At 58.6% G+C, this 57,671-nt stretch carries 51 protein-coding genes (2 of these 51 cut by a window edge); 22 read left to right on the plus strand and 29 right to left on the minus strand.

The window, feature by feature from the left end; all coding sequences use genetic code 11:
* The 3 genes from ACIQY3_RS19275 to dusA form a co-directional block, all read left to right on the plus strand.
* A protein-coding gene (locus ACIQY3_RS19275) for a hypothetical protein (RefSeq protein ID WP_403022206.1) crosses the window boundary here: on the plus strand, nt 1-94 show its 3' portion. It extends 53 nt beyond the left edge of the window; 94 of the gene's 147 nt are visible here — the last part of the coding sequence; the start codon falls outside the window, past its left edge; it ends in the stop codon at nt 92-94.
* A 6-nt stretch (nt 95-100) separates the two neighbouring features.
* Nucleotides 101-520: a type II toxin-antitoxin system YafO family toxin gene (locus ACIQY3_RS19280; protein ID WP_403022208.1), complete on the plus strand. Its 420-nt coding sequence runs from the start codon at nt 101-103 to the stop codon at nt 518-520.
* 252 nt (nt 521-772) lie between these two features.
* Entirely contained in the window at nt 773-1,774 is a 1,002-nt protein-coding gene (gene dusA / locus ACIQY3_RS19285) for a tRNA dihydrouridine(20/20a) synthase DusA (protein ID WP_403022209.1), read from the plus strand.
* A 23-nt stretch (nt 1,775-1,797) separates the two neighbouring features.
* On the opposite strand, the gene ACIQY3_RS19290 is transcribed toward dusA, so the two are convergent.
* On the minus strand, nt 1,798-2,631 hold the full coding sequence (locus ACIQY3_RS19290; protein WP_403022211.1) for an undecaprenyl-diphosphate phosphatase: 834 nt from the start codon (nt 2,629-2,631) through the stop codon (nt 1,798-1,800).
* Between the two features lie 532 nt (nt 2,632-3,163).
* On the opposite strand from ACIQY3_RS19290, the gene ACIQY3_RS19295 reads away from it, so the two are divergent.
* From ACIQY3_RS19295 to ACIQY3_RS19310, 4 genes are all read left to right on the plus strand, one after another.
* Nucleotides 3,164-3,904 (plus strand): winged helix-turn-helix domain-containing protein, encoded by a 741-nt coding sequence (locus ACIQY3_RS19295; protein WP_403022213.1) that lies wholly within the window; start codon nt 3,164-3,166, stop codon nt 3,902-3,904.
* A 25-nt stretch (nt 3,905-3,929) separates the two neighbouring features.
* A complete protein-coding gene (locus ACIQY3_RS19300) occupies nt 3,930-4,670 on the plus strand; it encodes an EAL domain-containing protein (RefSeq protein ID WP_403022215.1) in 741 nt (246 codons plus the stop codon).
* A gap of 32 nt (nt 4,671-4,702) precedes the next feature.
* Nucleotides 4,703-5,374 (plus strand): transcriptional regulator, encoded by a 672-nt coding sequence (locus tag ACIQY3_RS19305; protein WP_403022217.1) that lies wholly within the window; start codon nt 4,703-4,705, stop codon nt 5,372-5,374.
* A 323-nt stretch (nt 5,375-5,697) separates the two neighbouring features.
* The gene (locus tag ACIQY3_RS19310; RefSeq protein ID WP_403022219.1) at nt 5,698-7,110 is read left to right on the plus strand and encodes an undecaprenyl-phosphate glucose phosphotransferase; all 1,413 of its coding nucleotides are present in this window, start codon (nt 5,698-5,700) and stop codon (nt 7,108-7,110) included.
* Nucleotides 7,111-7,336: 226 nt separating this feature from the next.
* Here the strand turns inward: ACIQY3_RS19310 and ACIQY3_RS19315 are convergent, their stop codons facing one another.
* From ACIQY3_RS19315 to galE, 6 genes are all read right to left on the minus strand, one after another.
* Nucleotides 7,337-9,415 carry a YjbH domain-containing protein gene (locus ACIQY3_RS19315; protein ID WP_403022221.1) on the minus strand — a complete coding sequence of 693 codons (2,079 nt, stop codon included), beginning with the start codon at nt 9,413-9,415 and terminating at the stop codon, nt 7,337-7,339.
* Nucleotides 9,412-10,173 carry a capsule biosynthesis GfcC family protein gene (locus ACIQY3_RS19320; RefSeq protein ID WP_403022223.1) on the minus strand — a complete coding sequence of 254 codons (762 nt, stop codon included), beginning with the start codon at nt 10,171-10,173 and terminating at the stop codon, nt 9,412-9,414. Before ACIQY3_RS19320 ends, ACIQY3_RS19315 begins: the two co-directional genes overlap by 4 nt.
* Entirely contained in the window at nt 10,170-10,835 is a 666-nt protein-coding gene (locus tag ACIQY3_RS19325; protein WP_403022226.1) for a YjbF family lipoprotein, read from the minus strand. Before ACIQY3_RS19325 ends, ACIQY3_RS19320 begins: the two co-directional genes overlap by 4 nt.
* A 10-nt stretch (nt 10,836-10,845) precedes the next feature.
* The gene (locus tag ACIQY3_RS19330; RefSeq protein ID WP_403022229.1) at nt 10,846-11,961 is read right to left on the minus strand and encodes a polysaccharide biosynthesis/export family protein; all 1,116 of its coding nucleotides are present in this window, start codon (nt 11,959-11,961) and stop codon (nt 10,846-10,848) included.
* A gap of 84 nt (nt 11,962-12,045) precedes the next feature.
* A complete protein-coding gene (locus ACIQY3_RS19335) occupies nt 12,046-12,282 on the minus strand; it encodes a hypothetical protein (protein WP_054054211.1) in 237 nt (78 codons plus the stop codon).
* A gap of 234 nt (nt 12,283-12,516) precedes the next feature.
* Entirely contained in the window at nt 12,517-13,533 is a 1,017-nt protein-coding gene (gene galE, locus ACIQY3_RS19340) for a UDP-glucose 4-epimerase GalE (protein ID WP_403022232.1), read from the minus strand.
* 307 nt (nt 13,534-13,840) lie between these two features.
* On the opposite strand from galE, the gene galU reads away from it, so the two are divergent.
* A complete protein-coding gene (galU, locus tag ACIQY3_RS19345) occupies nt 13,841-14,674 on the plus strand; it encodes a UTP--glucose-1-phosphate uridylyltransferase GalU (RefSeq protein WP_403022235.1) in 834 nt (277 codons plus the stop codon).
* A 43-nt stretch (nt 14,675-14,717) separates the two neighbouring features.
* Nucleotides 14,718-15,128, plus strand: a complete 411-nt coding sequence (locus ACIQY3_RS19350) for a mannose-1-phosphate guanylyltransferase (protein WP_403022237.1) — start codon at nt 14,718-14,720, stop codon at nt 15,126-15,128.
* Nucleotides 15,129-15,256: 128 nt separating this feature from the next.
* Here ACIQY3_RS19350 and ACIQY3_RS19355 read toward each other — a convergent pair whose 3' ends face one another.
* From ACIQY3_RS19355 to ACIQY3_RS19390, 8 genes are read right to left on the minus strand one after another with little or no spacing between them, the layout of a single operon-like run.
* A complete protein-coding gene (locus ACIQY3_RS19355; protein ID WP_403022239.1) occupies nt 15,257-16,387 on the minus strand; it encodes an SGNH/GDSL hydrolase family protein in 1,131 nt (376 codons plus the stop codon).
* A gap of 27 nt (nt 16,388-16,414) precedes the next feature.
* Nucleotides 16,415-17,452: an acyltransferase family protein gene (locus ACIQY3_RS19360; RefSeq protein WP_403022241.1), complete on the minus strand. Its 1,038-nt coding sequence runs from the start codon at nt 17,450-17,452 to the stop codon at nt 16,415-16,417.
* An 11-nt stretch (nt 17,453-17,463) separates the two neighbouring features.
* Nucleotides 17,464-18,567, minus strand: a complete 1,104-nt coding sequence (locus ACIQY3_RS19365; RefSeq protein ID WP_403022243.1) for a hypothetical protein — start codon at nt 18,565-18,567, stop codon at nt 17,464-17,466.
* Nucleotides 18,567-19,787: a polysaccharide biosynthesis C-terminal domain-containing protein gene (locus ACIQY3_RS19370; protein ID WP_403022245.1), complete on the minus strand. Its 1,221-nt coding sequence runs from the start codon at nt 19,785-19,787 to the stop codon at nt 18,567-18,569. Before ACIQY3_RS19370 ends, ACIQY3_RS19365 begins: the two co-directional genes overlap by 1 nt.
* Nucleotides 19,784-20,896: a polysaccharide pyruvyl transferase family protein gene (locus ACIQY3_RS19375; protein WP_403022247.1), complete on the minus strand. Its 1,113-nt coding sequence runs from the start codon at nt 20,894-20,896 to the stop codon at nt 19,784-19,786. The genes ACIQY3_RS19370 and ACIQY3_RS19375 overlap by 4 nt, the downstream gene beginning before the upstream one ends.
* A gap of 14 nt (nt 20,897-20,910) precedes the next feature.
* Nucleotides 20,911-21,993 (minus strand): glycosyltransferase, encoded by a 1,083-nt coding sequence (locus ACIQY3_RS19380; protein ID WP_403022249.1) that lies wholly within the window; start codon nt 21,991-21,993, stop codon nt 20,911-20,913.
* Nucleotides 21,994-22,031: 38 nt separating this feature from the next.
* The gene (locus ACIQY3_RS19385; RefSeq protein ID WP_403022251.1) at nt 22,032-24,251 is read right to left on the minus strand and encodes a polysaccharide biosynthesis tyrosine autokinase; all 2,220 of its coding nucleotides are present in this window, start codon (nt 24,249-24,251) and stop codon (nt 22,032-22,034) included.
* A 39-nt stretch (nt 24,252-24,290) separates the two neighbouring features.
* Nucleotides 24,291-24,731, minus strand: a complete 441-nt coding sequence (locus ACIQY3_RS19390; protein WP_403022253.1) for a low molecular weight protein-tyrosine-phosphatase — start codon at nt 24,729-24,731, stop codon at nt 24,291-24,293.
* A gap of 299 nt (nt 24,732-25,030) precedes the next feature.
* On the opposite strand from ACIQY3_RS19390, the gene ACIQY3_RS19395 reads away from it, so the two are divergent.
* Together ACIQY3_RS19395 and tal are read left to right on the plus strand one after the other, a co-directional pair.
* The gene (locus ACIQY3_RS19395; RefSeq protein WP_403022255.1) at nt 25,031-25,990 is read left to right on the plus strand and encodes a glycosyl hydrolase family 5; all 960 of its coding nucleotides are present in this window, start codon (nt 25,031-25,033) and stop codon (nt 25,988-25,990) included.
* Nucleotides 25,991-26,178: 188 nt separating this feature from the next.
* The gene (gene tal / locus ACIQY3_RS19400; RefSeq protein WP_403022257.1) at nt 26,179-27,105 is read left to right on the plus strand and encodes a transaldolase; all 927 of its coding nucleotides are present in this window, start codon (nt 26,179-26,181) and stop codon (nt 27,103-27,105) included.
* 188 nt (nt 27,106-27,293) lie between these two features.
* Here the strand turns inward: tal and rssC are convergent, their stop codons facing one another.
* Together rssC and rssB are read right to left on the minus strand one after the other, a co-directional pair.
* A complete protein-coding gene (rssC, locus tag ACIQY3_RS19405; RefSeq protein ID WP_007935262.1) occupies nt 27,294-27,776 on the minus strand; it encodes an anti-sigma factor antagonist RssC in 483 nt (160 codons plus the stop codon).
* Nucleotides 27,776-28,957: a two-component system response regulator RssB gene (gene rssB, locus ACIQY3_RS19410; RefSeq protein WP_123512298.1), complete on the minus strand. Its 1,182-nt coding sequence runs from the start codon at nt 28,955-28,957 to the stop codon at nt 27,776-27,778. The genes rssC and rssB overlap by 1 nt, the downstream gene beginning before the upstream one ends.
* 276 nt (nt 28,958-29,233) lie before the next feature.
* On the opposite strand from rssB, the gene ACIQY3_RS19415 reads away from it, so the two are divergent.
* A complete protein-coding gene (locus ACIQY3_RS19415) occupies nt 29,234-29,533 on the plus strand; it encodes a PilZ domain-containing protein (RefSeq protein ID WP_054054242.1) in 300 nt (99 codons plus the stop codon).
* Nucleotides 29,534-29,595: 62 nt separating this feature from the next.
* Here ACIQY3_RS19415 and ACIQY3_RS19420 read toward each other — a convergent pair whose 3' ends face one another.
* Nucleotides 29,596-30,285: a VacJ family lipoprotein gene (locus ACIQY3_RS19420; RefSeq protein ID WP_054615602.1), complete on the minus strand. Its 690-nt coding sequence runs from the start codon at nt 30,283-30,285 to the stop codon at nt 29,596-29,598.
* A gap of 199 nt (nt 30,286-30,484) precedes the next feature.
* Between ACIQY3_RS19420 and ACIQY3_RS19425 the strand changes: the two genes are divergently transcribed.
* On the plus strand, nt 30,485-31,105 hold the full coding sequence (locus tag ACIQY3_RS19425) for an HAD family phosphatase (protein WP_403022261.1): 621 nt from the start codon (nt 30,485-30,487) through the stop codon (nt 31,103-31,105).
* 109 nt (nt 31,106-31,214) lie between these two features.
* Nucleotides 31,215-31,478: a DUF4404 family protein gene (locus ACIQY3_RS19430; protein WP_403022263.1), complete on the plus strand. Its 264-nt coding sequence runs from the start codon at nt 31,215-31,217 to the stop codon at nt 31,476-31,478.
* Nucleotides 31,479-31,650: 172 nt separating this feature from the next.
* Here ACIQY3_RS19430 and queF read toward each other — a convergent pair whose 3' ends face one another.
* Together queF and ACIQY3_RS19440 are read right to left on the minus strand one after the other, a co-directional pair.
* Complete coding sequence (gene queF, locus ACIQY3_RS19435) at nt 31,651-32,481, minus strand: NADPH-dependent 7-cyano-7-deazaguanine reductase QueF (RefSeq protein WP_403022265.1); 831 nt, start codon at nt 32,479-32,481, stop codon at nt 31,651-31,653.
* Between the two features lie 61 nt (nt 32,482-32,542).
* Complete coding sequence (locus ACIQY3_RS19440; protein ID WP_403022267.1) at nt 32,543-33,064, minus strand: plastocyanin/azurin family copper-binding protein; 522 nt, start codon at nt 33,062-33,064, stop codon at nt 32,543-32,545.
* Nucleotides 33,065-33,236: 172 nt separating this feature from the next.
* On the opposite strand from ACIQY3_RS19440, the gene ACIQY3_RS19445 reads away from it, so the two are divergent.
* The gene (locus ACIQY3_RS19445; RefSeq protein WP_403022269.1) at nt 33,237-33,917 is read left to right on the plus strand and encodes a heavy metal response regulator transcription factor; all 681 of its coding nucleotides are present in this window, start codon (nt 33,237-33,239) and stop codon (nt 33,915-33,917) included.
* Complete coding sequence (locus ACIQY3_RS19450; RefSeq protein ID WP_403022271.1) at nt 33,917-35,266, plus strand: heavy metal sensor histidine kinase; 1,350 nt, start codon at nt 33,917-33,919, stop codon at nt 35,264-35,266. Before ACIQY3_RS19445 ends, ACIQY3_RS19450 begins: the two co-directional genes overlap by 1 nt.
* Nucleotides 35,267-35,388: 122 nt before the next feature.
* On the opposite strand, the gene ACIQY3_RS19455 is transcribed toward ACIQY3_RS19450, so the two are convergent.
* The 3 genes from ACIQY3_RS19455 to ACIQY3_RS19465 all read right to left on the minus strand — a co-directional run bounded on the left by ACIQY3_RS19455 (nt 35,389) and on the right by ACIQY3_RS19465 (nt 38,641).
* Entirely contained in the window at nt 35,389-36,633 is a 1,245-nt protein-coding gene (locus ACIQY3_RS19455; protein WP_403022273.1) for a lipoprotein-releasing ABC transporter permease subunit, read from the minus strand.
* Nucleotides 36,634-36,699: 66 nt separating this feature from the next.
* Nucleotides 36,700-37,383 (minus strand): lipoprotein-releasing ABC transporter ATP-binding protein LolD, encoded by a 684-nt coding sequence (gene lolD / locus ACIQY3_RS19460; RefSeq protein ID WP_403022275.1) that lies wholly within the window; start codon nt 37,381-37,383, stop codon nt 36,700-36,702.
* Between the two features lie 7 nt (nt 37,384-37,390).
* The gene (locus ACIQY3_RS19465; RefSeq protein WP_403022277.1) at nt 37,391-38,641 is read right to left on the minus strand and encodes a lipoprotein-releasing ABC transporter permease subunit; all 1,251 of its coding nucleotides are present in this window, start codon (nt 38,639-38,641) and stop codon (nt 37,391-37,393) included.
* Nucleotides 38,642-38,726: 85 nt separating this feature from the next.
* Here ACIQY3_RS19465 and ACIQY3_RS19470 point away from each other — a divergent pair, with 85 nt between their 5' ends.
* On the plus strand, nt 38,727-39,317 hold the full coding sequence (locus ACIQY3_RS19470) for a PilZ domain-containing protein (protein ID WP_403022279.1): 591 nt from the start codon (nt 38,727-38,729) through the stop codon (nt 39,315-39,317).
* Between the two features lie 13 nt (nt 39,318-39,330).
* Complete coding sequence (locus tag ACIQY3_RS19475; protein ID WP_123403413.1) at nt 39,331-40,053, plus strand: glycerophosphodiester phosphodiesterase family protein; 723 nt, start codon at nt 39,331-39,333, stop codon at nt 40,051-40,053.
* A 42-nt stretch (nt 40,054-40,095) separates the two neighbouring features.
* Here ACIQY3_RS19475 and sthA read toward each other — a convergent pair whose 3' ends face one another.
* Together sthA and ACIQY3_RS19485 are read right to left on the minus strand one after the other, a co-directional pair.
* Entirely contained in the window at nt 40,096-41,490 is a 1,395-nt protein-coding gene (gene sthA / locus ACIQY3_RS19480) for a Si-specific NAD(P)(+) transhydrogenase (protein ID WP_007907752.1), read from the minus strand.
* 207 nt (nt 41,491-41,697) lie between these two features.
* Entirely contained in the window at nt 41,698-42,642 is a 945-nt protein-coding gene (locus ACIQY3_RS19485) for an FAD:protein FMN transferase (protein ID WP_403022349.1), read from the minus strand.
* A 440-nt stretch (nt 42,643-43,082) separates the two neighbouring features.
* On the opposite strand from ACIQY3_RS19485, the gene ACIQY3_RS19490 reads away from it, so the two are divergent.
* A complete protein-coding gene (locus tag ACIQY3_RS19490; RefSeq protein WP_403022282.1) occupies nt 43,083-44,384 on the plus strand; it encodes an MFS transporter in 1,302 nt (433 codons plus the stop codon).
* Between the two features lie 174 nt (nt 44,385-44,558).
* Here the strand turns inward: ACIQY3_RS19490 and ACIQY3_RS19495 are convergent, their stop codons facing one another.
* Nucleotides 44,559-46,022: a glyceraldehyde-3-phosphate dehydrogenase gene (locus tag ACIQY3_RS19495; RefSeq protein WP_123512271.1), complete on the minus strand. Its 1,464-nt coding sequence runs from the start codon at nt 46,020-46,022 to the stop codon at nt 44,559-44,561.
* Between the two features lie 364 nt (nt 46,023-46,386).
* Between ACIQY3_RS19495 and mfd the strand changes: the two genes are divergently transcribed.
* The 3 genes from mfd to ACIQY3_RS19510 are packed head-to-tail and all read left to right on the plus strand — an operon-like array spanning nt 46,387 to nt 53,118.
* Complete coding sequence (mfd, locus tag ACIQY3_RS19500) at nt 46,387-49,836, plus strand: transcription-repair coupling factor (protein ID WP_403022285.1); 3,450 nt, start codon at nt 46,387-46,389, stop codon at nt 49,834-49,836.
* Between the two features lie 10 nt (nt 49,837-49,846).
* Entirely contained in the window at nt 49,847-50,413 is a 567-nt protein-coding gene (locus ACIQY3_RS19505) for a CsiV family protein (RefSeq protein ID WP_403022287.1), read from the plus strand.
* Between the two features lie 11 nt (nt 50,414-50,424).
* On the plus strand, nt 50,425-53,118 hold the full coding sequence (locus tag ACIQY3_RS19510) for a DEAD/DEAH box helicase (RefSeq protein WP_403022289.1): 2,694 nt from the start codon (nt 50,425-50,427) through the stop codon (nt 53,116-53,118).
* A 141-nt stretch (nt 53,119-53,259) separates the two neighbouring features.
* Here the strand turns inward: ACIQY3_RS19510 and ACIQY3_RS19515 are convergent, their stop codons facing one another.
* The 3 genes in view from ACIQY3_RS19515 to nagZ are tightly spaced (at most 60 nt apart) and all read right to left on the minus strand, a layout consistent with a single transcriptional unit that may run on beyond the window.
* On the minus strand, nt 53,260-56,538 hold the full coding sequence (locus ACIQY3_RS19515) for an SNF2-related protein (protein WP_403022291.1): 3,279 nt from the start codon (nt 56,536-56,538) through the stop codon (nt 53,260-53,262).
* Nucleotides 56,539-56,598: 60 nt separating this feature from the next.
* The gene (locus ACIQY3_RS19520) at nt 56,599-57,336 is read right to left on the minus strand and encodes an S-methyl-5'-thioinosine phosphorylase (RefSeq protein ID WP_403022293.1); all 738 of its coding nucleotides are present in this window, start codon (nt 57,334-57,336) and stop codon (nt 56,599-56,601) included.
* Between the two features lie 12 nt (nt 57,337-57,348).
* A protein-coding gene (nagZ, locus tag ACIQY3_RS19525; RefSeq protein WP_403022295.1) for a beta-N-acetylhexosaminidase crosses the window boundary here: on the minus strand, nt 57,349-57,671 show its 3' portion. Its footprint extends 688 nt past the window's final position; the window shows 323 of its 1,011 coding nt (coding positions 689-1,011); its start codon lies off the right edge, out of view; its stop codon occupies nt 57,349-57,351.

Below are 57,671 nucleotides of genomic sequence, written 5' to 3' on the forward strand. Positions count from 1 at the left end.
ACTGACGTTTCTGGATGTTCGGGAAGCTGCACGTGAGGGGCAGAAAGTGTTCGATGCGTTTGTGATCACTGGCACGCTTCCTATTACAAAGTAGGTCTGGATGCCAGCAGTCAAAATTGCTGCAGTCTTTCAAAAAATAAAACACTGGGAAACAATTGCTGCGCAGTTCTACAACTACAAATTGTTCGGTGATCTGCCTGCGATTTTTGGCAGGGATGAGAGGCTGGACCTGAGCGATATGCATCACATCCACCTTGCCGGCTCAACGGAAATACAAAAGCGTTGGGCAAACATCAGCCGTCAGTATTACCGCACAGCATCGGTGGATGATCCTGATAACGACTTTTGGCTGATTTATGCTTACGACGACTTTAGAGATGAATATCTGTTGCTCACGGTGACAGGGCCCGATGCCCACAATCGAAAGGAATGGGGTTCGTTTTTACGTTCGATGCGTAGTGAGGTCGTAGAGCCCTGGATTATGGGCAGGATCAACTTCCCCGATCTGGATGACCTTTGAAGCGTCCAAAAAACCCGGGATTTTGCCGGGTTTCATTTATGTCTAGGCACTGCGTCCAAAATAAATACCCTCTATCTTTGGAGTCCCATTTTTAACGCCGCGGCAAAGTCCGAGCGCTACATGAGAGCTCCATAAGGCCAAAGAACCGGGCTCATCTAAGCCACACGCGTTGGCGCTCAAGGCTCACCCAAGCCCCACACCCCCAATCCTGATAAACTCCCCACCTCCCAGCCCCGCACTCCAGAACCGCCAATGCCCCCAATCACCGCGACACCAACACCTGCCCCACTCTCTCGCCGCTTCTCCGTCGCGCCGATGATGGATTGGACTGATAGGCACTGCCGCTTTTTCCTACGCCTACTCTCCAAAAACGCCCTCCTCTACACCGAGATGGTCACCACCGGCGCGCTTCTGAACGGCGATCACGACCGTTTCCTCCGTCACAACGAAGCCGAACACCCGCTAGCCCTTCAACTAGGCGGCAGCGTCCCGCTCGACCTGGCCGCTTGCGCCCGCATGGCCCAGGAGCACGGTTACGACGAGGTAAACCTGAACGTCGGCTGCCCAAGCGATCGTGTTCAGAACAATATGATCGGCGCGGTGTTGATGGGGCATCCGCAGTTGGTGGCGGATTGTGTGAAGGCGATGCGGGATGCGGTGTCGATTCCGGTGACGGTGAAACATCGGATCGGGATTAACGGGCGGGACAGTTACGCGCAGTTGTGTGATTTCGTCGGTACGGTTCGGGATGCGGGGTGCACGAGTTTTACGGTGCATGCGCGGATTGCGATTCTGGAGGGGTTGTCGCCGAAGGAGAATCGGGACATTCCGCCGCTGCGCTATGACGTGGCGGCGCAGTTGAAGAAGGATTTTCCGGAGCTGGAGATTATTCTCAACGGCGGGATCAAAACCCTGGAGGCGTGTCACGAGCATCTGCAGACGTTTGACGGTGTGATGCTGGGTCGCGAGGCGTATCACAATCCTTATGTGATGGCTGAGGTGGATCAGCAACTGTTCGGCAGCACGGCGCCGGTGATTACTCGGGCCGAGGCGCTGGCGCAGTTGCGGCCTTATATTGCGGCGCACATCGATGCCGGCGGTTCGATGCACCATATCACCCGACATGTGCTGGGGCTGGGCACCGGGTTTCCGGGGGCGCGCAAGTTTCGGCAGTTGTTGTCGGTGGATATTCACAAGGCGAAAGAGCCTTTGGTGTTGCTGGATCAAGCGGCGGAGTTGCTTGAGGGGCGCTAACCCCTCCCTTCTATTAAGGACGGTCAGGCCGCTGCGGCGGCCATCCAGTTCACCCAGCCAAATAGCCAAGTCGCCAGAATCAATAAGCCGAAGGCAATCCGATACCAGGCGAATACCGCGTAACTGTGGCTGGCAATGAACTTGAGCAAGCCGCGCACGGCGATCATCGCAAAGATGAACGCGGTGACAAAACCCAGGGCGAATACGGGCAGGTCGCTGGCCTGGAACAGTTCGCGGTACTTGTAGCCGGAATACACGGCGGCGCCGACCATCGTGGGCATCGCCAGAAAAAATGAGTATTCGGTCGCGGCCTTGCGCGACAGTCCAAACAGCAATCCGCCGATGATGGTCGAGCCCGAGCGGGAAGTGCCCGGGATCATCGCCAGGCATTGCGCGAAACCTACCTTCAACGCATCTGGCCAGCGCATGTCATCCACATGTTCGACATGCACAACATGCTCCCGCTGCTCTGCCCACAACATGACGATCCCGCCCACTACCAAAGCGACAGCGACGGTAATCGGATTAAACAGGTACTCATGAATCTTATCGGCAAATAACACACCTAATACAACAGCGGGAAGAAAACCAATAAACAAGTTAAACGTGAAACGTTGAGCATTGCGTTGGGTTGGCAAGCCTTTGACGATCTCGAATATTTTAGGCCTAAACTCCCAGACAACGGCCAGAATGGCACCCAGCTGAATAATAATATTAAACGCCATGGCGCGTTCGCCACCGAACTCCAACAAGTCCGCAACAATGATCTGGTGACCCGTACTGGAAATAGGCAAGAACTCTGTCAGCCCTTCTACTGCGCCTAACACCAGCACTTGTATAAACGTCCAAAACTCCATCAATCCTCCGCCAGGCCATCCCTATTGAATGCCCATCAACTGCATCAAGATATTAAACAACTACACAGCAGACACACACTTATTGCCCACTAAACAATGAAAAGCTTCGACGGATAATAAGTCCTATCAAACCACAGCCTCAAGAATTGTTAGTAATCGTCCGTCTAACGAACTAGCGAAAACGCCGCTGTAGAGACGTGAATCCCGCCCCGGGCAAAATGTGACGCGGCACACATATTCATCATATTTGGGGGCCAATCCCCCGTAATCACCACTCAAGAACGTGATGGCCTTTTAGAGGCAAATACGAATCGCCATCCGCTAAAAATAGTGGCACTATTGCATATGGCCATCATGCTGGGACGCCATTTCGTTAGTTCAGCTCACCGCAAGAAGCAATTAAAAGATTGTTTATGTTAGAAAACTCGCTCGCAACGCCTGAAAATGCGTTTTGAATGTTACCAATTGTCAGTCACAGATGAGAACCGGTGCTTTAACATCCTGATGTCAGCACCCATTCGAGTCAAAAAGCATGATGCTTACAGGGAAATTAGCGACTAGAAGCCAGCGCGCGACAAATGAGGAACACGGTGTTCTCACCTTGGGCCGTACCCGCAGCGTGGCCGAAAATTTTAGAGCGTTAGTCGCAAGGCACGTGCAATCAGATATAGCTCTTGATGCTAGCGCTTACACTAATTTACATAAGAAGAATGAGCACCCGGATTTGTATCGGGCTATCTTCATCATTATTGACAGCCCTCATGCACTCGATGAGAGCCTGGCGTTGGTGGAAAACCTTCGCTCTACCAACTTGAATCCAATCATATGCGCTGTTATCACGGGCCGAGGCACCTACAACAAGATGAAGTTTTATCTTGCTGGCGCCGATTGCTGCATCAAGATGAATACATTGTCCGACGAAAGCACTGCGCTTCTGTCCGAGTTCTTCAGCAGTGAAGAGTGGCAACGAGACGTCAACCTGGTGCTGGATCCTACGCGTATATGCCTGATGGGCACTCGCAAGAAGCTGGAGATTTCGTTTGCAGAAATGAAAATTCTGGAGGCATTCGCGCAAACCAGTAACCACATATTAAGCCACGATGAAATCGCCAGAATCATGGGGCTGAACACCAATTTTTATGACCCCAGGGCTTTGGAGAAGTCCATCAGTCGTCTTCGCGGAAAAATCAAAGGCATGTATGGCACCAATGCCATTCAAAGCATTCGCGGGTATGGATACCGTTTGATGAGGGGTCTGATCTCGACCGCCTGATTTACCTATGGAAAGGAGTTGTTGCATGAATGCGACTGGAGGTATTTCCCCCGCAAAGGCCCCGTATCGCTATCTCACCCGACAACTGATCCTGTCACGTGATGATCGCCCGTTTGCCAGTGAAATAAGTACGAGCCCCCCTCCCGCTACGTCGTCGTGGACGACGCAGGCGGGTCAATTGTGTGAGCGCTACAGCGACCCATGGGTGCACATGCACCGGGAGCCCTTCTCCCTGAAGGAGCGCCGCTCGCACAACCCGGAAAAATATCTGAACCGAACGATCCTCAGCCTGTCTGAACTGGGCCTTGCTAGGTTTGCGCTGACCAACGAGCTGATCCAGGCTGGCGACAACCTGCGCGATTTCGGCCACACATTGGTCGTGTCACTCAAGGGTCGACCATTCTGGGAAGTGGATTCCAAATATAAAAAAAACATTATTTATCATATGTATCACTTGAAAGATCATGGTATAGAAATCGCGTTGGATGACTACAACATCCAAAGGGAAGCACTAACACGCTTCAGTACTCTGAATCTGTTCAACTACATCAAGGTATCGATTTCTTCCCTGGACCTGTGTTTGAAACTCAATAGTGATCCTGAGTTTTTCAATCGACTCCATGACCGCATGGTGGCACTGACCCACAACAACAAGATTTCTTTTATTGCCGATCGAGTAGAGCATATCGAGAGCCATTCATTGGCCCGGGCGCTGCCCTTTGATTACTTCCAAGGGAGCTATTACTCCCCTGCCGATCATCTTTAACCAAACTTTGGTGACTACTTTAGGAGAGCGACGTGGAAATAAGTACAACCCTCCCCAGAAAATATTTTGTTGTCGTGACTCACAGCATAACTTCCCAGCGTGAGCTCGAAACCATACTGTCCAGCGAGCGCTTCAACTCGTTTGGTACATCCCAGGCACAAATGTTTATCGAAGGTGTTGCCCCGCCCTCTTCCGCCCCTGTGCTGATGGAGTTCACCTACCCCAGTGGGACAAGGAAAAATGTCGCCCACACGATCGAACATGAAACCCAGAACATACTCGCGACCCTCGAGGCGGAATGGCTGGCGGCGCAAGCCGGGGCGCGTCCCGTCGTCAAATCCAATCAAGCTGAACTCGGTGAATTACCCCGGGAAACCGAAGGCAACGACGCTTACAGCGAGGCCTGGCAACTCGACGATGATCAAAGTGTATTGGTCAAAGAGAACGTCGAGATCAACCTCACTGGACTGGAAGCGGCCCTCGTCAAAAAGATGCTCCATCATGAGGATCGTGTCGTCAGCAGGGATGATCTGATTCTGAGCATCGGCCGGGAACCGGAACAATATCGCGGACTTGAAATGTGCCTGAGTCGATTGCAGGACAAGTTCAAAAGTGCCAGCAAAGGTGAGCGATTATTTCGTGCGGTGAGAAATCGAGGCTATTGCCTGATCCAGGAAGTTGTATCAGAGGCGCATCACGCCTGACCCATTTGGAACAAACATGTGACAGTGCTATTACAATAATAAAAAGTGCACTTTGTTTGTTACCCCTCGCTCCAAACACCTCCCCCCATAAATTTCGACCTTTTCTAACACTACGCACTTTGCGCTCAAAAGTTGGCACTTTGCCATCTTGTTAGAACTCGTCAGACAGCCCTCCCCCTCAATAACTTAGTCTATTGACTGACGACAGTTCGATCTCTCGACGTTGTTAGTCCCAGGGCATTAGTTAAAACAATAACAATCCTGCTTAAACAACTCGCGGTTCGACTGTCGATACCTGAATGGACGTCTTTTGGGGATATCGCATGGATCTTACTCTTCGTATCAATCGAAATACCGGCCTCAAGGGACTGACCTTTTGGGGCCAATGGGCGCTGGCGCAGGGCTTTGTCGTTACATTGCTGTTTGTACTCGCCGAGCAGCATACCGGAGCGGTCGAGTTCTATTACCGAGTGTGCGCGGCATTGACCGTACTGGCCTCGGTGCCGGCCTACACGTTCAGCGGCGTCTACCGCAAAAGAGACAGCTACCTGACGGGGCTGGGTCGCCTGTTCATGGGTTGGTCCATGACCATGGCGGCGCTGGCCTGTGTGGCGTTTATCTGCAAGGCCGACGAACTGTTTTCGCGACAGGTGATTCTCAGCTGGGCGGTGTACGGTTTCCTCGGGCAGGCGTTGCTGTACGCGCCGTTGCACGGGTTCTCCAAGTACTACCAGCGGTCACGAAAGAGCGAGCATCGGACCCTGATCGTCGGGACCGGTGAGCTGGCGCTGGGCCTGGCCAAGAAGTTGAGCAGCGTCGAAAACCTGCCGTTGGTGGGCCTGGTCAGCACGGGCGCCGATGCCCCGCTGGAGCCGGATGCCCCGCTGGAGCCGGATGCCCCGCACATCGTGGGCGTGCAGGAAGATCTGCTGGAGCTGATCAGCTTCCATGACATCCGACGTTTGTACATCACCCTGCCCCTGAGCGAAGCGGCAAAAATCGAAGCCATGTATGTCGATTTGCTGGGTGCCAATGTCGATGTGGTCTGGGTGCCGGACTTGAACAGCCTGACGCTGCTCAATCACTCGGTGCGGGTCGTGGACGGTTTGCCGGCGATCTATCTGAATGAAAGCCCATTGACCAGCCAGCCCACCGCCGCGCTGAGCAAGAGCCTGGTGGAAAAAGCCGTGGCGCTGCTGGCGATCATCCTGCTGAGTCCGGTACTGGCGGTTATTGCCTTGGCCGTGAAGCTCAGTTCGCCGGGACCGGTGTTCTTCAAGCAGGACCGCCATGGCTGGAATGGCAAGGTGATCCAGGTCTGGAAGTTTCGCTCGATGCGGGTCCACGACGATCACGAGGTCAAACAGGCCAGCCGCAACGATTCGCGCATCACCGCCGTCGGCCGCTTTATCCGCCGCACTTCGCTGGATGAGTTGCCGCAATTGTTCAACGTGCTGCAAGGGCATATGGCCCTGGTCGGTCCACGGCCTCACGCAGTCGCCCACAACAACTACTATTCGGGGAAGATCCTGGCCTACATGGCTCGTCATCGAATCAAGCCGGGTATCACCGGGCTCGCACAAATCAACGGTTGCCGTGGCGAGACGGACACCATCGACAAGATGCAGAAACGTGTGGAGATCGACCTCAAGTACATCAATAACTGGTCGCTGTGGCTGGACCTGAAGATCTTGGTGAAGACGCCTTTTACCTTGCTCTCGAAGGACATCTATTGAGGGCGTAACGGTCGAAAACAGCAGCACCACAAGGGGACGAAAGTCCCCTTTTTTGTGGCTGTGATTTACCGGTCGGCGTTGTTCATCATTTTATGCCGAGACACAAATCCCCTGTGGGAGCGGGCTTGCTCGCGAAGAGGCCGTGTCAGTCGACATTTAAGTTGACTGACACACCGCATTCGCGAGCAAGCCCGCTCCCACAGGGTCAGGTATTCGGTGACGATCGTTATTCGGTGATCTTCTCGAAGTTGCGGTAGAACATGTCGTTGTCGCGGCTGTCGGTCATCGAGTGCAACTGGAAGCTGCGATTGAGCCGTGCGCCACCGTCCCGGGTCAGCGGCGACCAGACCAGGTTGGCGCGACGCATGGTGGACATGCTCATCAATTCATCGAACGGAATGGAAAGATACAGGCCTTTGTCGAAGCTACCTTCGCCATATTGAGCCCCAGTCGCGGTGGTGATCGTCGCCCAGGCCCCAAAACGCACGCCGTTGGAAAACTCCCGGGAGAGATCGACCGTGGTGCCCCAATCCCCCGCCAGGTAACGTCCGACACTGACTGCCGCCAATGTGTCGTAGGGCAAATCGGTATAGCCGGTGATATGCCCGGTGACGACCGAGTAGTCCCGCAGGCCGAAGCCCTGGTCGAATTCGCGCTGACGCACGTAGTTCAAATCCGCGCCGACCGACCAGCGCTGGCCCGTCGGGCGGAATAGCACTTCGCCGCCGACACCGGCAAACATCGACTCCAGATAGCCGCCGTAGACCATGCCATACAGGTCCTTGTCCAACTGCTCGGCGTGACTGACCTGGAACAGCGGCATGGTGACTTCAGACGTGGTCAGGTATTGGCGCAAGTCCGTGCGCACCCGCGGCAAGCCACTGGGTGCGTCGTATTTGAAGCCGTCGAAGTTGTTCAGCAGATTGGCGCTGATCAGGCCGCTCCACCAGGTGTTGCGGTTGAAACGATACTCGGCGTCCGCGTCGGCACTGAACTGATAGAAAAAGCCGTCAGGGCCGCCGACGTTCTGTTTGAAACCCAGCCCGGCGCCGTAGCTGAAGGGGTCGCGGGCTTCGGTGTAGAGGGTCTTTTCGTTGTGCGGCATCGCCGGGTTGATCTCGGTGGTGCGGTGCAACGCTTGCAGCGGCTCCTCGTTGTTGAGCACTTCGCGAAAGGTTTGCCGAGGCACGCTGGTTTCTTCCAGTGGCAAGTCGTAGCGCTTGTTGACCAGAGTGAACCAGTCGATATCCGCATTGACGCTGTTGTCCAGAATCCGGCTGGCACGCCCGACCGCTTTGGCCGAATGAAAATACCGGACCTGCTCGCCATAGACGATCAGTTCGGAACCGCGCTGGCTGATGCTCTCGACCTTGTAGCCGGCATTTTGCTGCAGGCGCCGGGAAACTTCAGGCCAGTTGACCTGATCCATCGCAACGGTCGGCGCCTTGGCCGGCAAGGGCTCCGCCGGTGGGTCGAAGCTCTTGGCCGGGGCCTTGCGGCTGACGAAGTTGGTATGAAAAGTCAGGCCGAACATCGCGGTGTTACCCCGCTCCCAAGCCGCACTCACGTCCAGCGAGTCGGTCACCTTGAACACGGCACCGAGGTTGATCGGTGAGTCCTGCTGGATCACGTTGTCCTTCGGCTCGTGTTTATAGTCGTTGCCTTCGTACTCGAGCTTCAGGCTGAGCCGGTCCCAGGGTGTCTGGTAGGTCACGCCGCCAAACAGCGAAGGCTTGCCACGAAAATAGGCGCCTGCGTTGACGTCGCCAGTGCCTTCCATGTTGGGCCGGGTCTTGAAGCGATCATCGAGCCAGCCCGCCGGGTTGTCGAAGTCGCCGCGATTGCCCAGGTAACCCCAGGCAATCCCGGCACTGAAATCAAAATCGTCATAGCGCTTGTTGGCCACCAGGAATTCACTGGAGAACAGGCCCGTACCGCCGATGTCTCGGAAGCCCAGCGCCACGTCAGGTGCCCAGTGGGTTTCCTGCCATAGCCGGACTTTGAGATCGACCGCCTTATCCTTGTAGCTCTGGTTGCCGCTCAACGAGTCGGGGCCGTAAGGACGGTTGGTGATGGCGGTGTAGCGAAACGCGCCTTCCAGCCAATCGAACGGCTGTAGCGCCACGCTGTAGCGGCTATAGGGCTCGGTGCGGTTGGCGTTGACGCTCAACTCGCCGGCCGGGGACATCCGCGCGGTCGGCGTCTGCCACAAGCCGACGCCGCCGAAATCATTCTGGGTCAGGCGCGGCTCGGCATGCACCAGGCCACAGGGTAATAACAACACTGCTGCAAAACGTAAATTCAATGAACCACCTCAGCCAATTGCGTGGCAAGAAATTCGGCCAACTGCTGATTCAGTTCAGGGATAGGCGGATCGAGATCATCATTTTTGACCGGCACCAGGATCTTGCTGCCAGCGGCAGGCACCTGCCCGCTCTCACGATTCCACGGCGCGATGCCGACCTGGCGGGTCAAGCCATTGGGCTGGATCAGCCACAGATAATCGGCCTCGGCATCGTCCAGGGCTGCGCAGCCTTGCAGGTAATCCCGGGCCTCCTGCCCGACAACATGAGGCAAACGGCACGGCTCGACGACAGCGCCGAGCACTTCAACTTCATCGACGCGCAACGGATAGATCAGGCGATCACCATCGCCCAGGCGAACGTTAGGGGCGAACCCGACCTCAATCGCCACCGGGTCCAGCACCGTGACCTGGCGCCCGGTGACCGGCATGGCGCTGACTTGCTCGTACAGACGCGTCGCCAGTTCAGCCCGGCCGGGTCTGTCGAAGATCAAGGCTTCACGCTGCAACACCTGCAAGTCGAACAGCACCCCGGTCTTGAGCCGGCTCTGTTCTTCCTGCAACGACTGACGCAACAACGCAGCGGCCAGCCAATAGCTTTCGGCATTGGGCACGGCGACGCTGATCACGTCCGACAACCGCCCGCCCGGCGGCAGATCCACCGGTCCCGGGATTTGCACATCGCCCGTTACGGTGACCGCCGCCTGGCTGACGCTGGTGATCAACAACAGGCACGCCGACCACAACGATGCCCGCGTCAACGGGCAAACCTGCGTTCTGGGGTCAGTTGCACGATCTTGACCCGCAGGCGCGTGGTCAGTTGTTGCTCACTTTTCAAGATGAAACCGTCAACGGGATCGACCCAATAACGATTGGTCGCACGCAAGCCGATGGCCGGGGCGTCAATCTGCTCATCGACACGTAGCACGGCGTATTCCTTGTTGAGGATGTCGAGGGTTTCCATGGATTTGCGCGAGAAGCGACTGTTCAGGATCACGCCCGATTCGCTGCCGCGATACAGATCAATCCAGCGCTGGCTGGTGTAGCCATCGGGCAGCGTGTGCAAGCCTTGCTTGAACGGCGAAGTCACAGACAGCCGCGTGCCGTCCAGATCGCCTTCGACGCCCAGGCCGATGCTGCGCACCGCGAGTCCGTCGCGCAGCAACAACACCTGTTTGCCGGACGCGACCCAGAACTGCAGGTCGCCCCGCTCACGCACCATCGCCAACACCCCGGAGCCGGACGGCGTGGTCAAGGTGAGCTGGGGAAATTCCACCCGGGCCACTTCGGCAGGCGTGACGTCCAGCTCATCCGGGCCGACCACCGCGGCCTTGAAGTTGCTCAAGGACGCGGTCATCAGCGGGTTACAACCACACAACAACAGGGCCGCTATCACGCAGACGCCAACATTCAACGTTTTCACAGACCTGACCTTATTTGCCGTTGTCCCGGACTTCGCTCAGGTTCTTCGCCGAGGAAGCGCCCACGCCGAGAATGGCGGCCGATGGCACCAATTGGCTGATGAAGCGGTTCCAGCGCGTCACGTTGGCGGGGCCGACGTAAACGATGTCCTGGGGCCGAACATTGAAGTGCGTGGCGAGCGCCATGGCGGTCGGCGACTCGGCTTGCAACTGGTAGATTTTCGCCGGTTCCACATCGAGGTTTTCCACCCCGCGAATCACGTACACGGCGTTGCCGTTGGAAGTGGTCTGGCTCAAGCCGCCGACCGAGCCGAGGACATCGGACAGGTTCATGGTGCCGGTCTTGAAGGTCAGCGCGCGCGGTTGATTAACCTCGCCCATGACGTAGATGCGCTTGTTGTCGTTGTACGGCAGGTACAGCTGATCGCCACCCTTGAGGTAGACGTTCTGCAACTCGGAATCCTGCTGGTTGAGCGCATCAAGATTCAGCGGATAGACCCGCCCGTTACGCGTCAGCAGCAGGCCGGACAAATCCGCATTCTGCGGGTCGATGCCGGCCGTACCGAGGGCTTCCACCACATTCAGTGGATTGGTCGAAATCGACTGTGGACCCGCCTTCGATACCGCTCCCGACACCACCACTTTCTGGCTGGCGAAGCGCAACACCGCGACGTCCACTTGCGGATCGGCAATGAACGCCGACAGCCGTTCAGAGATGTCCGCGCGCAGTTGCTGGATGGTCCGGCCGGCGGCCTGGACTTCCTTGATATAGGGGTAATACAGCGTGCCATCGGAGCGCACCAGGCGACCGTTGGCGTCGATCTGCTGCTGCGCGCCGGAGGGTGCGGTCAGCTCGGGATGGTCCCAGACCGTGATGTACAGGACATCGTTGTTGCCGATGCGGTATTCGCCAGGCGTCGCCAACAATTCCGCCGGCAGCGACGTGTGTTTCTGATTGGCCCGGTCCATCGCAATGAGCTTGGGCGTGATCGGAATCAGCTCCACACGACTGCTTTCACTGGCCCCTTGGCGCGTGATGTCGCTGGTGCTCAGGTATTGCCCCGGAGAAAACATGCAACCTTGCAAAGCGAGACTGGCCAACAGCAAAAAAGGAAAACTACGATTCATAATGGCACTACGCTATTCAAGGGCAAATCCAACAAGGTCACCCGACTTGCATCGGGCGACCTTGTATTACACCTACAGAGAGACTCAGTTACTGGTGCCGGTTGTCCCGGTAGTCCCTGTGGTCCCGGTAGTTCCGCCATTGGCGTTGCCACCACTGTTGGAAGCGGCCACTGCACCCGCAACCATCGCCGTACTGGCCGCAGGCGCTGTAGAAGCGGCTACGTTACCGGCGACATTAGTTGCCTGTGTCAGCGGTGCTTCCGCCGCGGACGCCCAGTTGCCAAACATCGACAACAGGGCAATTGCCATCACTTTCTTCATATCAACTCCTTTCTAACGTTTTGCCATGTTAGAAAACAAAGCATTCAGTTAGAGGTGGAAAGATCAAGCCGCAAAAGTGCGAACAAGATCCGTTGTTCATCCACAATCAAACTTGACTGGTAGATGTCGAACGGCAGGGCTTATATCTACGGATTTGCCGGAAGTAACTCCAGCCTAATTTCCCGACGTTACTTAACATTCCTGTCGGTTTATAACATTCAGCACAATCAATACTTAGCCGAGGTAACCCTTCGGATGATTCGATTGCCAGCGCCAGGTGTCGGTCATCATTTGCTGCAAACTGCGCGTCGCCTTCCAGCCCAGCTCACGGGCAGCCTTGGACGGGTCGGCCAGGCTCTCGGCGACATCACCCGAGCGGCGCGGCAATATCCGATACGGCACTGGCCGTCCGGACGCCTGTTCAAACGCGTGCAGCACCTGCATCACGCTGTAACCGTCACCGGTGCCCAGGTTCCAGATGTGGATGCCGGTGGTTTGGGAAATCGACTGCAAGGCCTTGAGATGCCCGTCCGCCAGGTCCACGACGTGGATGTAGTCGCGCACTCCGGTGCCATCCGCCGTGGGGTAGTCATCGCCAAAAATCGACAACTCTTTCAGGCTGCCCACCGCCACTTGGCTGATGTAGGGCACCAGGTTATTCGGAATGCCATTGGGGTCTTCACCCAAGTGGCCGCTGGCATGGGCGCCGACCGGGTTGAAGTAGCGCAACAGTGCGATGCTCCAGCGCGGCTCGGCCACACACAGGTCGCGCAGCACGTTCTCGACAATCAGCTTGGATTGCCCGTAAGGATTGGTCGGACTGCCCGTAGGAAAGTCCTCGCGGATCGGCATCTGCTCCGGCGCGCCGTACACCGTGGCCGATGAACTGAACACCAAGCGAAACACCCCGGCAGCGGCCATCGCCTGGCACAGCGTGATGCTGCCGCCGACATTGGCTTCGTAATACTCCAGCGGCTTGCGCACGCTTTCGCCGACCGCCTTCAGCCCGGCGAAATGCAGGACGGCATCAATCGTGTGTTGCTGGAAAATCCGGTCGAGCAAGGCTCGGTCGCAGACATCCCCGTGAATCATCAACGCACTTTTGCCGCAGATGGCCTCCACGGCATGTAGCGCAGCGTCGGAACTGTTGGAAAGATTGTCCAGCACCACCACCTCAAAACCCGCTTCAAGCAGCGCAAGTGTGGTGTGCGAACCGATATACCCGGTGCCACCCGTTACCAGAATCTTCATAGAGCGGTCCATAGTGGGGTCTTAAGTGCGCAATAACTCAGGTCGATCAAAAGTTACTTCGACCAGACAGTCATACCGGGTACTTATTTAGCACTCTGAAACGCTCACCACTATCAACAGATACCGACGAAAAATAACTAACAAGCCGTCGACCGACAACTCATAACATTCCGTTGTTATACACCTGACAATAATTGCCATTAACGGCCTATCTCGGGTATTAAAGTAGTCGCTTAATTTAAAAACTTACAGCCACTAGTTATTTCATCCGCAGTGGGTTGTGATCCATGACTTCCAGGATATTTTTATGATTCGTAAATGTTTGTTCCCCGCCGCAGGCTATGGCACGCGTTTCTTGCCGGCCACTAAAGCCATGCCCAAGGAAATGCTGCCGATCGTCAACAAGCCGCTGATCCAGTACGCGGTAGAAGAAGCACGGGACGCCGGCCTGCAACACATGGCCCTCGTCACCGGTCGAGGCAAGCGCGCATTGGAAGATCATTTCGATATCAGCTATGAGCTGGAGCATCAGATTCGCGGCACCGATAAAGAGAAATTCCTCGCCGGCACCCGCGAACTGATCGAAACCTGCACCTTCTCCTACACCCGGCAGGTCGAAATGAAGGGCCTGGGCCATGCGATTCTCAGCGGTCGTCCATTGATCGGTGATGAACCCTTCGCCGTATCGCTGGCGGATGACCTGTGCCTGAACCTGCACGGTGATAGCGTGCTGGCCCAGATGATCCAGCTCTACAAGAAATACCGCTGCTCGATCGTGGCCATTCAGGAAGTGCCTCGGGACCAGACCCACAAATACGGGATTATTGCCGGCGAGCTGATCGCCGATGGCGTCTACCGCGTCAGCAGCATGGTGGAAAAACCCAACCCGGAAGACGCCCCGTCCAATCTGGCAATCATCGGCCGTTACATCCTGACGCCCGACATCTTTGATCTGCTCGCCGATACCCAGCCGGGCAAGGGTGGGGAGATCCAGATCACCGACGCCCTGATGAAACAGGCGCAAAACGGTTGTGTGCTGGCCTACAAGTTTGACGGCCTGCGCTTCGATTGCGGCGGCGCGGAAGGTTATCTCGACGCGACCAATTTCTGTTACGAGCACCTGTACCTCAAGGGTCTCTGATCAGGCCCCAACCGTCGCCCATTTTTCATTCAGGCAGGCCACTATGAACATTGCAAAAAACTCGGCAGACATTGAACAGGGCAACGTCGGGGTGATGGCCTGGTTGTCACTGAATCCGTCGTTGTCCTCCCCGGCCGACACCTGGCTGGGCTCCCTGCTGATGGTGGAACGCATCGGCGTGTTTCCATCGTCCGGGGAAATCCGCCGGCCGATTCGCGAGCCTGAGGCCTTCCTCGCCCACCTGAAAAACCTCTACGGCGAGCAGGCGCTGGATATCGACGAACGCACCGGGCTGAAAGTGATTTTCAGCGATTGGCGATTCCGGGCGCGCGTTGCCGGCAGCGACCCGGCCATCGTCATCACCGTGGAAACCCGGTGTGATCCGCAACTGATGCCACTCAAGACCACCGAGTTGATGAATCAGCTCGAGCGCTTTGAGAAAGGGCTGCGTTGAAGGTTGATGCCTGACATCGAACCTGTGGGAGCGGGCTTGCTCGCGAAGAGGGTGTGTCAGTCAACATCAAGGTCGCCTGACACGCCGCTTTCGCGAGCAAGCCCGCTCCCACAGGATCTACGCTTGGCTCACCGGCAGGTATTCTGCGGTGCGACGATCAGGCTATAGAGATAATCCGCAATCACCCGCCCTCCCGCACCCGGGATCGGGTGAATCCTGTCCGGGCCGATCATCGGCGCGGGTCCGCCCAGGGCATAGCGTTTGACGTCAGCACCGAATGCGCACTGCATATTCGCGTACCCCAAGTACTCCTTGCGCGCCCAAGGCTCCAGCACCTGTGCATACGCCGACATCGGATAAGCACTCGAACGGGTGGTGTCCTGGCGCAGGATCAGGTTGATGCTCGCCGCCGGGTGAATCTCGCGCACCATCCGCACCAGGCCTTGAATATTCGCCAGATACTGTTCGGGTTTTACGCCAAACCCCTGGTCGTTGCCGCCCAACATGATCAGGTAAATGTCCGCCGGAATCTTCGACACCACCGCTTTCCACTGCGCCTGCCACGGGGCATCGCTGTGATAGAAATCCGCCGAGGCTGCGCCGGAAGCTGCGAGTTTGGACACCCTGACGCCACCCTCGCGATTGCTCAGCCACAAGCCGAACAGGGTGGGCGCGCCTTTGACCACTTCCAGCCGAAACGCCCACCCAGCCGTGTCAGATGCGCCAGGCAAAAGCACCTCCCGCACACCCGAGCCACCCAACGTCAATGAATGCCAAGGGTCTGACTCCCCCCAGCGGTAACGCACCTCACCGGCTTTCCCGTCACCGAGATAAAGCAATTTCGCCTGGGCGATGGACGTATCAACGCTGGCCGTCGGGTGCGCATCGATCTCCAGATAAGCGCCGGGCCGACCCGTAACCGTGCGGCTGTCAGGACTGGCCTGGCCAAGACCGGACACGTCCCACCCACCGCCAAAATACTTTTCGCTGCCACGGGTGTATTTGTAGTGCGTCCCGCCAAGCGCTGCGCCGTGGTTGAAACCGACATAGCCCGGCCCGGCGAAACCCGCCTCGTGGGTGAGCCGCTGGACAAGTTTGTTCAGGTAAAAATCCTGCCCGGCGCTGTAGCTGTCGCCGATCACCGAGATGGCCAACACCTTGCCCGCCCTTCCTTCGCGCCATTGCGCAAACCGCTCTCGAGCGTCACCCACTTCGATCACCGAAGCCGGTGCAACAGGCACATCATCGACTGCGAACATCAGGCACTTCCTTGTTCAGAACGATCATCAGGATTGCGCCACAGGCACCACGGCTGCCGGCGGTTTTTTACGGGCGGCGCGCTCACCCAGGAAAAGCACCGAGGTGAAGTTGAACCGACTGAAAATATTCGATAACAGCACCGGCCCCAGCAAGCCACAGGTCACTCCGCTGAGCACCAGAACGCTGTCATCACTAACTCCCAGGCGCCCCAGGACGAATCGGGAAGCGGCAGCAAACAACACATGAAACAGGAAAATCCCGTAGGAATAGCCGCCGAGCCAGATCAGCCACCGCACCTGCAGGTTAGTCGACAGCAACGCCACGCAAGACACACACCCTACCAGCAAACCCACCAGGCTACGGCGATCGACGATCAACCCGCGATCCACCGTCGCCACATACAGCAGCACCGCCGAGATCAACACGAACACCAACGGCCCGATCAGCCTGAACGTTTGCCTGATCTCGCTGACCTTTTCATGGCCAATCATTCCCAGCACAAAAAACGGCAACAAATAGACCGCCCCATTGATGCCGAACGCGTCCACCGCAAACGGCGGCAGCAGAAACACCACCGCCGCAAACGCCAGCAACAGGTACTGACGCGTCTCCGTCTGCAGCAGGCCACGCCACTCCAGCAGCCCGACAAACATGAAAATGATGAACACCGCCTGCAGAAACCAGAAGTGGTTGACCGGCACATAGAACGACAACAGCGCATCGATCACGCCCACATCCTTGTTCACCCCGGGCCCAATCGCTTGCAGCACCGAGAACGGCACACCCACACAAAACAACGGCACGATCAGCCGCCGGACCTTGCCGACAAAGTAGGCGGAAAAGTCATTGCCTCGGATTTTGTAGAGGGAATAGATGTAGCCCGAGATGAAGGTGAACAGCGGCATGCGCACGTACACCATGGAATCGGCGATCACCCGAAATGGCGAACCCACGTCGATTTTCAAACCGCCACCCAGCGGCCCGATCACGTGATACAGCACCAGCAACAGGCAGGCCAGACCGCGCAGGGTTTCAATCTCCAGCGACTTTTTCTTGCTCGACATAACGCACAACCTCAGCTCAGGATTCTTGATTCAACCGGCACAGTTTTCTTCGCGCGCAGCTGCAAACCCAGGCCCATGAACAGCACCGGCACCACCATGGAAAAATGCCGGGCGAAGGAACCGAAGTCCGGTTCGAACAAGCCTTGCACCAACAAAAAAGACAGGGGAATGGCGATCAACTCTTTGACTTTCGTATCGATGCGCACGCCCTTGTAGTCGCTGGAGGTGATCATTTTGAACATCAGCAAAGACGTCATCATCATCAACACCACGAAGATGATCTGGCCCAGGCCGGAGAGCAGAATCAGCTCCACGGGAAACGACAGGCGAAAGAAAATGATCATCGAGTCCAGCGCTTGCGACACGAAATCCCCGCCACTGAGCCAGGACACGATCAACGACTTCGAGCCCTCCTCCCCCGCTGTTCGCAGCTCATTGTTGCTGGCGCGAATCGACGACACCGAATAGCCGACCACCAGTTGAATCGCCGTGGCGATGGCCAGGTAGAACAGGAACAGCATCAGAAAAAAGGTCAGTCGCGACACGTACTTCTTCATCACGCACACGCCGAACCAGGCCAGGGAAAACAGGATCCAGTAGGGTCGGATCAATACGCCGTAAATCACCGCCGAGCAGAAAAATCCGCCGCGATACCGCCGGGAAAACGAAAACAGCAGAATCGAAATCATCGCCACCGAAACAATGATTTCCTTGGTCAGGTTTTCGAGAAAAAACGAACGGACCACACCCCACAGACACAGGGTAAAAAAGATCGTCAGCGGCATGCGCCGGAACATCAACACCGGTACTGCCGTCAGGAACAGGTTGCACGCCATCCCGTAAGCCCAGGCGTTGGTCAGGTTGATGCCGGTGGGTCGCAGCAGGTACGCCGAGCATTCATAGGAAGAGCGATCCGGCGAGAACGGATTCCAGAAGTTGCAGTTGTCGGCGCGGGCATAGGACGACCACAACGTCATGGCATCCGGGCCGGGATCGCGGTGCATCAGCAGCGGCATGGCCACCGACAAAAACAACCCGCTGAACAGAATCAGGAACGAAATGGACGAGTCGAGTTTTCTGCCGCGAAACTCGATGGAGGGCAATTTCAGCGCCATTACGCGGTCACCTTCACGGGGGCAAACCGGGTCAGCAACGCGATGGTGCCAAGCTGTACGGTGATCGAAAAAACATTCCCCCAGGCCGCGCCATAAATCGAGTAGTGCTTGATCAGTAGATAACTGACCGGCAGAGAAACCAGCAGGCAAATCGCCGCGCTGGCGAGTGATACCCGGCTGTTTTTCGACGCGATCAAACCACCCCAGACGATGTCGCCAACGGCGCGCAGGGCGAAGGAAAAAATCAGCACGGCGAGCAGGTCGTTATCCGGACGCGGCACCGTCGTCGCGACGTAATCCAGCACGACGTTGAAGAACAGCACAATCATCAGCGCCACGGCACCGGACAGCAGCAGCGCGCGCACTACCCACTGATTGGCGAACAACTGGCGGACGGTCAGCGCCTCCTGGTCATTCTGATAGCGCTTGGCGAGCACCGGGATCCCCACCACCGCTACTACGGCGTAGGACAGCGCTTGCAAGGTGTTGGCCGCCGACCACGCGTAAACGTACTTGCCCAGGCTGGCGTAGGGCTCGAGGTCGATAATCAGAAAGCGCTCGGCGTACTGACTCAACGCAATCAGGCCCGTGCCCAGGTAAAACGGCAATCCGGCCTTCCACACCGAAGCCGTGGTCAGCGCAGCGGTCACTCGCCCACGGTGAACGTTCACCACAATCAGGTAACCGGCCACGATCACCGACACATTGGCCGCCACCCATAACCACAGCACACTGGCGATGTCAGTCACCCAGCCGAGCATCATCCCGCCCAGAGCCAACAGCGCCCAGAGGCCGGTTTTGATGAAGAACAACAGCGCGCCCAAGGTGGCTTTCTGCGCAGAAAACACGAAGGAATTGATCTCGAACGACAGGTGCTCGGTGAGCAGCAACAGCGCCACACAAACGATCAGCGCGGCGCTCGCTTCGATCCCCTGGAACAGCGAATACACCGTGACCGTCGCCAGCGACAACACGATGCCCACGGCCAGGTACAACAGCAGGACCTTATCCACCACCCAGCGCGAACTGCGACCGACGCTTATCAGCCGATTGATTTCGGAACTGAAACCGACGCTGTAGAACTTCGACGCAATCAACGACGCGGCCACCACCACGCCGTAAAAGCCCAGCGCGTCATAGCCCAGGTAATGGGTGATGGCCAACACCAGCAGAAACTTCGCGCCTAACGCTCCGCCCCGGAGCAGTAGCCGAAATATCATCGAACAATGCCCTTGATAATCCCGTCCATGACCAGGGTCTTGGCTTCGATTTCCCGGCAGGTGTCGGTCAGCTTCTGGCCAAACCGCGACAAGGCATTCGGCGCGTAGACCGTGTCGATAATGGTGTCGACATTGATGTCGCCGCCATTGATCACCCAGTCTTCCACGCCCATGTCCTGATAGGCGCCAAAGCCCTTGCGCTCATAGCTGATATGGAACGCCGGGACGCCCGCCAGCAGCGATTCGATGGCGCCATGCAAGCGCACGGAAATCACCAGGTCCGGCTGATATTTGGCCAGGGTCGCTTTCAACGGCAGCAAGTCTTCGGTAACGCCCAACTCGCGATAAAACGCACCGTCATCGTTGCCACGTACCGCGCTTTGCACGGCACACACCACTTTGCTTTTGTTCTTCAACCGCTGCAGCAGCGACTTCAGGTTGGCCACGTAGCCGGCCTTCTTTTCCTTGCTCCATGCCGGCGGTTTGCGCAGCACCACGCAGACCACCGCCGGGGTTGCCGCGCAGCGGGTGAACTTGGGTTGCTGGAGAATCTTGCTGGCCAACGCCTGCACCGCCAGATCGGGTGCGCGGTAGACATTTTCATAGGTGCCGAACAGCTCCGACGACCGGTTGTCCCGCACAAACACCGCGTCGGCCTTGGCGTAATGCTCGACGATCTTGCCGCCGTCACCGTGGAACGGACCGATGCTTTGCGGCAGGTACACCGACGGCACTTTGCTCAGGATCGCCGTTTCCAGTTGCTTGGCGTGCCCGAGTTTCAGCTTGATATGTTCGAAGGCACTTTTGGAGCGCATATAGCCGCCGCCCACGCCGACGATCAGGTCGCTTGCTTTCAATACATCCGCAAGGCCCGCGTAGGACTGATCCAGGAACAGCGCCTGCTTGACCCGCCCCAAACCCTTGGCCGCCATGACCGGCGCGTCATGCCGCTTGTACGGCAAATAGCTGAAGGATTTCGGGTCCGAGGCCACGACGCTGATCGAAGTGTCGGCGCCAAAGTTTCGCAGCACCAGGGCGATGGCCAGGTCCACGAGCAGGCCATCACCGGAGTTGGAGGCGCTGTAGCCATGCAAAATCGTTACGTTCATAAGCTGATATCTACTTAATAAGAGGAAGCGGAATACACGTCGTAGGTTCGCTTGATCATCAACGTGGCACTGAACCGTTCGCGGACCTTTTCGCGCCCCTGGGCGCCGAGCAGCAGCAACCGAGGCTTCTCGATGTTCACCAATACGTCGGTCAGTGCCTGGTGATCGCCGGTGGGAAACACGTAGCCCGTCACGCCGTGGGTGACCAGTTCGGGCAACGATGTGCAGTCGCTGGCAATCACCGGCAGCCCCATGGCCATGCCTTCCAGCGGCACCATGGCAAAGCCTTCCCAGCGGCTGGGCACGATCAGCGCGTCCGCTGCCTGATACAGCGCATTCACTTCGGCCGGCGTCACCCACGGCACGTACTCGACCCCGTCCATCACCGGGCAATCGACGCTGTCCTCGTTGACCGCGCTGCCGACCACCGTCAGTTTCAGATCGGTGCGCTTTACCCCGGCGAAGGCCTTGAGCAACACATCGAAACCCTTCTGATAGTCGAGCCGCCCCACGAACAGCAGATGGATCGGCGCTTGACCCGTGGTTTTCGGCTCATCGTCCTTGTAGGGAATGCCGTTGTAGATCAACTTCATCCGCCGACGCTCGATGCCAAACCGCGCGGCTTTGTCGAGCTCGTATTGGCTGACGCAAATGATCACGTCCGTGACCTTCTGCAGCATCCGCTCGATCAGCGAATAGACTTTCTGCTTGGCCGGCGAACTCTCCATCAAGAATGAAAAGGCATGCGGGCAGTAGACAATTTTCGGTGAGCGCCACGGCCGCAGCAGCACGCACACGCAACGGCCAATCACCCCGGAAAACGTGCTGTGCAAATGCACCACATCGGGTTTTTCCTTGAAGATCAAACGGGTCAGTTGCCAGGCAAATCGCAGCAGCGAGCGCACATCGCGTTTGCTCCGGTCAAAGGTCCGGATCTGCTTTTCATCAATGCCGTGCAGCTCTTTTTTCTGATCGAACGGGATCAAATACACCAGCTCATAGTTCTCAGCCTGGCCCTCGGGCGGCGCCGATATCGTGCGAATAACGGTCGCTACGCCACCTTTAATCGTTTCGGCCACATGCAGTATTTTTTTCACAATCCACCCATTTCCATTCAGGTAACGCCAATGCCGAATCAAGCCTTGTCGGACGCATACTCGTAGTTGTAATTGCCGTAACCGCCGTTGCCGTAATAGCTCGACGCACGCTTCTCCACGCCGTTGAACACGGCGCCTTTCAACTGGATGCCGTTCTGGGCAAAGCGACGGATCGTCAGTTCGATCTCTTTGGCGGGGTTCACGCCGAAGCGGGTGACGATCAGGCTGATCGCGGTTTCACGCCCGACGATCGCGGCGTCAGTCACCGCCAGTAGCGGCGGCGTATCGATGATCACCACGTCATACAGTTCGCTGAGTTGGGCCAGCAGCTCGCGGAAGTTCGCGTGCATCAATAGTTCTGACGGGTTGGGCGGGACCTGTCCACGGCTGATGAAGTGCAGGTTCTCGACCTCGGTTTCATGGATGCCCTGCTCCAGGCTGCAACGCTTGACCAACAGGTCCGACAAACCATTGGTGATCGGCGTATTGAGCGTTTTGTGCAGATGCCCTTTGCGCATGTCGGCATCGATCAGCACAACTTTTTGACCGCTTTGCGCCATGACGGCGGCGAGGTTGGACGAGACGAAAGTCTTGCCGACCTGCGGGCTCGGACCGGAAATCATAATGCGGTTGTTGGTCGAGTCCAGCCCGGCGAAGTGCAGGCAGGTGCGCAAACTGCGGATCGACTCGATCGACAGGTCGGTGGGATTGCGCAGGGCCAACAGGAACGCTTGCCGACGCGACTCGTCACTCAGGCGCAGCTTTTTGCTGTCCTCTTCCTGCTGCAACACGCTGTAGGGAATCGACGCATACACCGGCAATCCGAGTTGCTCGATGGCCTCCGGCCCTTCCAGGCCGCGACTCAGGGATTTGCGCACCAGCACCAGGGCCACGCCGACAAATGCGCCAAGGAACGTCGCGATCAGCACGATCAACGCCTTGCGCGGTTTCACCGGGGTGGTCTTGTCGACGTCCGCCGCGTCGATCAGCCGGGCATTACCCACCGCCCCGGCCCGGACGATGTCCAGCTCCTGGGATTTGTTCAGCAGTTGCGTGTAGATCTGCGAGGCGACTTCCACGTCGCGGGTCAGGTTGAGCAATTCCTGTTGCGTAGCGGGCAGGTCCTGGACCTTGCTCTCCAGACTCTTCTGTTGACGGGTCAATTCGCCAATCTGCGCCATCAACGCGCGATAGACCGGATGCTGTTTGGTGAACTTGCGATCCAGCTCCGCCTGTTGCAGTTTCAACTCGGAAATACGCGTGTCGAGGGTGACGATCTGTTCCAGCACCGATTGGGTTTCGAGGGAAATATTGACCGTCTTGCCACGGGTTTGATAACCGTTGAGGGCATCGCTGGCCTTGATCAGGTCGTTCTTGACCTGCGGCAACTGGGCTTGCAGGAAGTCCAGGCTCTGCGCCGCTTCCGCCGAGGTACGCTCGACGTTTTGCTGCACGTACAAAGAAGCGACTTTATTAAGAATTTTCACCGCTTGGGCGTAGTCAGGGCTGGCCAGGGCCAGGCGGATGATCCCGGATTCCTTGCCTTGTTCGGACACGTCCAGGTCATCCTGATAATCCAGGATGGTGACGATTCTTGGGCTGCGCACCACCTGGAAACGGGTGCCGGGATTGGCCGCCAGATCGGCGATCCGCCCATCGACGCCGTTTTGCGCAAAAGCTTCACCGACGACACCGTCCACCAGCAGATTGTCGTTGTCATCGAACAGCTGGAAGCGCTGCGGCTCGACGGCCACCAGCGTCAGCTTCTTGCCCAACAACTCGTCCGGCAGATTGAGCCGGGCGATGTCCAGGCGTTCACCGCCCCAGGCGTAGCTGTTCAGGCCGAAACGCGGGGGCGCTACAGCGTCGCCCTTGTAGCGCCGGGCCAGAAAACCGCCGATGACCGGAAAGGTGTTGGGCGTAACGTCGATATCCAGGTGCAGGTCGTCGACGGTTTTGCCGATCACTGCGCGGGACTTGATGATGCCGATCTCGGTCACCGACGGCGATTGCCCATTGAGCATGCTGTTGAGGTCGGAGAAACCGAGCATGTCGTTCTTCTTCGGTTCGACCTGGACCACGGCGTTCGCCAGGTACACCGGTGTCGCCAAAATCGCATAGGCCACGCCGGTCAGCATAAATGCACCGGTGAGTGCGCCGATCAACCATTTCTGATCAATTAAACTGCCGAATATACCGAGAAGATCAATATCATCTCGCTCGTTGTCCCGGGTGCCGACTACTGACGGTAACTGCATAAGTGGGTTCTTACCCTTTACTGATCTGAAAATTAATCATCAATGCCCAAGGCGCTGCGCCCATGAGCAAACAGCATCTTCAATCAATGCATGGGCATGAATAAAAGCGGCTTTTCCTTGACGATACGGGTCCTGTATTTCTCGCTCCCCCTGCCACTTGCCGAGAAGAAACACTTTGCCCCTGGCGTGCGATGCAATCTTCAGCACTTGGCTTACATGCTGTTTTTCCATGACCAGAATCAGGTCCGAGTCATTCACGATGTCCGGGGTGATTTGCCGCGCTTTAAACGCTTGGGCGCAATGCCCACGCTCTTCCAGTACTTGGCGTGCCGCAGGCTCCATGGCTTCGCCAACGCGCGCACCAAGGCCCGCGGAGGTCACGGTGATGGCGGAAGAAGCCAGCGCATTACGCAGCAGCAGTTCTGCGGTGGGGCTTCGGCAAATATTGCCCACGCAAACGACAAGGATCTTTTTGAACAAGGCAATGCTTCCCGTGTAATGTCGAATCAACCAATGCGTAGTGGGGATTCAAGTGAACCCACGGGTTCATCCCGCACTCAGAAACGGATCAGCCTTGTAAATACAAGCGTATTAAGTACCACGACAGCTAAAAGTCACCCAACCAGAATAGCCGGACCAAAAATAACGAAGATTTTTTAACAATGGTTATCCGACAAAACATAACAGTCGTGCACTTAGCAGCTTTATCGCCATCGAACTAATAGCGTCGAAAAACCAATAAACAATGTTATTTCCAGCTCGACGCGAGGACATCCGCTATGCACTCAGCACCTTTCAAATGCCTTGCCGCTTCGACGCTGCTGATACTGAGTAGTCAGGTTCACGCCAGCGCCCTGTTCCCCGCCCTGGCCGCCAACAAGACCTTCGGCGTCCAGGTGAAGATCCAGACATTCACCCCCGCCGACGCCGGACAGATCAAAGCGGCGGGCTTCGGCTTCGTGCGTTTTGGCGTTTGGACGGACAGCCTGGGTGGCGCGGCGTATCAAAAGCAGATCAGCGATGCGTTCGCCGTGGCCAAAGCCGCCGGACTGCCGGTGCTGTTGACCATTCGCGCAACCGAGGCACTGACGACCGCGCCCGGCAATGCCAGCGAACTGGTGACGGCGGGAGCGCAATTCGCCAAGTCGCTGGTTGCCCTGGAACAGTCCTATCGCACGCAGTTGGTGGCGATTGAAATCTGGAATGAGCCGGACCTGGAAAAGTATTGGCCCACCGGCAACTTCGAAACGACCTTTGTGCCGTTCATGAGCGCAGTGTGCCAATCCCTGGGACCGAAAGCGCCAGCCACGCCGCTGATCGGCTTCGGCTTCTCGAAAGCGCCGAGCGCGGGCTCCGCCTCGACGGTGGCGCTGAACCGGATTGTCAGTGAATACCCCAAATGCCTGAGCGCGATTTCCTATCATCCCTACGGTCAGACCGGCGCCCAGATCAGCAATGCCCAGGCGTTCATTCAGCAGAACTTCCATTTACCGGGGGTTATCAGCGAGTGGGGGGTGTCGGCGCTCAGTTCCAACGGCGGGGTCGACGGGCAAGCGAGCAAAGTCGGCACGTTTATCTCTGATGTCGAAAAACTCAATATCCCGCTGACGTCCGTTTATGAATGGAAGAACAGCGAGTCAGGCGGGAATGATCGGGAGAAGAATTTCGGCCTGCAAACATCAGATGGTCAGCCGAAGCCGGCACAGCTGGCGGTCGAGACACTGCTCAATGCGCAGTAGCGAGCGTTAACGGTCAGTTGCTTTGAACCTGTGCCCCGATTTGGCATCGTATTTACCGATACCACGCCCCGCCATTCAAACATCTGTTTTCAGGATGTTGCCATTGGGGCCATCGATACGCACACCCGCCCTTGAGTGGCTGTCAGCGCTCGGGTAATGTCATCAGACCCATAGGACAGAGCACGCCCATGACTTCCAAGCTGGAACAACTCAAACAAATCACCACCGTCGTTGCCGATACCGGCGACTTCGAAGCAATCGCTCGCGTTAAACCCGTGGACGCTACCACCAACCCTTCCCTGCTGCTCAAAGCGGCGGCCATTCCCGGTTACGCCGAGCTGCTGAACGCTTGCGTTCACGACTGCAAGGGCGATATTGGCCTGGCCAGCGACCGTTTCGGTGTCGCGGTAGGGCAAGAAATCCTGAAAGTGGTCCCTGGCCGCATTTCCACCGAAGTGGATGCACGTCTTTCGTTCGACACTGACGCCGTATTGAAGCGCGCGCACCGTCTGATCGAGCTCTACGACAAGGCCGGCATCGGCCGTGACCGCGTACTGATCAAGATCGCTTCCACCTGGGAAGGCATCCGTGCCGCCGAGATCCTGGAAAAGGAAGGCATCCAGACCAACCTGACCCTGCTGTTCTCCTTCGCCCAGGCCGCAGCCTGTGCTGACGCGGGTGTGTTCCTGATTTCGCCATTCGTGGGCCGCATCTACGACTGGTACAAGAAGGCCAACGGCAACGACTACACCGGCGCGGATGATCCGGGCGTGCAGTCGGTAACCCGCATCTACAACTACTACAAGGCCAATGACTACAAAACCGTGGTCATGGGCGCGAGCTTCCGCAATCTGAATCAGATCGAGCAACTGGCCGGCTGTGATCGCCTGACCATCAGCCCGGACCTGCTGGAGAAACTGGCGGCGGACAACGGCAAGCTGGAACGCAAACTGGCGCCAGGCCACGCCGGTGAAGCGCGTTTGAGCCTGAATGAAGCGCAATTCCGTTGGTTGTCCAACGAAGATGCGATGGCCACCGAAAAACTGGCCGAAGGTATTCGTCAGTTTGCCCGGGACCAGGAAAAGCTCGAGGCGTTGCTGCAAGCCAAGCTGTGATCTAGTTTCAAGGCGCAATGCAAAAAGGGCGAACCCTCACGGGTTCGCCCTTTTTTGTATGTTGAATTCGCCGCTTAACTAATGTGGGAGCGGGCTTGCTCGCGAAAGCGGTGGGTCAGTCGGCATTGATGCTGGCTGATACACCGCTTTCGCGAGCAAGCCCGCTCCCACAAGGGAATGGCTGGGAATCAATGCCGCTCGAGAGCATTCACCAGATCATGGAACGCTTCACGATTGGAGTCGTTCAGGCCCATGAGGATCTTGTGTGCTTCGAGCACTTTGATCCGCACCACCTCTTCGGACTGATCCTGGTCTGGCAGGTCGGTCAGGCATTCAGGGCATGGGATCGGGCGGTCAACAATGTTGAACACCTGCTCGAAGCCCATGGACTGCAGCAGACGGGTGATGTCTTCGTGGGTGGTGACGACGGTCGGCAGCAAGCCGACCTTCTGCCGCGACAGGATCGACAGTTTGGCCAGCAGGCCCAACGTGGTGCTGTCGATGCTGCGGGTTTCGGTCAGGTCGATCACGATCGCGTTGAAGTTCAACGCCGTGAAGATCCGCTCAATAGTCGCATCCAACGCCGAACACAGGGTCAGGCGAACTTCACCGACGAACTTCAGGACGAAGGTGCCATCCTGCTCGGCGAACTGGATTCTACCGGTACTCATTAAAGATTCCTGCTCAACACCAACAGGGCGATATCATCCGGCATCTCCCCTAGCGTGGCCAATCCAAAAACCTGCCGCAGCCCATCCAGGGTGCCGCCCGCAGCCTTGACCCGTTGGGGCAATGCCGCTTCTTTCTCTTTGAGTGTGGGTTCTGGCAAAAGGTCCAGAATGCCATCAGACATCAGCGTCAGGCTGAACGTCGGTGGCAATTCCATCACGTGGTCTTCGTAGGTGGCTTCATTGAAGAGGCCCACCGGCAGACCACGCCCTTCCAGATAACGAACACTGTCTGGCGTGTACAACACAGGCAACGGCAGATGACCGCCGATGCTATAGGTCAACAAACCTGTCTCCTCGTCGATGACACCACCGACCATTGTGACGTGTTTACCCAGCTTACAACTGATCAGGCCTCGGTTGATATGACCAAGTACCTCTGAAGGCTTGAATTCTGGCAAGGTGCCATTGCGCTTGGATTCGAACAGCAGGCGCGTGGTCATGAATTTCAGCAGCACGGTAACGAAGGCTGAAGAGGCGCCATGACCGGAAACGTCCGCCAGGTAGAAGGCTACCCGACGCTCGTCGACCCGAAAGTAGTCAACGAAATCACCCGACAGATACAGCGACGGGATGATCTGGTGGGCAAACTGGAACTCGTCGATGGTCCAGGGACTGACCGGCAGCATGTTCATCTGCACCTGGCGACCGGCGTTCTGGTCTTCCTGGAGCAGGTTCAGGCTGGCTTCGAGTTCGCGGTTGGCCTTTTCGAGCTTGTCGCGGTAGCGCTGGTTTTCCAGCAGCAGGCGCGCCCGATCCAGGGCCCGGCGCACGGAGTGCTCGAGCACAGCCAGATCTTCGAGAGGCTTGATCAGGTAGTCCGCCGCGCCCAGGCGCAGGGCCTCGACCGCATCGTTCATCACGCCGGCACCCGACACCACGATGACCGGGGTTTGCGGCGACAGCTCGGTGACCTGGCGAATGAGTTCGAGCCCGCCCATCTGCGGCATGCGCAGATCGCAGATGACCAAGTCGGGCTTGTCTTGCTCGAATACCTGAAGACCCTGCTGGCCATTGCTGGCTTGCAGGACACTGAAACCACTGTCTTCCAAATAGGCGGCGAGGCTCGCGCGCACTACTTCGTCATCATCGATTATCAGCAGCGTGGCACTGGTTTTTGGCATGTGGGCAAACGGCGCCAGAATTAGGTTGGCGTAGCAGGCAGGGGTTTTATCCCGGCTCACACTACTGGATTCGCTTTCTAGCCTCTCTGTTGCACCGTTTTCGAGCGTTTGCCCTACACACAGGTCCACCAGAGGTGCCCTTCTAAGGCGCAGACGGTACTCCCATCCGCGGGGCGTTTCAAGCTCACGCCGATGGTCGCTTGACGTCTTTACTTCTCAAATCACCGGGAGTTATAAGAACAGCTAAAACCGGAACCTAATGGAAGGATCGAGCCCATGAGTCAAACCGATCGGGACTACAGCGAAAAGCGCGATTTCATCCGCATGCGGGTCGATGCCGATGTCTCGTTGATTCACGAGGGCGATGAGGTGCCAGCCGTCTGCATCGACCTTTCCAGCAGTGGCATGCAGGTGGAGGCGCCGCGCTTGTTCAAGGTCGGGGACCGACTGAGCGTGCGGATCGATTCCGATCACGCGGCCCTCAAGGGGCTTGAGGCCGACACCGAAGTGGTGTGGGTGAAGGAACAGGACGGTAGCAGCCAGAAACTCGGGCTTACAATCTTGAAGATGAAATAACCGGGATCCATAACCGAAGAAGGCGGCCAAATGGCCGCCTTCTTCGTTTTACCGCCCGGAAATCAGAAATCGTCTTCGACGTGGCCGTCTTTGACTTTGAATTCGCGGTTCTGCAGGTAGGCATTGCGGATGAAGATGTACTTGTCGCCGTTGATCAGCTTCTCGGCCGACAACAGGCTGGCGCGGGTGTCAACGATGTTCAGGCCGAATACCGAGTTACGCACAGGCACGTCGTTGATGTAACGGTACGGGCCGGTGTAGCTGTCGACGAGCTTGGACGGCGCATCACGCAAGGTGCTTGGGCCGAGCAGTGGCAGCATCACGTACGGGCCACTGCCGACGCCCCAGTAGCCGAGGGTCTGGCCGAAATCTTCATCGCTGCGTTGCAGGCCCATCTTGGTGCCCACATCGAAGAAGCCCAGCACGCCGAAGGTGGTGTTGAAAATCAGTCGCGCGGTATCGACGCCTGCGGCGGCCGGTTTGGCCTGCAGGATGTTGTTGGCAAGGTTGGTGACATCACCGACGTTGCGGAACATGTTGTGGATACCGTCTTCCACGAACTGCGGCGTCACGAACTCATAGCCCTGGGCAATGGGCTTCAGTGCGTAGGTATCGACGAAGTCGTTGAACTGGTAAATCGGGCGGTTGACGCTTTCCCAAGGATCATCTTCCGAAGCCGCCTGGGCGGCAAACGGAACCAGCAACACGCTGGCACACACACATAGCTGAGCGAGTTGATTGCTCCAGCGCATAGAAAACTCCTTGGATTGTACAGGCGCGGGCGCGCGGCCCAAGCGTAAAGGCGGCTAGTATAAGACGGAAACTCAGGTTTAGGCAGCACCGTACGAGTCGGCCTTCGGAAGTTGCAGAAAGACTGGGAGCGATTCACATCAATGTCACTCAACTGTCACCGTCCTCCCATAGCCTTGTCGCTATTTCAGGGACGTTGATATGCCGCATGCCGAAGCTTTGCCCGACGCCGCACCCAGCCTGACCGCCGTGCTGTTCGGCCTCAGTGGTTGCCTGGTGGATTTCGGTGCCCGCACGCGCCAGCCCGGCGAGCCCACTGCCGAACATGCCCAAGTCACCCCCGGCGCCCTGGACAGCCTGCGCAGTTTGCAGCGGTTACAGATTCCTTGCGCATGGCTCGATGAACTCCCCCCTGCCCTCAGTCACACCCTGGCCGCAGGCCTGCCGGCGTGGATCAAACCTTCGCAACATCCAGCAACAAACAATCCATGGCCGGCCCCGAACGCCTGCTGGCAAGCCTTGATGGCGTTGAACGTCGAGCGTCTGGACGGTTGCGTGCTGGTCAGCGGCGAGCCGCGATTGCTGCAAGCCGGGCTCAATGCCGGGTTGTGGACCATCGGCCTGGCGTCCTGCGGTTCACTGTGTGGGCTGGCGCCGAATGAATGGCAAGCCTTGAGTCAAAAGGACCGTGAACAGCTGCGCGGCAAGGCAACGGTGCAGCTGTTTGGCCTGGGCGTGCATTCGGTGATCGATCACCTAGGAGAGCTCGACACCTGCCTGGCGGACATCAGTCTGCGCCGACTCAAGGGCGAAAAGCCCTGACAGAGATCATGCAGGCTGCCCGTGAGTGGATTAATCTAAAGGTCAGCCATAGACCTTTGGCGCGCTGCTGCGGTCTATGCCAGTGCCTATCGATAAAAGGAAGAACGCCATGCCTGCCCGCGAACTGCAAGAACAGCTCAATACCCTGCGCGAGCAATTGGAACAGAATCCGCCGCTCAATGAAGACGAGCGCCAAAATCTGCACGACCTGATGCAACAGATCGAACTCGAGCTTGAGCTGGAAACCAAAACCAAGGACTCCAACCTCGCCGACGGCGTAAACCTGGCCGTCGAACGCTTTGAACTCGAACACCCCGCCATTGCCGGCACCTTGCGCAACATTGTGCAAACGTTGGGCAATATCGGGATCTGAGCCTGCCAGATGCAAAAAAGCCCTGCTAGTGATAGCGGGGCTTTTTCATATCCGGAATTTGCAATGCCATCCCTGTGGGAGCGAGCCTGCTCGCGAAAGCGGAGTGTCATTCACCATTAGTATTGAATGTGACGCCCTCTTCGCGAGCAGGCTCGCTCCCACAGGGGGTTCTTTATTGGCGGGCCAAACGATGGTTCGGCAGTTGCACCGCTTCAGTGCTGCGATACGGGTTGATATCCAGCCCACCCCGCCGCACATACCGCGCATACACCGTCAACTTCTCCGGTTTCAGCAAGCGTTGCAGGTCGAGAAAGATCCGCTCCACACATTGTTCATGGAAGTCCGAGTGCTGGCGGAAGCTGACGATGTATTCCAGCAAACTCGCGTGATCCAGCGCTGCGCCACGGTATTCCACCGCCACGCTGCCCCAGTCCGGCTGGCTGGTGACCGGGCAATTGGATTTGAGCAAATGGCTGTGCACGCTCTCTTCAACAATCCGCGAATCGTCGCAACGCAGCAGTTCCGGACGCGGGTGCTCGTAGTTGCTGACGCTGATGTCCAGCTCATCGATGCACACGCCGGGCAAGGCCACGACACCTTCCGCTTCGACATCCTTCAGGCTGCGAATCCGCACGCCGACCGGTTTGCCGGCGGCCGCCGACAGGTCTTTCACCAGCGTGGCTTCAAGGCTCGCGGTGTCGGCGAACGGTGTCTGGTTCAGGGAATTGAGGTACAGCTTGAACGACTTGGATTCGATGATGTTCGGCGAATCCGCCGGGATGCTGAATTCACCGATCGCCACCACGGGCTTGCCCGACGGCAGCAGCCACGACAGCTCGAAGCAGTTCCAGAAGTCCACGCCTTTATACGGCAGGGTGTCCGCCGTAAGGCCCAGCTCGGCCCATTTCGCGGTGCGCGGGATCGGGAACAGCAAGGACGGCGTGTAAGTGGCGATGTATTCGCTGGATTTGCCCAGCGGCGAATGTTCGGCTGCGGGATGCATGGCGGAAACCTGACTGAAGAATCAGCGGATTCTATCAGCCTTTGCGCCCGCCTTTGAGTGCTTACTGACTGACAGTCAGTTTGCCGACCATCCCCGCCTGGTAGTGACCGGGAATGTTGCAGGCGAATTCCAACTGCGTGGCCTTGGAGAACGTCCAGGTCAGCTCGGCGGTCTGGCCCGGTGGCACCAGCACGCTATTAGGATCGTCATGCTTCATTCCATGATCCATCCCGGCCATCGAACCGTGGTCCATTTCCTTCATTGCTGTAGGCGTCAGCATGCCGCTTTGCTGCATCTTCAACATTTCCTGCTGGTGCGCGGCATGCATCGCCGCGTCGCCGAGGTTGAATTCGTGCAGCAACTGGCCTTTATTCACCAGCACAAAACGAATCGTCTCACCGGCCTTGATATCGATGGTCTGCGGATCGAAGGACATATCGCCCATCACCACTTCCACGCTGCGACCGGCCTTGGCCGCCGGGGCCGGTTGACCGAACTCGTAGGTCTGCGCGGGGGACGCCTCCAGCCCAAAACTCAGCGCCAGCAAACACGCGCCCAGCACCAGACGATTGCGCAAAAACATAGTCGTACTCCAACAAGATAAGGTTCAGCCTGTGGAAAACTCTAAACTGACACGCCTGCCCACAACCTGACAGGCAGATTACAACTTTGTCAGGTTGGCCTGCACCGGTGGGCTCCACGGTATAAAGCGTCCGTTCCATTTGCCCAGAGCTATTTTTTAAACAGAGTTACCCATGAAACTGCTGATCGTCGAAGACCAAGCGAAAACCGGCCATTACCTGCGCCAGGGCCTGACCGAGGCCGGGTTCAATACCGAACTGGTGGCTGACGGCAGCATCGGCCAACAACTGGCGCTGACCGGCGATTACGCCTTGTTGATCCTCGACGTGATGCTGCCCGGCCGCGATGGCTGGCAGATTCTGCAAGCGGTGCGCGGTGCTGGCCTCGACACGCTGGTCCTGTTCCTGACCGCCCGTGACGCGGTGGAGGACCGGGTTCACGGCCTCGAACTGGGCGCCGACGATTATTTGGTCAAACCTTTCGCGTTCTCTGAATTGCTGGCTCGGGTCCGCAGCCTGTTGCGCCGTGGCAGCGCCACGCCTCAGGAGACCACCCTGCAACTGGCCGATTTGCGCCTGGACCTGATCCGCCGCCGGGTCGAGCGCAACGGTCAACGGATCGATCTGACTGCCAAGGAATTCGCCCTGCTGGAAATGCTCCTGCGTCGGCAAGGTGAAGTCCTGCCCAAATCGCTGATCGCCTCCGAGGTGTGGGACATGAATTTCGACAGCGACACCAATGTCATCGAAGTGGCGATCCGGCGGCTGCGGCTGAAGATCGACGATGACTTCCCGAACAAACTGATCCACACCGTACGCGGCATGGGCTACGTGCTCGAAGAGCGTGACGCTTGATGCGCCGACTGTCCTTGAGCAATCGCCTGGCCCTGCTGTTTGCCGCCTGCACCGCGGTAGTGTCGTTGTTTGCCGGGGTGCTGTTCAGTCGCGCCAGCGAAGCGCATTTCGTTGAACTCGATCAGCAGTTGCTGGATGGCAAGCTGATCGGCTTGCGCCGGGCGCTGCACGACCTTCAATCCAGTGAAAGCGAAGTCAAACTGCAAGACGAGTTGAGCCGACAGGCCGATTTGTCGCTGCGCATTACCGACAGCGATGGCCAGCGCTGGTATGACAGTTCCATTCGATTGCCCAAGCAGCTCCCGCAGAAACTCGGCTTGTCGACCGTAAACGAAAATGGCACCGACTATCGCGTCCTCAACGCCCCGCTGTTCCTCGACAAACCCGACTCGCCGCAACTCACGCTGTTGCTGGACATCACACATCACCAACACTTCCTGCAACGCATGCAGCACTTGATCTGGCTGACCGTCGGCCTCTCGGCCCTGGCCACCGCCCTGCTCGGCGCCTGGGCGGCGCGTAGCGGTCTGCGCCCGTTGCGACGCATGAGCGCGGTGGCCAGTGGCGTATCGGCACAATCCCTCAACGCACGGTTGCCGGTGGAGAACATGCCGCCAGAACTTGCGGAAATGGCCCACAACTTCAACGCCATGCTCGGGCGGCTCGACGACTCTTTTCAGCGGCTCTCGGCGTTCTCCGCCGACATCGCCCATGAACTGCGCACGCCGCTGTCGAACCTGCTGACCCACACCCAGGTCACCCTCACCCGCCCCCGCCCGATCGAGGATTATCGCGAGGCGTTGCACAGCAACCTCGAAGAACTGCAATGGATGGCGCAACTGGTCAACGACATGTTGTACCTGGCCAAGGCTGATCACGGCTTGCTGATGCCCAAGCGTGAACCGCTGGAACTGGCGGAGGAAGTGGATGTGTTGCTGGAGTTCTTCGCGCCGCTGGCCGAGGACGCTCAGGTGAAGCTGAGCTGCGATGGCAGCGCGCAGATGGAGGGCGATCGCAGCATGCTGCGCCGGGCGCTGTCCAATCTGCTGGATAACGCGTTGCGGTTTACGCCGGCCAACGGGGAGGTTCGGGTGCGGATTGGCGATCAGCCCAAAGGTTTGAGCCTGGTGGTTGAGAACAGTGGGGACGGGATTGCTGAGGCGCTGCTACCGCGTTTGTTCGACCGATTCTATCGGGCTGATCCGGCGCGTCAGGAAGGCAGTAGCGAGCATGCGGGGCTGGGGTTGGCGATTACGCAGTCGATCATTCGTGCCCATGGGGGGCAGATTCGTTGCGAATCGGCGAATGGGTGGACGCGGTTTGTGATTGAGTTGCCCAAGAAGGATTGAGGCCAGCAGGGCCGGCCCCTTCGCGAGCAAGCCCGCTCCCACAAGGGGTTTGAGTTCACAAATCTGTGGCTCAACTCGGTCCAATGTGGGAGCGGGCTCGCTCGCGAAAGCGGTGTAACGGCTTACGAATACCGCAACGCATGCGCCGGCTCGATCTTCGCCGCCCGCCACGCCGGGTAAACCGTCGCCAGGAAGCTCAAGATGAACCCGGCGGAGCAGATCAACAACACATCCCCGCCCTGCAATTCCGACGGCAAGTTGCTGACGAAGTACACGTCCGAACTGAAGATGTGCTGCCCGGTCACCCGCTCCAGCCAACCCACCAGCTCACTGACGTTCAACGCCGCGATCACGCCCAATACGCCGCCGATCAAGGTGCCGACAATCCCGATCACCGTGCCCTGCACCATGAAGATCGTCATGATCTGGCGCGGTGTCGCGCCGATGGTGCGCAGGATCGCGATGTCCGCGCCCTTGTCATTCACGACCATGATCAGGGTGGCGATGATGTTGAACGCCGCCACCGCGACGATCATCAGCAACAGCAGGCCGATCATGGTTTTTTCCATTTTCATCGCGCTGAACAGGCTGCCTTGGGTGTGGGTCCAGTCATCAGCCTTGTAAGCCGTGCCGAGGCCGTTGGCAATGTCGTTCGACACCTTCGGCGCCGCGTACAGATCCTTCACCGCCAGGCGCACGCTCTGCACCTGGTTCGGCTGCCAATGCTGCATTTGCGCGGCGTCGGCCATGTGGATCAACGCCATCGAACCGTCCAGTTCGGCGCCGACCTTGAACACGCCGACCACATTCAGTCGCTGCATGCGCGGGGTAATGCCACCCGGCGCGCTGCTGACTTCCGGCACGATCAGGGTGATTTTGTCGCCGACGTTCAAGCGGAAGCGCCGCGCGGTGATCTCGCCGACCACCACACCAAACTCGCCAGGCTTCAAGTCATCCAGACGACCTTGCACGATGTGCTGGGCGACGATGGAGACTTTGCCTTCTTGCGCCGGGTCGATACCGCTGACCTGGATCGGCTGCATCGAGCCTTTATAAGAAAGCATGCCTTCCATTTCGGTGAACGGCACGGCGGCGGTCACTTCAGGATTTTTCATCGCGGCGGCGGCCACGGGCTGCCAATCGTCGATCGGGTTCACGCCGACGATGGTCGCGTGGGGCACCATGCCGAGGATGCGCGAGCTCATTTCGCGCTGGAAACCGTTCATCACCGAGAGCACCACGATCATCGCCAATACGCCCAGGGCGAGGCCGATCATCGAGGTCATCGAGATGAAGGATACAAAGCGATTGCGGCGCTTGGCGCGGGTATAGCGCGCGCCGATAAAGATCGATAACGGTCTGAACATTCGCTGGGGCACCGTATAAAAATAAAAGACCCGACGGACTTTTCAGTCACGCCGGGTTTGGGCCGATCAGATGGGCGTCAGGCGACCTTCCTGCAAATGCAGGACGCGGTCCATCTGGCGGGCCAGGTTCATGTCGTGGGTCACCACCAGGAACGCGGTGCGCATCGAGGTGCTGAGTTCCAGCATCAAATCCTGAATGCCTTGAGCGGTATGGGAGTCGAGGTTGCCGGTCGGCTCGTCGAGCATCACCAGGCCCGGGTTGTTCACCAGGGCACGGGCGATGGCCACACGCTGGCGTTCGCCACCGGACAGCTCCGACGGTTTGTGCTGCAGGCGATGCCCCAACCCTACCCGCTCCAGCAACGCGGTGGCACGCTGGCGCGCTTCCGGGATCGCGGTCTTGCCGATCAGCAGCGGCATGCAGACGTTTTCCAGTGCGGTGAATTCCGGCAGCAAGTGGTGGAACTGGTACACGAACCCGAGGGAACGGTTACGCAGCAAGCCACGATTCTTCTCGCTCAAGGCCGAAAGTTCTTCGCCGTCGAGCCAGACGCTGCCCTTGGTTGGCGTATCGAGGCCACCCAGCAGGTTGAGCAAGGTACTTTTGCCCGAACCCGAAGTGCCGACAATCGCCACACGCTCACCCGGATGCAGCTCCAGTTGCAGACTGGCCAACACTTCTACCGACTCCGGGCCTTCCTCGTAGGATTTGCCCAGATTGCGGCAGCTCAAGATTGCTTTTTCACTCATGCCCGACTCACTCATAACGTAGCGCCTCCGCAGGCTGGGTGCGCGCGGCACGCCAGGCTGGATACAGGGTGGCGAGGAAACTCAGTACCAACGCGGCGGCGCAGACCATCAACACGTCCTGGCTCTGCACTTGCGACGGCAGGTAATCAATGAAGTACACGTCGGCGTTCAGGAATTTATGCCCGATCAGCCCTTCGAGGGCCGAGATCGCGGCGCTGACGTTCAGCGCGGCGAAGATCCCGACCACGGCGCCGATCAGCGTACCGACCACACCAATGACCGTGCCCTGGACCATGAAGATCGCCATGATCGAACCCGGCGTGGCGCCAAGGGTGCGCAGAATCGCGATGTCGCCCTTCTTGTCGTTCACCACCATCACCAGCGTGGAGATGATGTTGAAGGCCGCCACGGCAACAATCAGCAACAGCAGCAGACCGATCATGGCTTTTTCCATACGGATCGCCTGATACAGGTTGCCGTGGGTGCGGGTCCAGTCGCGGGCGTAGTAATGGTCTTCGCCGAGTTGCTGGGCGAGGGTCCATGCCACGCGCGGCGCCTGGAACAGGTCGTCGAACTTCAGGCGGATGCCCTGGACCTGATCCGGTTTCCAGCGATGCAGCCGGGCCAGATCCTGCAGATTGGTCACGCCCAGGTAGCCGTCCAGTTCACCGGCGCCGACATGGAAGATGCCGACCACGGTAAAGCGTTTCATGCGCGGGAACATCCCGGCCGGGGTCACAGTGACTTCCGGCGCAACGAACGTCAGCTTGTCGCCAATTGACGCGCCGAGCTTGGCCGCGGCCTTATCGCCGATGACGATGCCGAAGCTGCCGGGGGTCAGGTCGTCGAGTTTACCCTGCTGCATGAAGTTATCAATGATCGAGACCTGGCGCTCCAGCGCCGGGTCGATGGCATTGAGCAACACCTTGGACACCTTGCCGTTGTTGGTCAGCAGCCCCTGCATCTGGGTGAACGGCGCAACGGCCGTCACCTGCGGGTTCTGCTTGACCTTGGCGGCCAGGCTTTGCCAGTCGCTGATCGGTTCACCGGACTCGATGGTCGCGTGGGGCACCATGCCCAGCACGCGGGTGCGCATCTCATGATCGAAGCCGTTCATGACCGACAGCACGACGATCATCACGACCACGCCAAGGGCGAGCCCGATCATCGAAGTCAGGGAAATGAACGACACAAAATGATTGCGACGCTTTGCACGGGTATAACGCGTGCCAATAAATACGAAGAGAGGTCTGAACATGTCGGGGCTTGTTCGGAGGGAAAAGGAACGTCCTTGTGGCGGGGGTCGGTAACCAGCTTTACACTCAGACCACCGCAGCTACCATGTGTGCGCCTGGTCGACATTAGATGAAGAAGATCGCCGCGAATACCACCGTATCGAGGACACGATCGCACTGGAAATTCGGACCCTGTCTGCTCCCGAAGCCGCAGGTCAGGAAGTGTTGCAGGATGCTTCCCCGCTATTCAACCTGCTCAGCGAACTGCACCTGAGCGAATTCGAGTCGCAGCACCTGTTGCGCCAGATCAGTGAGCGCGACCGGGCGATTGCGGCATTCTTGAAATCCCAGAACAAACGCATCGACCTGCTCAGCCAGGTGGTCGCCCTGACCGTGCTCGGGCAGATCGGTGAACCGCAACCGGTGATCATTTCCGAGGGCGGCATCGACTTTCAGCACCCGACACCGATTGCGGTCGGCGCACACCTGTCGGTCAAACTGGTGCTGATGCCGCAAGCGCTGGGTCTGTTGCTGCGCGCCAGGGTCACCCACTGCGATCGCAAGGGCGACGGCTACGACGTCGGCACCGAGTTCGAATACCCGACTGATGCCCAGCGCCAGTTGCTTGCCCGCTACATCTTGCAAAAGCAGGCCCAGGAACGACGCCTGGCCCGCGAACAAAACGAATCAGGCATTTAATTAAGGAAGAACCGTGACCCTCATCTACGGCCATCGCGGCGCCAAAGGCGAAGCACCGGAAAATACCCTGACCAGTTTTCAGGAATGTCTCAAGCACGGCGTGCGCCGTTGCGAACTGGACCTGCACCTGTCCATGGACGGTGAGCTGATGGTCATCCATGACCCGACGCTCAAGCGCACCACCGACCGGCGTGGCAAAGTGGTCGAGCACACCGCAAAGGATCTCGTGACCTACGACGCCCGCAAGGGCGGCCCGGGCTGGATCAAACCGTGCCCGATTCCGACGCTGGAAGAACTGTTCGAGAAATGCGATTTCGAGCACTGGCAACTGGAAGTCAAAAGCGCTTCACGCACCCGCGCGGCAACCACCGTGCTGGCGATTCGTGAAATGGCGGTGCGTCATGGCCTGCTGGACAAGGTGACCATCACCTCAAGTTCTCGCGAAGTGTTGAAAGCCGCGCTGGACCTGGTGCCGGACGTGTCCCGCGGATTGGTGGCCGAGTACGCCTGGCTCGACCCGTTGAAGGTCGCGCAAAGCTATGGCTGTGAGATTCTGGCGCTGAACTGGACCCTGTGTACGCCGGAACGCCTGCAGAAGGCGCAGCGTCAGGGGCTGCATGTGTCGGTATGGACAGTCAACGAGCCCGCGCTGATGCGCAGACTCGCCGACTTCGGCGTTGACAGCCTGATTACAGACTTTCCCGGTTTGGCCACTGCCACGCTCGAGAATTGCTGAAATCGGTCTCCCCGGCCGGCTCAGGCCACCGGCCGGAGCCGCTCAAAAAAGCCGGTTGAGGCCATCGTACGCCGCTACCCGATAGGCTTCGGCCATGGTCGGGTAGTTGAACGTCGTGTTGACGAAGTATTTCAGGGTGTTCAATTCACCCGGCTGGCTCATGATCGCCTGGCCGATGTGAACAATCTCCGACGCCTGATAGCCGAAGCAGTGAACGCCCAGCACTTCCAGGGTTTCACGGTGGAACAGGATCTTCAGCATGCCTTGGGGCTCGCCGGCGATCTGCGCACGCGCCATGCTCTTGAAGAACGCCTTGCCCACTTCGTACGGCACCTTGGCCTGGGTCAGCTCCTGCTCGTTCTTGCCGATCGAGCTGATTTCCGGAATGGTGTAGATGCCGGTCGGCACGTCATTCACGAAGCGCCAGCTGTTGTTATCGACGATGCTGCCAGCGGCCGAACGGCCCTGGTCGTGGGCGGCACTGGCCAGGCTTGGCCAGCCAATCACGTCACCGGCGCCGTAAATGTTCGGTACGCAGGTGCGGTAGGCTTCGTCGACTTCGATCTGGCCACGGCTGTTGACCTTCACGCCGATGTTTTCCAGACCCAACTGATCGGTGTTACCCGTGCGGCCGTTGCACCAGAGCAAGGCGTCGGCCTTGATCTTCTTGCCCGACTTGAGGTGCAGGATCACGCCGTTGTCCACGCCTTCGACGCGGTCGTAGTCTTCGTTGTGGCGAACCGTGATGTTGTTGTTGCTGAAGTGATAGCTCAGGGCCTGGGAAATTTCCGAGTCCAGGAAGCTCAGCAACTGACCACGGTTGTCCACCAGCTCGACCAGCACACCCAGGCCACTGAAGATCGACGCGTATTCGCAACCGATCACGCCTGCGCCGTAAACAATCAGTTTGCGCGGGGTGTGGCCGAGGCTGAGGATGGTGTCGCTATCGTAGATACGCGGGTGATGGAAATCGATGTCCGCCGGGCGATAAGGACGCGAGCCGGTGGCGATGATGATGTGCTTGGCCACCAGTTTCTCGACCACGCCGTTGGCGCACACCACTTCGATGGTTTGCTCGTCGGCGAAGCTGCCGGTGCCGAAGAACACGTCGACGCGGTTACGGGCGTAGTAGCCGGTGCGCGAGGCGACTTGTTTGGAAATGACTTTTTCTGCGCTTTTCAGCACGTCCGGGAACGAGAACCAACGCGGCTCACCAATGGCCCGGAACATCGGGTTGGTGTTGAACTGCATGATCTGCCGGACCGAGTGACGCAATGCCTTGGACGGGATGGTGCCCAGGTGGGTGCAGTTGCCGCCGACCTGGCGACGGCTGTCGACCATCGCCACCTTGCGCCCTGCTTTGGCGGCGTTCATTGCCGCGCCTTCTCCTGCCGGGCCGGAACCCAGCACCACCACGTCGTAGTTGTAGACAGCCATGCGTACTCCTCAGAACAGGCCGCGGCGCCATCGGCACCTGCGGCTAAATCACGCCGATCTGCGGCGTGAAGGAACAATTTGGGGCCAGTGCAGAACCCGGACACAGTCTATAGAAGCGTCAACGCCGCGCACATTAACCCTTGGTCGCGTCGTAGGCTACTTTTGCCTGCGCTACAACGCCAGTCTTCAATGCTCGGATCGCCGTAATCATTCGGTTTTGCCGCCACTGAGACGCTCAAAAGCCTGATTGGTCCGTGTGACGAAACCTGTATCGGCACGAATCACAAAGAATGCACCGATGTTGTGTTTTTCCGCGTAGCCCCAACCCCGCTCCGGACCGAGAATAAGCAACAGCGTCGATAGTCCATCGGCCATCAGGGTTGAAGGATTAATCACCGTCACCGAGGCGAGGTTGTGGGTAATCGGCGCACCGGTGCGGGCATCGAAGGTGTGGGAATAACGCCGGCCGCCCTGCTCGAAATAATTGCGGTAGTCACCGGAAGTGGAGACGCCGTAGCCGTCGACATTGATGATGCGTTCGGCCACTTGCTGATCGTCCCTCGGTTCTTCCAACGCAATTTTCCACGGCGAGCCATCGAGCTTCTTGCCGGCGGCCTTGAGTTCGCCAGTGGCTTCGGCGAGGTAGTTGTGGATGCCCATGCTGTCGAGCTTGGCGGCGATGGTGTCGACCGAGTAGCCGGCGGCGATGCTGTTGAAGTCAACCTCGACCGCGGCATCCTTGCAGAGTTGATCACCGTCGATGCGCAGGTGTGCGTGGCCGACTCGCTGCATGGCATTGGCCAGTGCTTCAGCGCTCGGGACTTTTTCCTCCCGGGCCTGTGGGCCGAAACCCCAAAGGTTCATCAAGGGTTCAACCGTCAGGTCGTAGGAGCCTTCGCTTTGCAGCGACAGTTGTTCGCCGACACGCACCAATTCGAGGATCGGCGCGGACATGGTCTGACAGCGATTGGCGGGCAGATCATTGAAGCGCTCGATGTCCGAGTCGCTGCGGTAGGTGGACATTTGCCGATCGACATCGGCAAGGATTTTTTCGACTTCGACCTGTACCGCTTTCGGCGCAGGCAAACCCTGTGTGCGGACGTACTTGATCGAATAGGTGCTGCCCATGGTCGGGCCGCCGAAGCTTTCCATGGAATCGCCGTTGCCGCAGCCGGATAACACGACGTACAGGACCAGAAAAAAACCCTTTTGCTTTAACAATCTGAGCTCCCTTGAAACCCCTGACACAGCGTCAAGGCCGCCATTATGCGATACAACTGTGGGAGCGGGCTTGCTCGCGAAGGCGGTGTGCCAGGTGACATTGATATTGCCTGACACACCGCTTTCGCGAGCAAGCCCGTTCCCACAATTTGATCTGTGTTGCCCCTGCCTGCTAATTCACTCCAGTCCGCGATTCATGCCGGCTAATGGCTATAACGTTTAAGCAGCAGCCTAACTAGTGGTTGCCTATCTATCTTCATACACATATCGTTACAAAACTGTTCGGTGTGTGCCTGCGTGCTTGAGGCCGACAGCCAGGAAGCGTCAAGACCAGGGATTTCCAATAAGACAGCCAAAGTGAGAGCGTTAAAATGTCCTCGAATACGGGCAAAGGCAAAGCGATCTTTCGCGTTGTCAGCGGTAATTTTCTTGAGATGTTCGACTTTATGGTCTACGGCTTTTACGCCACGGCCATTGCGAAGACCTTCTTCCCTGCCGACAGCGCATTCGCCTCCCTGATGCTGTCCCTGGCCACATTCGGCGCCGGGTTCCTGATGCGTCCACTGGGCGCGATTTTCCTCGGCGCCTACATCGACCGCCATGGCCGCCGCAAAGGCCTGATCATCACCCTCGCCCTGATGGCTGCCGGTACGGTGCTGATTGCCTGCGTGCCGGGTTACGCCACGCTGGGCGTCGCTGCGCCGCTTATCGTGCTGTTCGGTCGCCTGCTGCAAGGCTTCTCGGCGGGCGTGGAACTGGGCGGTGTGTCGGTGTATCTGGCCGAGATTTCGACCCCGGGCCGCAAAGGCTTCTTCGTCAGTTGGCAATCCGCCAGCCAACAGGCCGCCGTGGTGTTCGCCGGTTTGCTGGGGGTGGGCTTGAACCACTGGCTCAGCCCGGAACAAATGGGTGACTGGGGCTGGCGCGTACCATTCCTGATCGGCTGCATGATCGTGCCGGTGATCTTCGTGATTCGTCGCTCACTGGAAGAAACTCCGGAGTTCCAGGCGCGGAAACATCGTCCCACCCTGCAGGAAATCATCCGTTCGGTCGGTCAGAACTTCGGCATTGTCATCGCCGGCATGGCGCTGGTGGTCATGACCACCGTGTCGTTCTACCTGATCACGGCCTACACGCCGACCTTCGGTAAAGCCGAACTGCACTTGTCCGATCTGGATGCGCTATTGGTCACCGTGTGCATCGGCCTGTCGAACTTCTTCTGGCTGCCGGTGATGGGGGCTGTGTCCGACAAGATCGGGCGCAAACCCCTACTGTTGGCGGCGACCATTCTGGCGATCCTGACCGCCTACCCTGCCCTGTCGTGGCTGGTGGCAAACCCGAGCTTCAGCCATCTGCTGATCGTCGAGTTGTGGCTGTCGTTCCTGTATGGCTCGTACAACGGCGCCATGGTGGTAGCCCTGACAGAGATCATGCCGGTCGAAGTTCGTACAACCGGTTTCTCCCTGGCCTACAGCCTGGCGACCGCAACCTTCGGTGGTTTCACACCGGCGGCCTGCACCTACCTGATCCACGTGCTGGACAACAAGGCTGCACCGGGGATCTGGCTCAGTGGCGCGGCAGTGCTGGGGTTGATCGCAACGCTGGTGTTGTTCCGTGGCAACAAGCATGAACTGCGGACTGCGCAAGCGGCTGTGGTGGGTGGCGCCAGTTAGATCGCATTCGCGAGCAAGCCCGCTCCCACACTGGTTATGTGAACGACACTAATCCAATGTGGGAGCGGGCTTGCTCGCGAAGAGGCCCACCCAGACAACACACCCGCAGCAGACAAACGCCACAAACAAAAACGCCCCGACCAAAGTCGGGGCGTTTTCATTTGAAGCTAAAGCTTAGCGCGGGAATGCAGGTGGGTTGACCCCGGCCATGTCTTCCATCACGCGCACTACCTGGCAGCTGTAACCGAATTCGTTGTCGTACCAAACGTACAGAACAACGCGGTTGTCTTGGCTGATGGTCGCTTCAGCATCCACTACGCCTGCGTGGCGCGAGCCAACGAAGTCGGTGGACACCACTTCCTGCGAGTTGACGTAGTCGATTTGCTTATGCAGATCGGAGTGCAACGCCATGTAGCGCAGGTAATCGTTCATCTCTTCACGGGTGGCGGCTTTCTCAAGGTTCAGGTTGAGAATGGCCATCGACACGTTAGGCGTCGGAACGCGGATCGCGTTACCGGTCAGCTTGCCGGCCAGTTCAGGCAGAGCCTTGGCAGCAGCGGTAGCAGCACCGGTCTCGGTGATTACCATGTTCAGCGCGGCGCTACGGCCACGGCGATCGCCCTTGTGGAAGTTGTCGATCAGGTTCTGGTCGTTGGTGTACGAGTGAACCGTTTCAACGTGACCGTTGATGATGCCGAACTTGTCGTTGACTGCCTTGAGCACCGGCACGATGGCGTTGGTGGTGCAGGACGCCGCGGAAACGATCTTGTCATCAGCGGTGATTTCGCCGTGGTTGATGCCGTGAACGATGTTCTTCAGCTTGCCTTTGCCAGGCGCGGTCAGCACAACGCGGTCGATACCCGGGCAAGCCAGGTGTTGGCCCAAGCCCTCGGCGTCACGCCATACACCGGTGTTGTCCACCAGCAGCGCGTCTTTGATGCCGTACTGGGTGTAATCCACTTCAGTCGGGTTCTTCGCGTAGATAACCTGGATCAGGTTGCCGTTGGCGGTGATGGTGTTGTTGGCTTCATCAATGGTGATGGTGCCATCGAATGGACCATGGACCGAGTCGCGACGCAGCAGGCTGGCGCGTTTAACCAGGTCGTTCTCGGCGCCCTTGCGGACCACGATGGCGCGCAGACGCAGGCCGTCGCCACCACCGGTTTTTTCGATCAGGATGCGTGCCAGCAGACGGCCGATACGACCGAAGCCGTACAGGACAACGTCGGTGCCTTTGCGCGCGGCAACGTTTTGCTGGCCAACCACATCGGCCAGTTCTTCACGGACGAACTGCTCGGCGGTACGGCCATTGCCTTCGGCCTTGAATTTGACCGCCAGCTTGCCCAGGTCGACCGAAGCGGCACCGAGCTTGAGCTCGCTCATGGCTTTGAGCAGCGGGAATGTTTCGTGGACGGACAGTTCGCTGTCGTCGGACTGGCGATGGCGAGCAAAGCGGTGGGCTTTGAGAATCGCAATGACTGAACGATTGATCAGGCTGCGGCCATAGATCGAGCTCACCACGTTGTTATTGCGGTAGAGCTGACCGATAAGCGGAATCATCGCTTCTGCGAGTGCTTCACGGTCGATCCATTCACCAAGACACTGGTCGGGCTTCTGAGTCACGGGAACCTTCCACATATGTAGGGGCAGAAAAAAGGGGCTACATTATGCCGCCGAGTGCCTCTCGTAGCAATGCGCGCCTGTCGTGCGAGCCGTAACAAATTTCCGTTCAAAAAAATTACGCCACGCTGGAGCCCAGTAAATACGGGCCTTCCAGCGCAGTCAAATTTTTGGAGGTAGCGCTGCCTTGTCCGTAACCATCCGTAACACTGGTTGGTTTTGCCACTACATAATCGGCATTTTTCACTGAAAAACGGCCAGATTTTGTCTTTACCACTACATTTCGCCCAACCCGCGTAATAGACATATCTGCAACTGACAGCCGGCACCTGAGGCCGCTACAATTACCGACTTTGTCGCAACGCTTGGAGCTCAACCTTCCGTGCCCGTTCTGCGTCTACCGCTTCTCCCTGCCGCGGCAGGTAAACAGCACTGGGGCAACCTGCCCGGTGCCGCCCTGAGCCTGGCCATCGCCGAGGCCGCCAGCGCTGCCAAGCGCTTTACCCTGCTGCTGACCGCCGACAGCCAAAGTGCCGAACGGCTGGAACAGGAGCTGAGTTTCTTCGCCCCGGATTTGCCCGTGCTGCATTTTCCCGACTGGGAAACCCTGCCCTACGACCTGTTCTCGCCGCACCAGGACATCATCTCCCAGCGCATTGCCAGCTTATATAGGCTGCCGGAGCTGACCCATGGCGTGCTGGTGGTGCCGATCACCACGGCGTTGCATCGCCTGGCGCCGACCAAGTTCCTGCTCGGCAGCAGCCTGGTGCTGGACGTCGGCCAGAAGCTCGACGTAGAGCAGATGCGCACCCGGCTCGAGGCCAGCGGCTATCGCTACGTCGATACGGTGTACGAGCACGGTGAATTTACCGTCCGTGGCTCACTGATCGACCTGTTCCCGATGGGCAGCAAACTGCCGTTCCGGATCGACCTGTTCGACGACGAAATCGAGACCCTGCGTACGTTCGATCCGGACAACCAGCGTTCCATCGACAAGGTCGACACCGTTCGCCTGCTGCCGGCGCGGGAATTCCCGTTGCAGAAGGATGCGGTCACGCGCTTCAAGGCGCGCTTCCGCGAACGATTCGACGTGGACTTCCGCCGCTGCCCGATCTTTCAGGATCTGAGCAGCGGGATTACACCGGCCGGCATCGAGTACTACCTGCCGCTGTTCTTCGATGAAACCTCGACCCTGTTCGATTACCTGCCGCAAGACACCCAGGTGTTTTCCCTGCCCGGCATCGAACAGGCCGCCGAGAATTTCTGGAACGACGTACGCAATCGCTATGAAGAGCGCCGTGTCGATCCTTCCCGTCCGTTATTGCCACCGGCCGAGCTGTTCCTGCCGGTGGAAGACTGCTTCGCACGCCTGAAAAACTGGCCGCGCGTAGTGGCCAGCCAACAAGACGTGGAAACCGGCGTTGGCCGCGAACGCTTCCCGGCGCAGTTGTTGCCGAACCTGGCGATCGAAGCCAAGGCCACGCAGCCACTCGCTGCGCTGGCCGGTTTCCTCGACGAATTCCCCGGTCGCGTGCTGTTTACCGCCGAGTCGGCGGGCCGTCGTGAAGTGCTGCTGGAATTGCTCGAACGCCTGAAGCTGCGCCCGAAAACCGTCGATAGCTGGCCGGACTTTGTCGCCGGCAAGGATCGCCTGGCGATCACCATTGCGCCGCTGGACGAAGGCTTGATGCTGGACGATCCAGCCCTGGCATTGATCGCGGAAAGCCCATTGTTCGGGCAACGGGTGATGCAGCGTCGTCGCCGGGAAAAACGCGCCGACGGCAATAACGATGCAGTGATCAAGAACCTCACCGAGTTGCGCGAAGGCGCGCCGGTGGTGCACATCGATCACGGCGTCGGCCGCTACCTTGGTCTCGCGACCCTGGAAATCGATGACCAGGCCGCCGAGTTCCTGACTCTGCAATACGCAGAAGGCGCCAAGCTGTACGTGCCGGTAGCCAACCTGCACCTGATCGCCCGTTACACCGGCAGCGACGATGCCCTGGCCCCGCTGCACCGTCTCGGCTCCGAGACCTGGCAGAAAGCCAAGCGCAAAGCCGCCGAACAGGTCCGCGACGTCGCCGCCGAATTGCTCGACATCTATGCCCGCCGCGCCGCCCGCGAAGGTTATGCCTTCGCCGACCCGAAAGCCGATTACGCGACGTTCAGCGCCGGCTTCCCGTTCGAAGAAACCCCGGATCAACAAACCACCATCGACGCCGTGCGCGCCGACATGCTCGCGCCGAAACCAATGGACCGCCTCGTCTGCGGCGACGTGGGTTTCGGCAAGACCGAAGTGGCGATGCGTGCCGCGTTCATCGCGGTGCATGGCGGTCGCCAAGTGGCGATCCTGGTGCCGACCACCCTGCTCGCCCAGCAACACTACAACAGCTTCCGCGACCGCTTCGCCGACTGGCCGGTGAGCGTGGAAGTGATGAGCCGGTTCAAGTCGACCAAGGAAGTGAATGCCGCCATCGCTGAGCTGGCCGAAGGCAAGATCGACATCGTGATCGGCACGCACAAGCTGCTGTCCGACGATGTAAAAATCAAAAACCTCGGGCTGGTGATCATCGACGAAGAGCACCGCTTCGGTGTCCGTCAGAAAGAACAGCTCAAGGCCCTGCGCAGTGAAGTCGACATCCTGACGCTGACCGCCACGCCGATTCCGCGCACGCTGAACATGGCAGTATCGGGCATGCGCGACCTGTCGATCATCGCCACGCCGCCGGCCCGACGCCTGTCGGTGCGGACCTTCGTCATGGAGCAGAACAAAAGCACGGTCAAGGAAGCCCTGCTCCGTGAGTTGCTGCGGGGCGGGCAGGTGTACTACCTGCACAACGACGTCAAGACCATCGAGAAATGCGCTGCCGACCTCGCCGAACTGGTGCCGGAAGCTCGGATCGGCATTGGCCACGGGCAGATGCGCGAGCGCGAACTCGAACAGGTGATGAGCGACTTCTACCACAAGCGCTTCAACGTGCTGATTGCCTCGACCATCATCGAGACCGGCATCGACGTGCCGAGCGCCAACACCATCATCATCGAGCGTGCCGACAAGTTCGGCCTGGCGCAGTTGCACCAGTTGCGCGGCCGGGTCGGTCGCAGTCACCACCAGGCTTACGCGTACCTGCTCACGCCACCGCGCCAGCAAATCACCGGCGATGCGGAAAAGCGCCTGGAAGCGATTGCCAACACCCAGGACCTCGGCGCGGGCTTCGTGCTCGCCACCAACGACCTGGAAATCCGTGGCGCCGGCGAACTGCTGGGCGACGGTCAGAGCGGACAGATTCAAGCCGTGGGTTTCACGCTGTACATGGAAATGCTCGAGCGCGCGGTGAAGTCGATTCGCAAGGGCGAACAACCGAACCTCGACCAGCCGCTCGGCGGCGGCCCGGAAGTCAACTTGCGCGTACCGGCGTTGATTCCCGAAGACTACTTGCCGGACGTTCACGCCCGTTTGATTTTGTACAAACGCATCGCCTCGGCCACCGACGAAGAAGGTCTCAAGGACCTGCAAGTGGAGATGATCGACCGTTTCGGCCTGTTGCCGGAGCCGACCAAGAATCTGGTACGCATCACCCTGCTGAAGTTGCAGGCCGAACAACTGGGCATCAAGAAAGTCGACGGCGGCCCGCAAGGTGGCCGAATCGAGTTCGCCGCCCAGACGCCGGTCGACCCGTTGACGCTGATCAAACTGATCCAGAGCCAACCCAAACGCTACAAATTCGAAGGCGCCACGATGTTCAAGTTCATGGTGCCGATGGAGCGCCCGGAAGAGCGCTTTAATACTGTAGAGGCGCTGTTTGAGCGCCTCCTCCCGAAAACTGCTTGAAGGACGCCGTATGCGCCTGTTTCGCTCGCTGACTTTGTTGATGACGCTGATTGCTCCCTCGGCGTTTGCCGATGATCTGTATCAAGTCGAAATGATTCTGGTCCGGCAGAACGCCGTGCCTGCCATCGTCAGCCGCGCCGCTCCGGAAGACTGGGCTGCCGGCGCCCAACGCCTCAGCCCTGACAGCCAGCGCACGCCAAGCCTCAATGGCGAAGTGGAGAAACTCACCTCCAGCAATGATTACACCGTGTTGCTGCACAAGGCCTGGCAACAGAACTTGGGTGAAGAAGCCAGCAAAATCGCGATCAGCGACGGTACGGAGCAGTTCGGTCAGTTCCCGATCGAGGGCACGTTGAACCTGAAACTGGGGCGCTTCACCGATGTGGATGCAGACTTCTGGGTCAATCAGATCGACGGCAACGGCATGGTCACCGCCAGCGAACGCCTGAAGCAGGAAAGCCACACCAAGAACGGCCAGCTGAATTTCCTCGACAACGGCCACCTGGGCCTGTTGATCAAGATCACCTCGCTGACTGCCCCTGCGCCTCGGCCAGCCCCCGAAGAAATTCCGGACTGATCGAAGTCCTTATGTCCTCGACCCTGAGCAAACCCCTGGCACCTTCCTGGGTCAGCCGATTCAAGGAACAGAGCCTCGAGCGCGGCCGTCGCTACGCTTTGGAGAACCGCGTCAGGATCGTCGAGGCCGGCGACGCTACGATCATCGCCGCCTGCGAAGGCTCCGGCGGCAACGTTTACCGTCAGACCATTCGCCTGCGCGAGTCGGCCAAAGGCACGCTGCTGATGATCGACGCCAACTGCACCTGCCCGGTTCACAGCAACTGCAAACATTGCGCGGCGGTACTGCTGAAAGTCCAGGAAACCCTGGCCTACCCTGCCGCTGCGCAAGATGCCGAACTGCTGGAAAAACTCCAGGCCGTACTGGAAAACCGTAGCCCCAAGGCGCCGCCACAAGTGCTGGTGGATAACGTGCAACCGGTGCCGCGCCTGTGGCTGGCGAGCATTGAGTTCAGCGCTTTCGAACCGCGCAATGGCAAGATGCAGCGCTATATCCAGCATCGCGCGGCGTTGTCCTTCAGTTATCTGGATGAATACGTGTCCGGACAGAAGAATGCCGACGTGCTGATTCGCCAGGAAACACAGACATTACGGATAAAACGTCACCCGGAAGTCGAACAGACCTACAGGGAACAGCTGCGAATCCTCGGTTTCAAGATCGCCACCCGTCAAAGCAAAGCCCTGCCGGAAAGCGCCGGCGAACTGTTCGAGATGGTCAACGACAGCGCCTGGCTGACATTCACCCTCAACGAACTGCCGAAGCTGCGTACCCAGGGCTGGGAACTGCAGATCGACGAGGATTTCGGTTTCGACCTGACCGCCGTGGACGATTGGTACGCCACCGTCGAACAGGCGCCGGAGCGCGACTGGTTTGACCTGGAGCTGGGGATCATCGTTAACGGTGAGCGCCTGAGTCTGCTGCCGATCCTGTTGAACCTGATGCGCTCGCACACCGAAATTCTCAACCCGGAACGCCTGGCCCGACGTCGCGATGACGAGCTGATCCTGGTGAACATCCCCAACCGACCGAACTCCGAGTACGGCCCGCTGCAGGTCGCCCTGCCCTTCGGCCGTTTGAAACCGGTACTGGCGACCCTGGGCGAGTTCTACCTGCAAGAGCCCGGCGAAACCACGCTGCGCCTGAGCAAGGCCGACGCCACGCGACTCAATCCGCTGGAAGGCATGCCGCTGCTTTGGGAAGGCGGCGAGCAGATCCGCACCTTTGCCCAGCGCCTGCGGGACATCAAGGACTTCACTACGGTTGCGCCGGAAGGCTTGAATGCGACGTTGCGGCCATATCAGCTCGAAGGCTTGAGCTGGATGCAGTCGCTGCGGCAACTGGAAGTCGGCGGGATTCTCGCGGATGACATGGGCCTGGGCAAAACCCTACAAACCCTGGCGCATATTCTCAGCGAGAAAATCGCCGGGCGCCTCGATCGGCCGTGCATGGTAGTGATGCCCACCAGCCTGATCCCGAACTGGCTCGACGAAGCCGCGCACTTCACGCCCCAGCTCAAAGTGCTGGCGCTGTACGGTGCCAGTCGCAAGAAGCATTTCGAGAACCTGACCGATTACGACCTGATCCTGACCACCTACGCGCTGCTGCCCAAGGACGTTGAAACCCTGGCAAAAGTGCCGCTGCACGTGTTGGTCCTGGATGAAGCGCAATACATCAAGAACCCCAACAGCAAGGCCGCCCAGGCTGCCCGCGAACTGAATGCGCGCCAGCGCCTGTGCCTCAGTGGCACACCGCTGGAAAACCACCTGGGCGAGTTGTGGTCGCTGTTCCACTTCCTCTTGCCCGGCTGGCTTGGCGATGTAAAAAGCTTCAATCGCGATTACCGGGTGCCGATTGAAAAGCGTGGCAGTGAAGTCAGGCTTCAGCACCTTAACGGTCGGATCAAACCGTTTCTGCTGCGTAGGACCAAAGAGCAAGTCGCGACCGAATTACCGCCGAAAACCGAGATCATCCACTGGGTCGATCTCAACGAAGCCCAGCGTGACGTGTACGAAACCATGCGCCTGGCCATGGACAAAAAAGTCCGCGACGAAATCACCCGCAAAGGCGTGGCTCGCAGCCAGATCATCATTCTTGAAGCGCTGCTGAAGCTGCGTCAGGTCTGCTGCGACTTGCGCCTGGTCAATGACGCCGCCCTCCCCACTCGCGGCGGTACATCCGGCAAGCTCGACAGTTTGATGGAGATGCTGGAGGAACTGTTTGAAGAGGGTCGGCGGATTCTGCTGTTCTCGCAATTCACCTCGATGCTGGCGTTGATCGAGGACGAACTGAAGAAACGCGGCGTGGAATACGCCATCCTGACCGGGCAAACCCGTGATCGCCGCGCGCCGGTGAAGGACTTCCAGAGCGGCAAGCGTCAGATCTTTCTGATTAGCTTGAAAGCGGGTGGCGTGGGCTTGAACCTCACCGAAGCCGATACGGTGATTCACTACGACCCGTGGTGGAACCCGGCGACGGAAAATCAGGCGACCGACCGGGCTTATCGCATCGGCCAGGAGAAACCGGTGTTCGTCTATAAGCTGATTGCCCGGGGCACGGTGGAAGAGAAGATTCAGCATCTGCAAAAGGAAAAATCCGACCTGGCGGCGGGCGTATTGGATGGGCGCTCGGCCGGAGACTGGAAATTGCAGAGTGATGATATTGAAGCGTTGTTTGCGCCGCTGCCGGATAAGCTGGAGAAGCGTTGAGGTTCACGGCGTTTGTTGGATCGCTTTCGCGGGCAAGCCACGCTCCCACAGGTTTTGAGTCAGTTGCAATATTGTGAACAACCTCAAACCTGTGGGAGCGCGGCTTGCCCGCGAAGAGGCCCTCACTGACGAAAACAGCTATCAAGACTTGAGATTAGGCAGCGGCGCAAACAGCGCCTCAATATCACTCTGCTCAAGCTTCAACCCGCCCGTCATCCCACCTTCAAGCACCGCCCCGGCCAACGCCGCTTTCTCCTGCTGCAGCGCCTGTATTTTTTCTTCCACCGTGCCACGGGCAATCAGCTTGTAGACGAACACCGGTTTGTTTTGCCCGATCCGGTAGGCGCGGTCGGTCGCCTGATTTTCCACCGCCGGGTTCCACCATGGATCGAAATGGATCACCGTGTCCGCAGCGGTCAGGTTCAGGCCTGTGCCGCCGGCCTTCAGGCTAATCAGGAACAAGGGCACATTACCGCTCTGAAAATCCTTCACTGGCGTGCGTCGATCCGTGGTTTCACCGGTCAGTAACGAATAGCGAACACCCCGTTGTTGCAACTCCTCTTCAATCAGGGCCAGCATCGAAGTGAACTGCGAAAACAGCAGAATCTTGCGGCCTTCGCTGAGCAACTCTTCCAGCATCTCCATCAAGCTGACCAGTTTCCCACTGCCCGAGCGAAGGGCCTTGGCCGTGAGCGTCATCTTGATCAAGCGCAGATCGCAGCAGACCTGACGCAGCTTGAGCAACGCATCGAGGATGATGATTTGACTACGACCAACGCCACTGCGGGCGATTTCGTCACGCACCTTCTTGTCCATCGCCACGCGTACGGTTTCATACACGTCCCGTTGCCCATCGCTGAGATCGACCCAATTCACGATTTCGGTTTTCGGCGGCAATTCGGTGGCGACCTGATCTTTCTTGCGACGCAGCAAGAAGGGTTTTATCCGGGCCGTCAGGTGCTGCATTCGCTCACTGTTGCCGTGCTTCTCGATCGGCGTGCGGTAGTCGCGATTGAAGGTTTTACTGTCGCCCAGCCAGCCGGGCAGCAGAAAGTGAAATTGCGACCACAGCTCGCCGAGGTGATTTTCCAACGGCGTGCCACTCAGGCACAGGCGTTGACGGGCCTGTAGATCACGGGCGGCCTGAGCAGCCTTGCTGAGCGGGTTCTTGATGTTCTGCGCCTCATCGAGAATCAGCACGCTCCAGACCTGCGACTGCAACACGTCCAGATCCCGCGGCAGCAGCGCGTAGGTGGTCAATACCAAGTCGTAGTCGGCCAGGCTGGCAAAGTCTTTTTGCCGCGCCGCGCCATGCAGTGCCAACACCTTGAGCTGCGGGGTAAAGCGCGCCGCTTCGTCTAGCCAGTTGGGGATCAGACTGGTGGGCATCACCGCCAGTGCCGGGCGATCAAGCCGTCCGGCCTGTTTTTCGGTCAACAGGTGCGCCAGGGTTTGCAGGGTTTTCCCCAGGCCCATGTCATCGCCGAGAATGCCGCCGACCTCCAGCTCGCGGAGGGTTTGCATCCAGTTCAGGCCTTCAAGCTGATACGGGCGCAGCGTCGCGTTCAGTCCCTTGGGCGCCGAGACATGCGCATGAGTCGACTCACGTAGTCGCCGCGCAAAACTGCGCAGTCGTTCACCGCCCTGCCAAACCAGCGGGACGCCTTCCAGCGCAATCAACCGCGCAGCGTCCGGCGCACTCAAACGCAGGGAGTCGCCCTCATGCGAGCCCAGGTACAACTCACCGAGCGTGGCCATTAACGGCTTGATACGACCATAGGGCAGCGCAACTTTCACATGGGCCTTGGAACCGCCAAGCTCGACAAACAGCTGTTCGTCATCCTTGCGCTTGGCTAGACTGGCGGGGTCCAGCAACTGTGGCTGGCTGCGCAACAAATGCAGCAAAATCGGCAGCAGGCTGTGGCGCTCGCCATTGACCACGATGCCCAGTTGCAGATCAAACCACCGGAGCGCCGACTCTTCCTCGATGTCGGCATACCACTGCTCTACCGGCTGCACATTGAAGTGAAACGCATGGCTGATATCGATGTGCCAATTTGCCTCACGCAGCACCGGGATTCCGTCCTGCACAAAGGCAAGCCAGGCTGAATCATCCGGCAACGCGAACATTTCGCCCGGGCGGTCCACGCTGCTTTTAATCGTAGCCTTCTTAAAACCGTGTTTTTGCAGGGCTTGGCGCAAGGCTTTTTCGGCAGAGGGTTTGCGCTGGATACGCTGGGTTTCGGTGCCGGAAAGGATCAACACTTCCGGGTTTCGGTCCGTGGCCGAGTGCCCGTCGTAGGTGAACGCCAGCGCGGCACGGTGCTCCGGCTCATACTTCCAGTTCTTGTAGCGTTTACCACTGTTGAGTGTCAGGTGCGCCTTGGGAAAAATGTCATCGACCACCCGTTCCGTCAGCGTGTGCGGCGGGGCAACTTGCGTCACAGAACTCATCCGATGGCTGAACTGCATCGCCTGGCGCGCCGGGATATCCGGCGCCAAGGTCAAGTGACACGCCAGTTTTTCATCCTGTTCGGTGAACAGCGTTCCGACTTGCAGTCGCTCGCGATCAAGGTAGTACAAGGGTTCGAGGGCCAGTACCGTTTCCAGTGCAGCTTCATCGCTGCTCCATTGAGGCCGGAAACTGCCGTTGGATTGTTCGGCCCAGGCAAACCGAGCCTCTCTCTTCGCTCCTGGAGCCAACGGCGACTGCTCGAAATCAAGGAAAAGGCGCGAAGTTCGCAACAACATTTCCAGGAGTTCGGCGCCACTGCTGCCTTCCAGGGGATAGCCGCCGTAATACGCGTGATGGGAGTGAACGGCCACCAACAGCCTGGCGATCCGAAGGTCAAGTTCAGCCAGATAACCGGGTTGCCGCAGCAGCATTTCCGACAATGAGTACACGGCTTTGACGTCTTGCAAAGCTCCGCTCTTGAGTTGGCGGGCCCTGAAAATCTCAAGCGTCCACTTCCCGGCGACGGGGGTTGCCTTGAGCCTGTAGATCAGGCGCGTATTCGTCCCCGGCGCCGGCTCATCAACCGTCTTGCCCGTAGCGGGAATACCGTCGAGCCAGCGTTCCAGCTCGCGACTCAGGTGGACCTGGGCGGTACTTTCGGGCGGTTTATCGCGATGATCTTGCAGGTGATAGATGACTGCGGCGCTATGTTTGCAGTTGAACATGACCGGGCACGAACAAACGCATTGCAGCCCCGTTCGCGCATGACGGTCTTCAGAGAGCTTGATGACCTGCTCGTACTGCTGGTTTTCGGAGCCGACGCACGTTGCGATAATCATCAGTTCGTCGAGCTGATGGATCGTGACACGATCCTCATCCGCGTACCGGCGGGCCTTTTCCAGAGCACGATGACTGAACACCTCTGCCCAAGATAGCGCATGAAGTTGCTCGGTTAATATGGTCATGAAATCAACACCGCTTAAAACTCGGAAAATCGACCAGCTACTTGTTCTGGCCGCTGCAACTCAACCCGCCAGCACCCGTGCCAACGTCGACTTAACCTTGCCCATCCCGTCATGCAACGCCTGTTCGATCTCGGCCATGGTGATCACCGCCGTGGACTTGCCCGCTGCCGGGTTTACCACCAGCGCGAGGCAGGCGTAATCCAGTTCCAGCTCACGGGCCAGCGCCGCTTCCGGCATGCCGGTCATGCCGACGATGTCGCAGCCGTCACGTTCCAGCCGCGCGATTTCAGCGACGGTTTCCAGGCGAGGCCCTTGCGTGCAGGCGTACACGCCGTGACTGCTGTAGCCGACGCCTTCAGCCGCCAACGCCGCGATCAACTGCTGACGCAACGGCTCGCTGTAGGGGTAGCTGAAATCGATATGGGTAACCTGCTCCAGGTCACCAGCGAAGTAGGTGTGTTCCCGACCGCTGGTGTAATCGATCAGTTGATGAGGCACGCAGAAATGCCCGGTCCCCATCGCCGCATGAATCCCGCCCACGGCGTTGACCGCAAGAATTGCTTCAGCCCCGGCCTGCTTCAGCGCCCAGATATTGGCGCGATAGTTCACTTGATGGGGTGGCAAACGGTGCGGATGACCGTGACGCGCAAGGAACAGCACCTCTTTGCCAGCGTACACGCCGATCTGCACTTCGGCCGAAGGTGGGCCGTAGGGCGTGTCCACCGCCAGTGATTGACGAATGCTCAGGCCTTCAAGTTGAGTCAGGCCGGTACCACCGATGATCGCGTAAACCGTCATAACGAAAAGTCCTTATTCAATCAGTTGAGCTTCTTTGAGCGCGCCGACGGCAGTGAGCCAGCGCGGGTCCTGGCGATATTCGGTGCCGGCGAACGACTGCCCGCGCATCCGCGCAATACGCGGCGAGGGTTTAACCTTCATGCGCTGGGCGGCGGTCAGGGCCAGTTCCGCAGCTGCGCGGTCATTGCACACCAGGCCCATGTCGCAACCGGCGGTCAGCGCGGCTTCGATACGGCTGGCAGCATCGCCGACCACGTGGGCGCCGGCCATGGAAAGATCGTCACTAAAAATGACACCGTCGAACTGCAACTCGCCACGCAGGATGTCCTGCAACC

Origin of the sequence: Pseudomonas sp. NPDC096950, from assembly GCF_044762525.1 — a bacterium.
Taxonomy (GTDB): domain Bacteria; phylum Pseudomonadota; class Gammaproteobacteria; order Pseudomonadales; family Pseudomonadaceae; genus Aquipseudomonas.

What these genes read in the sequence shown, in the direction of transcription:
- ACIQY3_RS19290 (WP_403022211.1), bottom strand. Translation starts at nt 2,631, where the DNA reads ATGGAGTTTTGGACGTTTATACAAGTGCTGGTGTTAGGCGCAGTAGAA.
- ACIQY3_RS19310 (WP_403022219.1), top strand. Translation starts at nt 5,698, where the DNA reads ATGGATCTTACTCTTCGTATCAATCGAAATACCGGCCTCAAGGGACTG.
- ACIQY3_RS19395 (WP_403022255.1), top strand. Translation starts at nt 25,031, where the DNA reads ATGCACTCAGCACCTTTCAAATGCCTTGCCGCTTCGACGCTGCTGATA.
- galU (WP_403022235.1), top strand. Translation starts at nt 13,841, where the DNA reads ATGATTCGTAAATGTTTGTTCCCCGCCGCAGGCTATGGCACGCGTTTC.
- tal (WP_403022257.1), top strand. Translation starts at nt 26,179, where the DNA reads ATGACTTCCAAGCTGGAACAACTCAAACAAATCACCACCGTCGTTGCC.
- ACIQY3_RS19330 (WP_403022229.1), bottom strand. Translation starts at nt 11,961, where the DNA reads ATGAATCGTAGTTTTCCTTTTTTGCTGTTGGCCAGTCTCGCTTTGCAA.
- sthA (WP_007907752.1), bottom strand. Translation starts at nt 41,490, where the DNA reads ATGGCTGTCTACAACTACGACGTGGTGGTGCTGGGTTCCGGCCCGGCA.
- ACIQY3_RS19385 (WP_403022251.1), bottom strand. Translation starts at nt 24,251, where the DNA reads ATGCAGTTACCGTCAGTAGTCGGCACCCGGGACAACGAGCGAGATGAT.
- ACIQY3_RS19490 (WP_403022282.1), top strand. Translation starts at nt 43,083, where the DNA reads ATGTCCTCGAATACGGGCAAAGGCAAAGCGATCTTTCGCGTTGTCAGC.
- ACIQY3_RS19425 (WP_403022261.1), top strand. Translation starts at nt 30,485, where the DNA reads ATGCCGCATGCCGAAGCTTTGCCCGACGCCGCACCCAGCCTGACCGCC.
- lolD (WP_403022275.1), bottom strand. Translation starts at nt 37,383, where the DNA reads ATGAGTGAAAAAGCAATCTTGAGCTGCCGCAATCTGGGCAAATCCTAC.
- ACIQY3_RS19370 (WP_403022245.1), bottom strand. Translation starts at nt 19,787, where the DNA reads ATGATATTTCGGCTACTGCTCCGGGGCGGAGCGTTAGGCGCGAAGTTT.
- ACIQY3_RS19505 (WP_403022287.1), top strand. Translation starts at nt 49,847, where the DNA reads ATGCGCCTGTTTCGCTCGCTGACTTTGTTGATGACGCTGATTGCTCCC.
- ACIQY3_RS19430 (WP_403022263.1), top strand. Translation starts at nt 31,215, where the DNA reads ATGCCTGCCCGCGAACTGCAAGAACAGCTCAATACCCTGCGCGAGCAA.
- ACIQY3_RS19365 (WP_403022243.1), bottom strand. Translation starts at nt 18,567, where the DNA reads ATGGCGCTGAAATTGCCCTCCATCGAGTTTCGCGGCAGAAAACTCGAC.
- dusA (WP_403022209.1), top strand. Translation starts at nt 773, where the DNA reads ATGCCCCCAATCACCGCGACACCAACACCTGCCCCACTCTCTCGCCGC.
- ACIQY3_RS19465 (WP_403022277.1), bottom strand. Translation starts at nt 38,641, where the DNA reads ATGTTCAGACCTCTCTTCGTATTTATTGGCACGCGTTATACCCGTGCA.
- galE (WP_403022232.1), bottom strand. Translation starts at nt 13,533, where the DNA reads ATGAAGATTCTGGTAACGGGTGGCACCGGGTATATCGGTTCGCACACC.
- ACIQY3_RS19355 (WP_403022239.1), bottom strand. Translation starts at nt 16,387, where the DNA reads ATGTTCGCAGTCGATGATGTGCCTGTTGCACCGGCTTCGGTGATCGAA.
- ACIQY3_RS19415 (WP_054054242.1), top strand. Translation starts at nt 29,234, where the DNA reads ATGAGTCAAACCGATCGGGACTACAGCGAAAAGCGCGATTTCATCCGC.
- rssC (WP_007935262.1), bottom strand. Translation starts at nt 27,776, where the DNA reads ATGAGTACCGGTAGAATCCAGTTCGCCGAGCAGGATGGCACCTTCGTC.
- ACIQY3_RS19280 (WP_403022208.1), top strand. Translation starts at nt 101, where the DNA reads ATGCCAGCAGTCAAAATTGCTGCAGTCTTTCAAAAAATAAAACACTGG.
- ACIQY3_RS19485 (WP_403022349.1), bottom strand. Translation starts at nt 42,642, where the DNA reads ATGGAAAGCTTCGGCGGCCCGACCATGGGCAGCACCTATTCGATCAAG.
- ACIQY3_RS19450 (WP_403022271.1), top strand. Translation starts at nt 33,917, where the DNA reads ATGCGCCGACTGTCCTTGAGCAATCGCCTGGCCCTGCTGTTTGCCGCC.
- ACIQY3_RS19300 (WP_403022215.1), top strand. Translation starts at nt 3,930, where the DNA reads ATGAATGCGACTGGAGGTATTTCCCCCGCAAAGGCCCCGTATCGCTAT.
- ACIQY3_RS19375 (WP_403022247.1), bottom strand. Translation starts at nt 20,896, where the DNA reads ATGAACGTAACGATTTTGCATGGCTACAGCGCCTCCAACTCCGGTGAT.
- queF (WP_403022265.1), bottom strand. Translation starts at nt 32,481, where the DNA reads ATGCATCCCGCAGCCGAACATTCGCCGCTGGGCAAATCCAGCGAATAC.
- ACIQY3_RS19335 (WP_054054211.1), bottom strand. Translation starts at nt 12,282, where the DNA reads ATGAAGAAAGTGATGGCAATTGCCCTGTTGTCGATGTTTGGCAACTGG.
- ACIQY3_RS19350 (WP_403022237.1), top strand. Translation starts at nt 14,718, where the DNA reads ATGAACATTGCAAAAAACTCGGCAGACATTGAACAGGGCAACGTCGGG.
- ACIQY3_RS19495 (WP_123512271.1), bottom strand. Translation starts at nt 46,022, where the DNA reads ATGTGGAAGGTTCCCGTGACTCAGAAGCCCGACCAGTGTCTTGGTGAA.
- ACIQY3_RS19295 (WP_403022213.1), top strand. Translation starts at nt 3,164, where the DNA reads ATGATGCTTACAGGGAAATTAGCGACTAGAAGCCAGCGCGCGACAAAT.
- ACIQY3_RS19515 (WP_403022291.1), bottom strand. Translation starts at nt 56,538, where the DNA reads ATGACCATATTAACCGAGCAACTTCATGCGCTATCTTGGGCAGAGGTG.
- ACIQY3_RS19520 (WP_403022293.1), bottom strand. Translation starts at nt 57,336, where the DNA reads ATGACGGTTTACGCGATCATCGGTGGTACCGGCCTGACTCAACTTGAA.
- ACIQY3_RS19510 (WP_403022289.1), top strand. Translation starts at nt 50,425, where the DNA reads ATGTCCTCGACCCTGAGCAAACCCCTGGCACCTTCCTGGGTCAGCCGA.
- ACIQY3_RS19445 (WP_403022269.1), top strand. Translation starts at nt 33,237, where the DNA reads ATGAAACTGCTGATCGTCGAAGACCAAGCGAAAACCGGCCATTACCTG.
- ACIQY3_RS19360 (WP_403022241.1), bottom strand. Translation starts at nt 17,452, where the DNA reads ATGTCGAGCAAGAAAAAGTCGCTGGAGATTGAAACCCTGCGCGGTCTG.
- rssB (WP_123512298.1), bottom strand. Translation starts at nt 28,957, where the DNA reads ATGCCAAAAACCAGTGCCACGCTGCTGATAATCGATGATGACGAAGTA.
- ACIQY3_RS19455 (WP_403022273.1), bottom strand. Translation starts at nt 36,633, where the DNA reads ATGTTCAGACCGTTATCGATCTTTATCGGCGCGCGCTATACCCGCGCC.
- ACIQY3_RS19420 (WP_054615602.1), bottom strand. Translation starts at nt 30,285, where the DNA reads ATGCGCTGGAGCAATCAACTCGCTCAGCTATGTGTGTGTGCCAGCGTG.
- ACIQY3_RS19440 (WP_403022267.1), bottom strand. Translation starts at nt 33,064, where the DNA reads ATGTTTTTGCGCAATCGTCTGGTGCTGGGCGCGTGTTTGCTGGCGCTG.